This window comes from Methylopila musalis (assembly GCF_042679725.1).
GTDB lineage: Bacteria > Pseudomonadota > Alphaproteobacteria > Rhizobiales > Methylopilaceae > Methylopila > Methylopila musalis.
Map to the genome: position 1 here is coordinate 1 of NZ_JBHTMX010000009.1, position 40,998 is coordinate 40,998.

The following is a 40,998-nucleotide window of genomic DNA, read 5'->3' on the forward strand; positions in this document are numbered from 1 at the left end:
ATCTATCGAGCGCGAAGGCGAACTTGGGCGACAGGCCGCCGATCCAGTCCTGCCCGGTCAGCGCCCGGTCGAGCGCGTCGGCGAGCGCGCTCAGGTCCGCCGCCTCCGCCGGGTCGAGGCCCGCCAGCGGATCGAGCAGCACGTTGCGGCGCCGGTCGGCCGGGCCTTCCGCATAAAGGCCGATCGCGCCGAGCGCGGAGGCGAGCGCGCGGCCCGCGTCCGGCTTCAGGCCCCGGATCTGGAGATTGGCGCGGTTGGTGAGGTCGAGGACGCCGGAGCCGAGCTCCTCCGCGAGCTCCGCCACCCGCCGCGCCTGATCGGCGCGCAGCCGGCCTCCGGGCGCGCGCACGCGCGCCAGCCCGCCATCGGCCATTTCCGCAAGATGGGCGACGCCCGGACAGTCCGCCATGGGATGTGGTCGCGCGCCGGCGGAAGAAAGGCAAGCCTCGCGGCGCCGGGCTGGTCGGCCGGCGGTCCGCCATGCGGCTGTCGCCACGGAGGCTGTCCGACCCGACATAAGTCCTAGGTCGGCGGGAACCGGGGGCGTTCAGCGACGTTGTACGCCGCGAGGACGGCAAATTCGGTCGTCCGCCCCAAAGGTTTCAAGAGGTGCATGACATGGTCGACAGGAGAGCAAGCTCGCTCGCGCATGACGCCGGCGATCAGATCACGGCGCTGCGCGACACCATCGCTGATCTCAGCGATCGCGTGTCGTCGCTGGCGGCCGACCGCGCCCGCAGCGCCCGCAAGAGCGCCCGCGCCGCGGCGAAGTCGTTCAGCTCCAACTCCAACACGCTGTACGACGACGGCGTTGAGGCGCTGCACGACGTGGCCGACACCGCGGTCTATTACGGCCGCCGCGCCGGCCGCGTGGTGCAGAGCAACCCGGGCCTCTCGCTCGCCGGCCTCGCGCTCGGCATCGGCGTTGTCGCGGCTCTGGTCTACGCCACCCAGCGCGAGGAAGATCGCCGCTGGTACGAGCGTGGCGGCCGTCGCGGCTGGTTCTGAACGAACCCCGCTTCGATCGTCCGGTTCAGGGGCGGCGCTTCGGCGCCGCCCCTTTTTCGTGCCTGGTTTTTGACCACGAAAAAGGCGCGGCCCCGAAGGACCGCGCCGGATTGCGTTTGGCGAAGCGCTCTGGCGCGCTTCTCAGCTTTCGTCGCGCAGCGCGCCTTCGGTGGTGCGGTGGCGGCGACGCTTCAGCGTGAAGGCGATCAGCAGCACCACCACGGCGCCGGCGGCGGCGGCCGTGTAGTGCAGCCACTTCACGGCGGTCAGCGCGCCCGCATGCGCGGGATCGGCGATGACGAGGCCCGCGTTCAGGCCGTGCAGCCAGTTGGTGACGATGACGTCGCCGAGGATCATCTCGCCCGCGATCCAGCCGAGCAGGCCCGCGCCCAGCCACACCAGGAAGGGGAACTTCTGCAGCACCGCGCTGAGCAGGGTGGAGCCCGCGATGATCAGCGGAATGGTCAGCAGCAGGCCGAAGATGAACAGCTCCGGATGGCCCTTCGCGGCAGCGGCGATGGCCACCACGTTGTCGAGGCTCATCACCGCGTCGGCGATGGCGATGGTGCGCACCGCGCCCCAGAGATTGTCGCTCGCCTCCACGTCCGCGTGGTCGTCATGCTCGTCGGTGGCGAGCTTGACCGCGATCCAGATCAGCAGCAGGCCGCCCGCGAGCTTCAGGAACGGCACCCCGAGCAGGAACGTGACGAAGAAGGCGAAGAGGATCCGCAGCACCACCGCCGCGCCCGCGCCGAGCAGGATGCCCATCTTGCGCTGCTTCGGCGGCAGCTTGCGGCAGGCCAGCGCGATCAGAACGGCGTTGTCGCCGGACAGCAGCAGATCGATCCAGATGATCTGCAATAGGGAGATCCAGAAGCTTGGCTGATCGAAAGCGAAGCTGAATTCCATGCGTCGTCTCCCCCCGGCGGCCCGCGGCCGATCGACCGCAAGCTCGCGAACATGCGTTTGGTCGTGAGTAGGCCCGCGCCTGAGGGCGCGGGCCTATGCAACTATCGTATATGTGATCGAAAGAGGATCAAAGATCACGTTAACGTGATCTTAACGGCCATTTCAGCCGACGATCTCTTCGTCCTTGAAGAAGTAGGCGATCTCCTCCGCCGCGGTCTCCGGGGCGTCGGAGCCGTGCACGGAGTTGGCCTCGATCGACTCGGCCAGGTCCTTGCGGATGGTGCCTTCGGCGGCGTTGGCCGGGTTGGTGGCGCCCATGACCTCACGGTACTTGGCGACGGCGTTCTCGCCCTCGAGCACCTGCACCACCACCGGGCCGGAGATCATGAAGGAGACGAGGTCGTTGAAGAACGGGCGCTCCTTGTGGACGGCGTAGAAGCCTTCCGCCTGGTCCTTGGTCAGGTGCAGCCGCTTCTGGGCGACCACGCGCAGGCCGGCGGCCTCAATGTAGGACAGCACCTTGCCGGTGATGTTGCGGCGGGTCGCGTCCGGCTTGATGATGGAGAAGGTGCGCTCGAGAGCCATGGGTCTAGCCTTGTGGTCGGAAAGGGGCGGGCCTCGTCCGGACGACAGGCGCCCGCTCAGCCCGCGGAACGGCTGAAAACGCGCGGCTTATAGCGTGGCGCCCGCCGGCGCGGAAGGGCGTGCGGCCGGGTTTTGGCCGGGCGCGCGCATCAGACGGATGGTTTCGGCGAGCGTTCGGAACCCGTCCTTCGCCGGCGAGGTGCGGCGATAGGCGAGCGCGAGGGTGCGCAGGGGCTCCGGGCGCTCGAACCGCAGCAGCGTGACGCGGGGGTCGCCCTGCGCCTCGGACTCCACGAACAGCTGCGGCAGCAGGGTGATCCCCTGCCCGTTCGCCACCAGTTGCAGCAGCGTGGTGAGGCTGGTGGCGCCGAAGCTTTTCAGCCGCCGGGGATCGATGGTGCGGCAGACGGTGAGCGCCTGATCGCGGAAGCAGTGGCCATCCTCCAGCAGCAGCAGCTCGGAATCGTCCAGCACGTCGGCGCTGGCGCTTTCCCGCGCCGCGAGCGGGCCGTCGGAGGGCACGGCCAGCAGGAAGGCGTCGTCGAACAGGATCTCCGCCTCGATGTCGGGATGGTCCACGGGCAGGCTCATCACCACCGCGTCGAGATCGCCCGCCACAAGCTCCCGCACCAGCGCGGCGGTCTGGGTCTCCCGCAACGAGAGCTGCACCTCCGCATGCCGCTCGCGGATGGCCGGCAGCAGGCGCGGCAGGAGATAGGGCGCGATCGACGGAATCACGCCGAGCCGCACCGGTCCGCCGAGACGCGCGCCGCCGAGCCGCGCCCTCGCCTCCAGATCGCGCACGGCGGCGAGGATGGCGCCCGCCCGCTCCGCCACGTCCTGGCCAAGCTCGGTCAGCTTCACCCCGTCGCGCGCGCGCTCCACCAGCGGCGCGCCGAGCGCGGCCTCGAGCTCGCGGATCTGCATGGAGAGCGCCGGCTGGGTGACGGAGCAGGCCTCCGCCGCACGGCCGAAATGCCGGAGCCGGGCGAGGCGTTCGAAATACCGAAGCTGGCGGAGCGTGAGCATGACGATCAGATATTCTTATCTTAGAATGGATGCAATCTGATTTGCCCTGATGGGGGCGCCGCCCCATCCTCTGGCCCATCGACACCGCCCCGCCGTCAGGACGCGACCCATCGCGCGGTCTGCTCAAGAGGGCGTGAGAGCAAGGAGGCTTCCATGACCGATCGGATGACGACCTCGGCCGGCGCGCCAATCCCCGACAACCAGAATTCGGAGACCGCGGGCCCGCGCGGTCCGGTCCTGCTGCAGGACTATCAGCTGATCGAGAAGCTCGCGCATCAGAACCGCGAGCGCATTCCCGAGCGCGTGGTGCACGCCAAGGGCTGGGGCGCGCACGGCGTGCTGAAGATCACCGGCGACATCTCGAAATACACCAAGGCCAAGGCGCTGCAGCCGGGCGCGGAGACGCCGGCGCTGGCGCGGTTCTCCACCGTCGCCGGCGAGCTGGGCGCGGCCGACGCCGAGCGCGACGTGCGCGGTTTCGCGCTGAAGTTCTACACGCCCGAGGGCAACTGGGATCTCGTGGGCAACAACACCCCGGTGTTCTTCGTCCGCGATCCGCTGAAGTTCCCGGACTTCATCCACACCCAGAAGCGCCACCCGAAGACCAACATGCGCTCGCCCACCGCCATGTGGGACTTCTGGTCGCTGTCGCCGGAAAGCCTGCATCAGGTGACGATCCTGATGTCGGACCGCGGCATCCCGGTCGATCCGACCCACATGAACGGCTACGGCAGCCACACCTACGCGCTGTGGAACGACGCCGGCGAGCGCTACTGGGTGAAGTTCCACTTCAAGACCGAGCAGGGCCACCGCCACCACACCAATGAGGAGGCGGACCAGGTCATCGGCAAGACCCGCGAGAGCTATCAGGAAGCGCTCTACGGCAAGATCGACCGCGGCGAGTTCCCGCGCTGGAAGGTTCAGGTGCAGATCATGCCTGAGCTCGACGCCGAGAAGACATCCTACAACCCGTTCGACCTCACCAAGGTGTGGCCGCATGGCGAGTATCCGCCGATCGACATCGGCGTGCTGGAGCTGAACCGCAACCCGGAGAACTATTTCGCCGAGATCGAGAACGCCGCGTTCTCGCCGTCGAACATCGTTCCGGGCATCGGCTTCTCGCCGGACAAGATGCTGCAGGCCCGCATCTTCTCCTACGCCGACGCGCACCGGCACCGGCTCGGCACCCATTACGAGACGATCCCGGTGAACCAGCCCAAGTGCCCGGTGCACCACTACCACCGCGATGGGCAGATGAACGTGTTCGGCGGCGTCAAGACCGGCAATCCGGACGTCTATTACGAGCCGAATTCGTTCAACGGCCCGGTGGAGGACACGTCCGCGCAGGAGCCGCCGCTGCGGCTCTCGGGCGACGCCACGCGCTACAACCACCGCGACGGCAACGACGACTACGGGCAGGTGACGGCGCTGTTCAACCTGTTCGACGACGGCCAGAAGAACCGGCTGTTCGCCAACCTCGCCGCCGCCATGTCCGGCATCCCGGAGGAGATCGCCGAGCGCCAGCTCGCGCATTTCAAGCGGGTGCACCCGGATTACGAGGCCGGCGTCCGCAAGGCCCGCGCCACGCTCACCGGCCGCGAGCCTGCGATCTCGGTGACGCCCAACACCCCGCAGGAGGCCGCGGAGTAATCCGCCGCCGTTCCGCGGACGAACCGACGGCGGGCCGCTCTGGCCCGCCGTTTTTGTTTCGGGCTTGCGTCATGCCCGCGCCTTCGCGCGGGTATCCACGACTTTGTCCATTCGGGCGTCCGCCAAAGGGGAAGTCGTGGATGCCCGAGACAAGCTCGGGCATGACGTCAGTCTGCGCCCCCTTCGCCCGCCGTCAGCCCTTCGTCGCGGCGAGCGTCGGGCCGTAGCGCTCCTCGAGGCGCGCGAACCAGCCGGCGAGCTTGTCGTCGCCGTCGAGATAGTCCACCGCGCCGATCACCCGCGCCCACTGGAACAGGCCGGCGATCTGGAAGTCGACGAACAGCGGAGCTTCGCCGCCGAGGAACGGCTGGCCGCGCAGCGCGATCTTCAGCGGGGTCATGGCCTCGCGCGCAGCGGCGATCTTCGCCTCCGGCTCCGCCGCCACCTCTTCCAGCGGCTGGCGGAACATGCGCTCGCGCGAGGCGCGGAAATAGGCCTTGTTTTCGTCGTCCTGCGCGTCGTGGATCGCGAGCACCATGGCGCGCGACATCTTGCCGAGCAGATAGGACGCAAGCGCCGCGCCGAGCCCCTGCGTCAGCGCAAGGCCGCCCTCGCCCGCGAACAGCGGGTTCTCGGGGTGAAGCGCCTCAAGACGCCGGGCGATGGCGAGCGAGTCGCCAATGGTCTCGCCCCCGATCTCCAGCACCGGCACGGTCTTGAAGCCGCCGGCGATGGTCGGAATGTCGGTGAAGCGGGTCGCCGTGGTGGTGAAGGCGACGCCCTTGTGGGCCAGAGCCAGCTTGACGGCCCAGCAATAAGGGCTGATGCGTCGGCCGTCGGCCAGCGCGAGATCGTAGAGATGGGCGGTCACGGGCGTTTCCTCTCGTCGTGTTTTTTATGAGTTCGCGACGGCCTGAAACTGGCATGCCAGATCAATCGACGCGAGGACGAAAGCGTGCTCTCCCACTGGACGACCTTCGCCGCCTACAACGCTTGGGCCAATCGGCGGCTTTACGACGCCGTGGCGGCGCTGCCCGCGGACGACTTCGCGCGCGACGGCGGCGCGTTCTTCCGCTCGCTAAAGGGCACGCTCAATCATCTGGCGGTGACGGACGAGATCTGGCTCGACCGGCTGCGCGGCGGCTTCGAGCCTCCGCGGCGGCTGGACGACGTTCCCTATCCGGAGTTCGCGGCGCTCCGGAGCGTCCGCACCACGCTGGACGCGGCGCTTGAAGCCCATGTCGCGGAGCTGACGCCGGACGATCTCGACCGGGAGCTCCGTTTCCGCCGGCAGGCCTCGCCCGAACCGATCCGGCAGCGGGTCGGGCCGGCTCTGGCGCATCTGTTCAACCACCAGACCCATCACCGCGGTCAGGCGCATGCGCTTCTGACGCAGTTCGGCGGCCCGGAGGCCGGACCGCCGCTCGATCTGCTGCTCTATCTGCGGGAGACGGGCGCGGCCTGACGGGGGCTGCGCCCGCGCAAGGGCCTCAGTCGATCTGCGCGCCGGAATCGGCGACGATCGGCGCCCATTTGGCGAGTTCGGTCTTCACGAGATCGGCCAGCACCTGCGGGTCGGAGCCCACGATCTCTGCGCTGAAATCGGTCAGCTTCGACTTCACGCCCTCGTCCTGCAGCGCCTTGATGGCGGCGGCGTTCAGCTTCTCCACCGCCTCCGGCGGCGTGCCCGCCGGCGCGAACAGCGCGTTCCAGGAGTAGGTGTCGTAGCCCGGCAGCGTCTCGCCGATGGCCGGAAGATCGGGGAAGGTGGCGGTGCGCTTGGCGGTGGTGACGCCGAGCGCGCGCAGGCGGCCCATCTTGATGTGCTCGGTGGAGGACGGCATGTTGTCGAACTGCATCGGCACCTGGCCGGCGATCACGTCCACCAGCGCCGGGCCCGACCCCTTGTAGGGGATGTGGGCGATGTCGACGCCCGCGAGCTTCTTGAACAGCTCGCCCGACAGATGCAGCGGCGAGCCGTTGCCGGACGAGGCGTAGGAGTACTTGCCGGGCTCGGCCTTGGCGAGGTCGATCAGCTCCTGCACCGTCTTGGCCGGGAACTTCGGGTTCACCGTCAGCACGTTCGGCACGTTCACCAGCAGCGAGATCGGCGCGAAGTCCTTCACCGCGTCATAGGTGATCTTTTTATAAAGCGCGGGGTTGAGGGCGTGGGTCGCGACCGTGCCCATGAGGATGGTGTAGCCGTCGGGCGCGGCCTTCGCGACCACGCCCGCGCCGAGGTTGCCGCCGGCTCCGCCGCGGTTGTCCACGATCACCTGCTGGCCGAGGGTGTCGCCCATCTTGGAGGCGACGAGACGCGCCACCAGATCGGTGGAGCCGCCCGGCGCGAACGGGACGATCAGCGTGACGACGCGGGCCGGATACCCTTGCGCGATGGCGGGCTTCGGAAAGGCCCCGAGAGCGGCCGCCGCTGCGCCTGCGCCGGCGAGCGCGCCGAACCCGCGGCGGGTGATGGGGAGATCGTTCGACATCGACGGTTCCTTCCTGTTCGGGCGCTTGCAGCCTGCCAGTCGGCCCGTCGCGCCTCTCTGGCGAAACTGTGGCACGCCACGGCGGCCGGGTCGATACGGGACGGCCCCTGAGCCGGCCGGAATCAGAGCATGGATCGGGGCAGGAACTCGGCGCCGCGCTCGGACAGGAACGCGTTCATGGCGGCGGCCGGCGGCGTCAGGCGCTTTCCGGCGCGGCGCACCACGTACCACTGCCGCATGATCGGCAGGCCGACCACGTCGAGCATCACCAGCCGCCCCTGCGCCACCTCGGCCGCGACCGTGTGGGCGGAGATGAAGGCGAGGCCGAGCCCCGCGATCACCGCCTGCTTGATGGTCTCGTTGGAGCCGATCTCCATGCCGGCCTTGGGCTTCACGCCCTCCTCGCCGAACAGGCGCTCCATCAGGCCGCGGGTGCCCGACCCCTGCTCGCGCATCAGGAAGGTGTGGCCCGTCAGCGCCTGCGGCTGGAGCGGGCCGCGGCCGGCGAGCGGATGGTCCGGCGGCGCGATCACCACGTGGGGATGGTCGCCGATCACCACCTGCTCGGTCTCCAGATCTTCCGGCGGCCGGCCCATGATGGCGACGTCCACCGCGTCGGAGCGCAGCAGGGCGATCACCTCGGCGCGGTTGCCGATGGTGAGGCTCACGTCCACGTTGGGATGGGCGCGGGCGAACACGCCGAGCGCCATGGGCGCGAAATATTTGGCGGTGGAGATGATGGCGACGGCCACCCGGCCGCCGTCGAGCCCCTTCATCGCCTCCAGCGCCGCCACGCAGTCGCGCAGCGCGGCCTCGATGCGTGCGGCGGCGGCGGCCACCTCGCGGCCGGCGTCCGTCGGCCGGAACTTCTCGCCGGTGCGGTCCAGCAGCGTCAGCCCGAGCGCCGCCTCGAGAAGCTGCACCTGCATGGTCACGGCGGGCGGCGTCACCGACAGCCGGCGCGCGGCGGCGCTGACCGATCCGGTGTCGGCCACCTCCGCCAGAGCGCGGAGCTGCTTGAGGGTCAGGGAGCGGATCAAGCTTTCAGACATGCTGAAATCGACATTTAGGTTATTCGGGAAAGCTGAGCAATGAGATAAGACACGCGCGACGGCGGCGCGGCCGCCGCTTGACGCCGCCACGGGCGGCGCCGCACGAGAGGCGACGGGCGCGAACGCCCAGAAGCGGACGACCACAGGCCGCCGCCAGATCAGGGGAACGACGCCGGTGCCGGACAACACGACCCTCGACGCCTATCTCGCCGGCTGGGCCGGGACCGACGCCCGGCGCGCCGACGTCGCCCGCGTCATCACGCTCATGGTCGAATCCGGCGTGGTCATCGCCGACATCGTCGGCCGCGGCGCGCTTGAGGAGGCGATGGGCGCGCAGACCGACGCCACCAACGCCGGCGGCGACGCCCAGAAGGCGCTGGACGTGCGAACCCACGACATCGTGGTCGATCTGCTGAAGGATTCGCCCGTCGCTCGCGTCGGCTCGGAAGAGGCCGAGGACGAGGTGATCTTCGACGACGCGCGTCCGCTCGTCGTCGCCATGGACCCGCTGGACGGCTCGTCCAACATCGAAACCAACGTCTCCATCGGCACGCTGTTCGGCGTGCTGCCCAACACCGGCGCGGCCTCGTTCACGCAGCCCGGCCGCAATCAGCTCGCCGCCGGCTTCATCGTCTACGGCCCCGCCACCGCGCTGGTGCTGACGGTCGGCGCCGGAACCCACGTCTTCATGCTGGACCGCGCCTCGGGCGCCTTCGTGCGCACCCATGCGGACGTGACGATCCCCGCCCAGACCAAGGAATACGCCATCAACGCCTCGAACCAGCGGCACTGGGACGACGCGATGCAGGGCTATGTGGGCGACTGCCTCGCCGGCGCCGAAGGCCCGCGCGAGAAGAACTTCAACATGCGCTGGGTCGGCTCGCTGGTGGCGGACGTGTTCCGCATCCTGGTGCGCGGCGGCGTCTATCTCTATCCGGGCGACGCGCGCCAGGGCTACGCCTCGGGCCGGCTGCGGCTGACCTACGAGTGCAACCCGATCGCCTTCGTGTGCGAGCAGGCGGGCGGCGCGGCCACCGACGGCGTGCGGCCGATCCTCGACATCGAGCCCAAGTCGCTGCACGTGCGGTCGCCGCTGGTCTGCGGCTCCAAGGACGAGGTGGAGCGGATCGCCCAGTACTACGCCGAGCCGCCCACCCGCTCGCCGCTGTTCGCCAAGCGCGGCCTGTTCCTGGCCTGACGCCGTCGGATTCGGGGGCCCATGTCCGTCCGCCATCCCATCATCTCGGTCACGGGATCCTCCGGCGCGGGCACGACCTCCGTGCGCGCGACCTTCGAGCAGATCTTCCGGCGCGAGCGCATCACGCCGGCCTACATCCAGGGCGACGCCTTCCACCGCTACGACCGCGCCGAGATGAAGCGGCGCGTGCGCGCGGCCGCCAAGCGCGGCGACCATCATTTCAGTCACTTCGGCCCCGAAGCCAACATGCTGGATGAGCTGGAGGCGGTGCTCGGCCGCTACGGCGAACGCGGGGAAGGCCGCACCCGCTACTACGTCCACGACGCCGGCGAGGCGGAGCGCTTCGGCGCGCCGGTGGGCTCGTTCACGCCGTGGGAGGAGCTGCCGGCGCCGACCGACCTGCTGCTCTACGAGGGGCTGCACGGCGCGGTGATCGCGGACGGAGTGGACACCGCACGCTTCGCCGACCTGAAGATCGGCGTCGTGCCGGTGCTGAACCTCGAGTGGATCCAGAAGATCCACCGCGACAGCGGCCAGCGCGGCTACTCCAAGGACGACGTCACCCAGACGATCCTGCGGCGCATGCCGGACTACATCAACTACATCTGTCCGCAGTTCAGCGCGACCGACATCAACTTCCAGCGCATCCCCACCGTCGACACCTCGAACCCGTTCATCGCCCGGTCGATCCCGACGGCGGACGAGTCCATGGTGGTGATCCGCTTCCGCAAGCCGCGCGGCATCGACTTCCCCTATCTCCTGTCCATGGTGCCGAACAGCTTCATGTCGCGGGCGAACTGCATCGTCATTCCCGGCGGCAAGCTCGACCTCGCCATGCAGCTCATCCTGACGCCGATGATCATGGCGCTGATGGAGAAGCGGAAGCGGGCGCAGGCCGAGACCTGACGCCCCTTCACCCGTCGCGGTCGAAGACGGCTTCGCCGGCCACGTAAGTTGCGCGGACCAGCCGGTCGTCGGCGAGCGTCATGAGCGCGAACAGCAGCTCCTCCACGCTGTCGCACCAGCGCGCGCGGAAGGCGAGCAGCGGGGTGGCGGCGAGGTCGAGCACGCACAGGTCCGCCTCGTAGCCGACCGCGATCCGGCCGATGCGGTCCTCGACGCCGAGCGCCCGCGCGCCCCCGAGGGTGGCGAGGTGGAACGCCTGCGCCGCGGCGAGCCGCCGGCCGACGACAGCCGAGACCTTGCAGGCGTCGCCCATGGAGCGGAACGGCGACAGGCTGGTCCCCGCCCCCACGTCGCTGCCGAGCCCGACCCGCACCGGCCGGCGCGGGTCCACGGCGTCGAACAGGCGGAACAGGCCGCTGCCGAGGAACAGGTTCGAGCCCGGGCAATGGACCAGCGCCGCGTCGCAGGCGTGGCAACGGGCGAAGGCGTCCTCGTCCAGATGGATGGCGTGGCCGAACAGGGAGCGCGGCCCGGCGAGGCCGTGATGGGCGTAGACGTCGAGATAGTCCGCCCGCGCCGGGAACAGCTCCTTCACCCACGCGACCTCCGCCGCGCTTTCCGCCAGATGGGTCTGGAGACGGACGCCGGGGTTCTCGGCCAGCAGCGCGCCGGCGGCGTCGAGCTGGGCGTCGCTGCAGGCGGGCGCGAAGCGGGGCGTGACGGCGTAGCCGAGCCGCCCGCGGCCGTGCCAGCGTTCGATCAGCGCCCGGCTCTCCTCGTAGCCGCGCTCGGCGGTGTCGAGCAGGCCCTCGGGCGCGTTGCGGTCCATCATCACCTTGCCGGCGATCATGCGGGCGCCGAAGCGCTCGGCCTCGGCGAAGAAGGCGTCCGCCGAATGGGCGTGGACCGTGCCGTAGACCGCGGCCGTGGTGGTTCCGGCCGCGAACAGCGCGCGCAGGAACAGCGCCGCCACCTGCTCCGCATGGGCGCGGTCGGCGAACAACAGCTCGGTCGGGAAGGTGTAGCGCTCCAGCCAGCCCAGCAGGTCCGAGCCGAAGGCGCCGATTATCTGCGTCTGCGGGTAATGCACATGGGCGTCGACGAAGCCCGGCGTGATCAGCGCGTTCTCGAATCGCCGCGGCTCCACGCCCGCCGGCAGCGCCCTCCGGGTCGTCGCGTAAGCGCCGAAGGCCGTGATCCGGCCGTCCTCGATCACGATCAGGGCGTCGTCGTAATGCTCCAGACAGGCGGCGGACGGCGCCTGGAACGGATCGTCCCGCAATGACACGGTCGCGCCGCGCAGGGCCGTGACGCGGCCGCGCGGAGGGCCGCCATAAGACGTTGGGCGTTCGGTCATGGAGATCACGCCCATGGGGCCTGCGGCGTCGCGACGGTCGGCGCAACCCTATCCCGGCGCGGGGCCGATCGACCATGGCGAAAGCGCAGCGGGGCCGGAGGGCGAGCCCGGATCACGCCAGGCCGAGATGGATCCATTCTTCCGACGTCCCATGCGCCCCGGACGCCGATTCCCGCCCTTCGACCGTCCGGCTGATGCGAACGGCGGCCCCGCGCCGTCGCAGGCCTGCGGCACGCTGCGTCAAGCGGATCGGATCACCTCGCGCGCGCCACATCACGCTTATGTGACCACTCTGTGACCGGCGCAGAAATGAGCAATTCGCCTTCGAAATGCGCAGTTCGTGTGCTCAAAATGAGTTCAAGTGCGCGCCTGGCAGGCGCACATTCGATTGACCGGAATTTTTGTTTCTCCTATGGAAAGTCCAACAGCGCGCCGGAACACGGCGACGCCCGCGTCCCAGAACGCGATCTGACGGAGGAACGACATGGCTGCGATGGCGCCCACCGACGGCGAAACGATCCCGCTCGCCCCGACGACCAGCGAAAGCGTCGCCGACTGCACGGTGTTCCCGAAGGAGCAGTCCCGCTCCGTCCGCATCGCCGTGCTGGCCGGCGCCGGCGCGCTCGGCGTCGCGGCCCCGCTCGTCGCCGCCCCGGCGTTCTCCATCTCCGGCATGGCCTCGACCGTGCTCATCGCCATGGCGTTCGCGGGCGGGCTGCTGTCCACCTGGTCGCCCTGCGGCTATTCCAGTCTCTGCCTGCTGCGTCCGCACGGCCGCTATTCGGCCCGCGCGCTCGCCGGCTTCACGCCTGCGTTCGTGCTGCACGGCCTGGGCTACGCGCTCGGCGCCGTCATCCTCGGCGGGGCCCTCGGCGTCGCGGGCTCGCTTATCGGCTTTTCCGGCGCGACCGCCTGGGCGCTGGTCGGCCTCGGCGTCGCCGGCCTGATCTACGGCGCCCACCAGCTCGGCTTCCTGCGCGTGCCCTACCCGCAGCGCCGGGCGCAGGTGCCCCATGACGCGCGCCAGCGCTTCCCCATGTGGTTCATCGGCGCGCTCTACGGGCTGTCGCTCGGCCTGAACTACCTGACCTACGTCCAGACCCCGATCCTCTACCTCGTCACCGCCGCGGCCGCTCTCAGCGGCGAGGTGACGCTCGCGATCGCCCTGTTCGCGGTGTTCAACGCAGGCCGCTTCCTGCCCATGGCGGTAAACTACCTGCCGGTCAGCGACATCGCCGTCCAGAACTGGCTGGCCCGTCGCCAGGAAAGCGCCGCGACGCTCGACGGCGCCCTGCTGGTCGCCGGCGGCGCCGCGCTCCTGACTCTCGCCGCGCTGTAATCCGGCCCGGCGGGCGCTTCTCCCCGCCTCTTTCATCTCTGTTTTCGGTTCGCCGTCGCCTCAAGGAGGAAATGATGACGCACGCCTACACGCCTGCGCGGCAGGTGCTTCGCATGAGCGCCGCCCTGCTCGGCTCCGCGGCCTTCGCCGCCCTGCTGGCCGCAGGCCCCGTCGCCGCGGCCGAGAGCCACGGCGAAGCCGGCGCCAAGGCCGCCGCCGCCCATCTCGCCGCCGGCAAGGAGGACGATCCGGTCGTGCTCGAGGCCGCCCCGATCAACGCCCGCCGCGTCTATGTGAACGACCCCGCGCATTTCGCGTCGCTGACCCAGCAGTACGTCATCGACGGCGACACCGCCCGCGTCGTCGGCATGACCGACAGCGGCTTCCTGCCGAACCCGGTGGTCGCCAGCGACGGCTCGTTCTTCGGCCAGATCAGCACCACCTTCACCCGCATCTCGCGCGGCAAGCGCACCGACTACGTCGAGATCTTCGATCCCAAGACGTACAACCCGGTCGCCGACATCGAGCTGCCGAACGCGCCGCGCTTCCTCGTCGGCACCTATCCGTGGATGACCGCGCTCACGCCGAACAACAAGTCGATGCTGTTCTACCAGTTCTCGCCGTCGCCGGCGGTGGGCGTGGTCGATCTCGCGGGCAAAAAGTTCAGCCGCTCGATCTCCGTGCCGGACTGCTACCACGTGTTCCCGGTCACCGATGAGACCTTCTTCATGCACTGCCGCGACGGCAGCCTGCTGAAGGTCGCCATGGGCAAGGACGGCAAGGACGAGACCTCCAAGACCGAAGTCTTCCGCAAAGAGAACGAGTATCTGATCAATCATCCGGCCTATTCGCCGAAGAACGGCCGTCTGGTGTGGCCGACCTACACCGGCAAGATCTTCCAGGCCGACCTGTCGTCGGGCGACGCCAAGTTCCTGCCCGCGATCGAGGCCTTCACGGATGAGGAGCGCAAGGCGGGCTGGGCGCCCGGCGGCTGGCAGCAGGTGGCCTATCACCGCGCGAGCGAGCGCATCTTCCTGCTCGGCGACCAGCGCGCCCAGTGGAAGCACAAGGCCCCGAGCCGCTTCGTGTTCGTGATCGACGCCAAGACCGGCAAGCGGATCAAGAAGATCGAGTTCGGCCGCGACATCGACTCCGTCGGCGTGAGCCAGGACGCCAAGCCCCAGCTCTACGGGCTCTCGACCGGCGAGAAGACGCTGTTCATCTACGATCCGGAGACCGGCAAGGAGACCGCCGCGGTCAACCAGCTCGGCCACGGCCCGCAGGTGATCACCACCGCGGACATGTGATCGCCATGTCCCTGATCGCCGAGCCGCTCGTCACGACCTTCGTTCGGTCGTTCCTGATCCTGCTCTTCGCCGGCGCGGCGATCTCCAAGCTGCGCCGTACGGAAGAGTTCTTCGGGGTGGTCCGCAATTTCCGGATCATGCCCGAGCGGCTCGCCCGTCCCGTCGCCGCCGCGCTGCCCTTCGTGGAGCTCGCGACGGCGGCAGGCCTCGCGGTTCCGGCGGTTGCTCCCTACGCCGCCGGGACCGCGAGCGGCCTGCTGATCGTGTTCGGCCTCGCCATCGGGGCGAACGTGGTCCGCGGGCGCACGGCGATCGACTGCGGGTGCTTCCGCAACGGCCTGAAGCAGCCCCTGAGCTGGTGGCTCGTGGGCCGCAACGCGGGCCTCGCGCTCGCGGCGGCGGGCCTCGCCGTCGCGCTGCCGCTGGCGCGGCCGGCCGCGCCCATCGAGATCGCCGTCGGCGTCGTCGCGGCGGCGCTCGCGATGCTCCTCTACTTCAGCGCGTCGATGCTCGGCGGCCTCTCCGCCGGCGCCCGACGCTCCCCCTCCCTCACCTCGAAAGGATGAAGGCGATGACGACGCAGTTTCTTATCGCATCGAACGTCCTGCTCTGGCTGGCTTTCATCGGCGTCGCCGTCGTCATGCTCGGGCTTCTCCGCCAGATCGGACTGCTGCACGAACGCTCCTCGCCCATGGGCGCCATGATCACCGATCACGGCCCGGACATCGGCGACGCGGCCCCGACCTTCGACCTGCCCGACCATCAGGGCGCGACCGTCCGCATCGGCGGCGCGAGCGCCGCCGGCCGCGCGACGCTGCTGATGTTCACCGCGCCCACCTGCCCGGTCTGCGACAAGCTGTTCCCGATCATCAAGTCGATCGCCAAGGCCGAGAAGGTGTCGGTGATCATGATCAGCGACGGCCAGCCGGACGAGCACCAGCGCTTCCTGGAGAAGCACGAGCTCGGCGAGATCCGCTACGTGGTGTCGGCCGAGGTCGGCATGGCCTTCCAGGTCGGCAAGATCCCCTACGGCGTCCTGCTCGACGCCGACGGCGTCATCCGCGCCAAGGGCCTCACCAACACCCGCGAGCATCTCGAAAGCCTCCTCGAGGCCGACAAGAGCGGCTTCGCCTCGATCCAGCAGTTCATGACCGCCCGGAAGCACGCCCACGGCGCCCACGCGGCCTGATCCCGCGGGCTTCACGGTCCACACGCTCAAGAAAACCCAACGGAAGATGGGGGAAACGATGCTCGGAAAGTCCCAGTTCGACGACCTGTTCGAAAAGCTCACCCGCAGGGTCGCGGGCCGCACCAGCCGCCGCAGCTTCATCGGCCGCGTCGGCACCGCGGTGGCGGGCGCCGCCCTCGTGCCGCTGCTGCCGGTGGATCGCCGCGGCCGCGTCAGCCGCGCCAACGCCGCCGAAAGCGCCGGCGATCCGCGCGGCAAGTGGACCCCGCAGGACAACGACATCCAGGCCTGCGACTACTGGCGCCACTGCTCGATCGACGGCAACATCTGCGACTGCTCCGGCGGTTCGCTCACCAACTGCCCCCCCGGCACCAAGCTCGCGTCGAGCTCCTGGGTGGCGAGCTGCTACAACCCGACCGACAAGCAGACCTACCTGATCTCGTACCGCGACTGCTGCGGCCAGAACGTCTCGGGCCGTTGCGCGTGCCTGAACACCGAAGGCGAGCTGCCGGTCTACCGGCCGGAGTTCGGCAACGACATCATCTGGTGCTTCGGCGCCGAAGATGACGCCATGACCTACCACTGCACGATCTCCCCGATCGTCGGCAAGGCGAGCTGATCGCCGGCCGGCCCGCGGCCTCACGCGCCGCGGGCCACCCGGCGACGCCCCCCTCTCATCCCGGAGTGACCCCCATGCGTTCCCTCATCCTCGCGGCCGTCCTCGCCGTCGCCCCGCTCGGCGCAGCGCTCGCCGCCGACCCGATCGAAGTCGTCTCGGAAGCGCCCTCGGGCGGCGTCGAGGTCAAGATCGCCAAGATGAAGTTCCAGACCCCCGAGGTGAAGGTGAAGGCCGGCGAGACCGTGACCTGGACCAACACCGAGGCCCTGCCGCACAACGTCCATTTCAAGCCGGGCGCCGGTCTGGAGAAGGACGTCGAAGGCCCGATGCTGCGCGCGAACCAGACCTTCACGGTCAAGTTCAACACGGCCGGAACCTACAACTACATCTGCACCCCGCACCCGTTCATGACCGGCAAGGTCGTCGTCGAGTGACGCGCGCCTGACAGGCGAAAGGGCTGAGTGATGTGGATTCCCTACGATCTGATGGGGGCGCTCAAGGCCGAGACGCCGGCGCCCTCCGTCGAGGCGTCGAAGGCGGACCGCGCGCCGCGCGACATCGTCATCGGCTTCTTCGTGCGCAATCCCGTCACCCAGACCTGGGAGATCGACGTCCGGGCCGAAGCGGTGAACCGGGTCTATTTCCGCGACGTGCAGGGCATGCCGGCCGAGATCGCCTTCTACGGCGACGAGTCCGGCAAGCTGAACGAGATCATCTACCGGGTGCAGGGCGGCGATCCGTTCGCCGCCCTCGCCGCCTGCCGGCGTGACGTGGACGAGCGGCTCGCCCGCTGGGCGCTCGAACTCGGCCGGGGCATGGCGCTCGCCGGCTGGCGCGTGGCGGACCCCCGCCACGGCGCGCGCTGGCGCTGCACCCCGTTCCGCCCGAGCGCGCTCGACATCGACCTCGACGCGGTCGAGCACGTGCCGGACGATCTCAGGCCCTTCATCCGGTTGTACCAGCGGGCGCGCAACGCCTCGGACTCCGCCTGGCGGCTCCTGAACGCCACCGCGATCCTGCGCCCTTGGCGCGAGGGCCGCGCGCCGTTCGCCGCCGCCGCCGCGAGGGCCGGCCGCGCGGTGACCTTCGACATGCTGGTGCATTCCGGCGCCGTCTCAGCCTTCGCCGACCTCAGGGACCGCCCGCTGACCGAGCTCGCCGACCGGGCCCAGGCCCTCAGCGACCGTGTCAGGAGCGATCTCGATCGGCCGGACGCCACCGTGGACGACGAGGAGGCCCGCGCCCGGCTCGCCCCCATGGCGAGCCTCGCCGATCTGGCCGCGCGCGAGGTGCTGCTCGCCGAGATCGCCCGCCGGCAGGGCGAGGCCATGGCGCTCGCGTCCTGACGGCACGCGCGTGAGACGCAAAGAAAGCGAGTTGGGAATCTGATGTTGGGACACCGCGTTCTGGCCGTCTGGAGCGTCCTCGTCTGCGCCGCCGCCTATGCGGTGACGGCGGGCGTCGGCGCTGCGCCGGAGCCGGCCGGTCAGCCCGCGCCGGCCGACCTCGCGGCGCTCAAGCCCAAGTTCCGGCGCCCGGACGCGACGCCGTTTCCGAAGGCCAATCCCCATTCCCCGGAGAAGGAGGCGCTCGGCAAGGCGCTGTTCTTCGATCCGCGCCTGTCGCGCTCGGGCAGCGTCTCCTGCGGGACCTGCCACAATCCGAGCCTCGGCTGGACCGACGGCCTGCCCAAGGCGGTGGGCTTCGGCATGGCGACGCTGCATCGCCGCACGCCGCCGGTGCGCAACCTCGCCTGGGGCGCAGCCTTCCAGTGGGACGGCCGCGCCGACAGCCTGGAGGCGCAGGCGCGCATGCCGATCACCGCGCCCGATGAGATGAACATGACCATGGACCTCGTGGTCGAGCGCCTGAAGGCGGTCGCGGGCTATGGACCGCTGTTCGCGGACGCCTTCGGCGGCGACGACCCGATCAGCGCTCGCAACGTCACCGCCGCGCTCGCCACCTACCAGCGCACGCTGGTCTCGGGCGAGGCGCCGTTCGACCGCTGGATCGCGGGCGACGAGACCGCCATCGCGCCCGACGCCAAGAGCGGTTTCGCGCTGTTCAACGGCAAGGCCGGCTGCGTCGCCTGCCATGCGGGCTGGCGCTTCACCGACGACAGCTTCCACGACATCGGCCTGAGGGCGAGCGAGGACCGCGGCCGCGGCAAGTTCGCGCCGCCAAGCGTGGTCGCCATGCAGAACGCGTTCAAGACGCCGTCGCTGCGCGACCTGCGTATGCAGGGCCCCTACATGCATGACGGCCAGATCGGCAGCCTCGCCGACGTCGTCGAGCACTACGCCAAGGGCGGAGAGAAGCGGCCGAGCCTGTCCTTCGAGATGAAGCCCCTCGATCTCAGCGACAGCGAACGCCGCCAGCTCATCGCCTTCCTCGAAACGCTGAAGGCGGAGGCGGCACCGGTCGCCCTGCCCACGCTTCCCTGACGAGACCCCGCCTCATGGCCTCCCCCCTGCTTCGCCGCGTCCTCACCGCCTGCCTCGTCGCCGTCGCGGCGCCGGCGGCCGCGGCCGAATACGAGATTCCGATCCACCACACCGAGGTGCTGGACACCGGCGTGAAGCCGAAGCTCGGCGACACGCTGGCCTTCGTGAACCACGCGGACATCGCCCACAATCTCTACCTCACCTACGAGGACGGCACGGTGGAGACGCTGGACACCCAGCCGCCCCGCACCACCAAGCGCACCACGCTGAAGCACGCCGGCCATGTGATCGTGCGCTGCTGGATCCATCCGATCATCCGCATGGAGTTCGACGTGGCGGCGAACTGAGGGCGAAGGAGACGGCCATGGCCGACAGCAAGGCGCCGTCGCGGCGCGACATGCTCACCGGCGCCGCCAAGGCGGCCGGCGTGGCGTGCCTCGCCGGCCTCGCGCTGACGGCCTACGTGGAATCCGCCCGGGACGCGGAGGCGAAGGCGCTGCGCCCGCCCGGCGCCCGGCCGGAGAACGAGTTCCTCGCGGCCTGCGTGCGCTGCGGCCTGTGCGTGCGGGCCTGCCCGTTCGACACGCTGCGGCTCGCCGAACTTGGCGATCCGGCGGCGCTCGGCACGCCGTTCTTCATCGCGCGCGAGACGCCCTGCTACATGTGCAAGGACGCGCCCTGCGCCAAAGCCTGCCCCACCGGCGCGCTCGACCGCGACCTGCCGAGCATCCGCAAGGCGGACATGGGCGTCGCGGTGCTCGTCGGGCAGGAGACCTGCCTCAATTACAAGGGCATGACCTGCAGCATCTGCCACCGGGTCTGCCCCATCTCCGACGAGGCGATCACCCTCGAATGGCAGACGCACCGCGGCCGGCGGATGCTGATCCCCGTGGTCCACTCCAAGACCTGCACCGGCTGCGGCACCTGCGAGAAACACTGCGTGGTGGACCGGGCCGCGATCCGCGTCCTGCCGCGCGAGCTCGGCCTCGGCGGCCGGGGCCGAAACCCGGCCGGGCGGCCGGCATGAAGGGCTTTTCCTTCACCGCGTCCGCGCGGGCCGAGGGCGTGGCGGCCAAGGGCTGGCTCCGGGGCCACAAGTGGTGGCTGCTGCGCCGGGCGACCCAGATCACCGCGCTCGGCGTGTTCATGGCGGGGCCCCTCGCCGGCCTGTGGCTGGTGCGGGGCAACTTCGCCTCGAGCGAGCTTCTGGGCGTCGTGCCGCTCGCCGACCCGTTCATCTTCGTCCAGTCCGTGGTGGCGGGAACCGCGCCCATCGGGGTGGCCATGCTCGGCGCGGGGCTGATCGCGCTGTTCTACGCGCTGGTGGGCGGCCGGGCCTATTGCGGCTGGATCTGTCCGGTCAACATCGTGACCGACACGGCGCACTGGCTGCGGGAGAAGCTCGGCATCACCCGAGACCGCAAGCTCGACCGCCGCACGCGGCACTGGGTGCTCGGCGGCGCGCTGCTCGCCTCGCTCGCCACCGGCACCATCGCCTGGGAGTTCGTGAACCCGGTCAGCACACTCCAGCGCGGGCTGATCTTCGGCCTCGGCGCGGGCTGGACCATCGTCGCCGCCGTGTTCCTGCTCGATCTGCTGATCACCCGGCGGGGCTGGTGCGGCCATCTCTGCCCGGTCGGCGCCTTCTACGGCCTCATCGGCAGGGCGAGCGTCACGCGCGTCGCGGCCGAGCGGCGCGGCGACTGCACCAATTGCGGCGCCTGCTTCAACGTGTGCACCGAGCCGCACGTCATCACCCCGGCCCTCAAGGGCAAAGGCACGACGCTGATTCTGTCCGGCGACTGCGTGAACTGCGGAAGCTGCATCGACGCCTGCCCGGTGGACGTGTTCGAGATGACGTCGCGGCTGCGCCGGGAGGCGCGCTGACGGGACAGAAGCGCCCCTCCCCGCCTCGCCTCGCCCCGCTTTCCCCGCCGCCGGATTTGACACCCGGCGCGCCGCTGCGCTTCAAGACCGCACGATCCCGTTCGCGGCGGACACAACGCCGGCGCGACCCGCACGTCCGAAGGCACGCCATGCTCGACAAGACCTACGCCCCCGCCGACATCGAAGCCCGCATCGGCGCGCGCTGGGAGGAGGTGGACGCCTTCCGCGCCGGCGCCGGCGCGGAACCGGGCGCGGAACCCTACTGCATCGTCATCCCGCCGCCGAACGTCACCGGCTCGCTGCACATCGGCCACGCGCTGAACAACACGCTGCAGGACGTGCTGGCCCGCTTCGAGCGCATGCGCGGCAAGGACGTGCTGTGGCAGCCCGGCATGGACCACGCCGGCATCGCCACCCAGATGGTGGTGGAGCGCCAGCTCGCCGAGCGCCAGCAGCCCGGCCGGCGCGACATGGGCCGCGAGAAGTTCGTCGAGCGCGTGTGGGAGTGGAAGGCCGAATCCGGCGGCATGATCTTCAAGCAGCTGAAGCGCCTCGGCGCCTCCTGCGACTGGTCGCGCGAGCGCTTCACCATGGACGAGGGCCTGTCCCGCGCCGTGGTCCAGCTGTTCGTGCGCCTGCACAAGGACGGCCTGATCTACCGCGACAAGCGGCTGGTGAACTGGGACCCGAAGCTGCTGACCGCCATCTCGGACATCGAGGTGCAGTCGGTGGAGGTGAAGGGCCATCTCTGGCACCTGCGCTACCCGGTCGAGGGCTCGGACGAATCCATCGTCGTCGCCACCACGCGGCCCGAGACCATGCTGGGCGACGCGGCGGTCGCCGTGCATCCGGACGACGAGCGCTATACGCATCTGATCGGCAAGCATGTGCTGCTGCCGCTGGTCGGCCGCCGCATCCCGATCGTCGCCGACAGCTATTCGGACCCGGAGAAGGGCACCGGCGCGGTGAAGATCACGCCCGCGCACGACTTCAACGACTTCGAGGTCGGCAAGCGCCACGGCCTGAAGCTCATCAACATCCTCACCCCAGACGGCGCGGTGACGCTCGCCGGCAACGAAGACTTCCTCGACGGCGCCGCGCCCGACGCCGAGACGCTGGCGCTCGACGGGCTCGACCGCGCCGAGGCCCGCAAGCGCGTCGTCGCGCTGCTGGAGGAGCGCGGCCTTCTCGTGGAGATCGAGCCGCACGTCCATCAGGTGCCGCACGGCGACCGTTCGGGCGTGGTGATCGAGCCCTATCTCACCGACCAGTGGTACGTGGACGCCGCGAAGCTCGCGGTGGACGCCATGGCCGCCGTGCGCGACGGCCGCACCCGCTTCATCCCGGAGAACTGGTCCAAGACCTATTTCGAGTGGATGGAGAACATCCAGCCCTGGTGCGTCTCGCGCCAGCTCTGGTGGGGCCACCGCATTCCGGCCTGGTTCGGGCCGGACGGCGCGATCTTCGTGGAGGAGACCGAGGCGGAGGCGCTCGCCGCCGCCGAGGCGCGCTACGGCGCCCCGACCTCGCTGACCCGCGACGAGGACGTGCTCGACACCTGGTTCTCCTCGGCGCTCTGGCCGTTCTCCACCATGGGCTGGCCGGACGAGACCCCGGAGCTCGCGAAATACTACCCGAACGCCGCGCTGGTGACGGGCTTCGACATCATCTTCTTCTGGGTCGCCCGCATGATGATGATGGGCCTCTATGTGATGAAGGAGGTGCCGTTCCGCGACGTGTACATCCACGCCCTCGTCCGCGACGAGAAGGGCGCCAAGATGTCCAAGTCCAAGGGCAACGTCATCGACCCGATCGAGCTGGTGGACGCCTACGGCGCCGACGCGCTGCGCTTCACCCTCGCCGCCATGGCGGCGCAGGGGCGTGACATCAAGCTGGCGCGCGCCCGCGTCGAAGGCTACCGCAACTTCGCGACCAAGCTCTGGAACGCCTCGCGCTTCGCGGAGATGAACGGCTGCGCGCCCGCCGCCGGATTCGACCCGGCCACGGTGAAGGCCACGCTGAACCGCTGGATCCTCGGCGAGGCCGAGAAGGCGCAGGCGGAGGTGACCGCGGCGCTCGAGGCCTACCGCTTCGACGCGGCGGCGGCCGCCGTCTACCGCTTCGTCTGGAATGTGGTGTGTGACTGGTATCTGGAGCTCGCCAAACCCGTGCTGCAGGGCGAGGACCAGGGGCCGGACGCCGCCGAGACCCGCGCCGCGGTCGCCTATGTGCTCGACCTGTCGGTCACGCTGCTGCACCCGTTCATGCCCTTCGTGACCGAGGAGCTGTGGGCGTCCCGCGCCGGCCCCGCCGGCCGGGCCAACGTGCTGGCGCTCACCCGCTGGCCGTCGCTGAAGGGGCTCGGCGACGCCGGCTCGGAGGCCGAGATCGGCTGGCTGGTGGAACTCGTCACCGAGCTGCGCTCGGCGCGCGCCGAAATGGGCGTGCCGGCCTCCGCCACGTTGCCGCTTGTGCTGGTGGAGGCGGACGCGGACCTGCGCGCCCGCGCCGAACGCGCGGCCCCGACGCTCGCCCGCATCGCCCGCGTGTCCGGCGTCACCTTCGCCGACACGGCGCCCAAGGGGGCGATCCAGCTTCTGGTGCGCGGCCAGATCGTGGCCGTGCCGCTGGAAGGCGTGGTCGACATCGCCGCCGAGAAGGACCGCCTCTCCAAGGAGCGCGCCAAGGCCGAGGGCGAGATCAAGCGCATCGACGGCAAGCTCGCCAACGAGAGCTTCGTCGCCCGCGCGCCCGAGGACGTGGTGGAGGGCGAGCGTGAGAAGCGCGCCGACTACGCCGCCCGTCTCGCCAAGATCGAGGCCGCGCTGCGCCAGCTCGGCTGACATGTGACGACGGCGGCGTCTGTCGCGCCGCCGTCTCCGCCCTATGTCCCGCCGGGGCGAACTTCCTGTGAGGCGAACATCCATGCTGACCCGTCGCGACGCCGTCGTTCTGCTCGGCGCGGGAGCCGGCGCGCTCACGAGCGCCAACGCCTCCGCCCAGACCCCGCCCACGCCGCCCCCGGCGCCGGCGCCGGGACCGCGCGTGTTCGACCACGGCGTCGTCATCGAGCGCGCCCGAAGGCTTGCGGCCGAGCCCTTCGCCGAGCCGAAGGCGGAGCTGCCCCAGTCGCTGAAGGACATGGGCTTCGACGGCTACCGCGACGTGCGCTTCAAGCGCGACCGGGCCTATTTCGCCAAGGGCGGCAGCGGCTTCAGCATGGAGCTGTTCCACCTCGGCTTCCTCTACCAGCAGCCGGTGGTGGTGAACCTGGTGCGCGAGGGCGTGCCGGCCCCGATCCCGTATGATTCAGGCCTGTTCGACTTCGGCGGCAACAAGGCCCCCGGCCGCCTGCCGATCGATCTCGGCTTCGCCGGCTTCCGGCTGCACTACCCGCTGAACAAGCCGTCGGTGTCGGACGAGCTCGCGGTGTTCCTCGGCGCGAGCTATTTCCGCTTCCTCGGCGCCGGCCAGCATTACGGCATCTCCGCCCGCGGCGTCGCCATCGGCACCGGCGAGGACGCGCCCGAGGAGTTCCCGCTCTTCCGCGAGTTCTGGGTGGAGGAGCCGGGCGCGACCGCGACCGAGATCGTCGTCCACGCGCTGCTGGACGGCCCCTCGCTCACCGGCGCCTACCGCATGGTGATCAGCCCCGGTCTGGAGACCACCGTGGACGTGGGCTCCACGCTGTTCCCGCGCGCCGCCATTCCGAAGCTTGGCGTCGCGGCGCTGACCTCCATGTTCCAGTACGGCGAGAACGACCGCCGCCAGTATCGCGGCTTTCGGCCTGAGGTGCACGATTCCGACGGGCTGCTGGTGCACGGCGCCAATGGCGAATGGCTGTGGCGGCCGCTGATCAACCCGGAGCGGCTGGAGAAGACGCCGTTCGCGCAATCGGCCGCGCGCGGCTTCGGCCTGCTGCAGCGCGACCGGCTGTTCGAGCACTATCAGGACCTTGAAGTGCGCTACGATCTGCGCCCGAGCTATTGGATCGAGCCCCAGGGCGACTGGGGGCCGGGCCGGGTGGAGCTGGTGGAGATCCCGACCGACCACGAGACCTTCGACAACGTGGTCGCCTACTGGGTGCCGGACGCTCCCGCGGAGCCGGGCGCGACGCTGCGCTTCTCCTACCGCATCCGCTCCCTGAAGCTCGCGGAGCGGCTGTCGCCGGGCGGCCGGGCGCTGCACACCTTCGTCACCGATCCCCGCGCCTCGGGCGACCCCTCCGCCGCGCCGGAGAACGTGCGCCGCTTCATCGTGGACTTCGCCGGCGGCGACCTCGCCTATTGGCTGGACGACCCGCGCAAGGTGGTCACCGAGACCAGCGCCAGCACCGGCAAGATCAACGCCGCCTTCGTGGTGCCGAACCCGGAGATCGGCGGTTTCCGCCTGTTCCTCGACCACGAGATCGAGCAGCCGGGCGAGCACGCCGTGGTGCGCGCGGTGCTGAAGGCGGGCGCGAAGACGCTGACGGAAACCTGGCTGTTCCCTTGGCGCCGGGCCGGTTGAGCCCGCGTTCCTGAATGTGACATGAACGACACAGACGCGTCCCCCCATATGGCGCGCCATACGGGGGGTGCAGCTTCGCCGCCGTCTCGCCACAAAGCGACATCACCCCTAAGTCTAACCTGCTGAAGTCACTGCGTATCTTGGTTAATGCCGATCCGGGGGGATCGGGGCGTTCCGTCAGCGGGTCGCGAGTGGTCCCAAACCGTCGGCGTCGATCGTGACGCAGGCGAAAGATCCCGCCACAGGAACGTCGGCAGGGCGCCTCAATGGGGGCGCCAGGCCAGCGCATAAGCGGGACCATGGACGCGAGAGCACTCGACATTGGGAGACGGACGGGCCGGCCCGCGGCGCCCGTATCGTCGCGCCCGCACCGCTCCCTGGTCCGCCGCGCCCTGCGGCGGGGGATCGGCCTGTCCCGCACGCTTTTCGCCGCCACGCTCGCGCTGACCTGCGCCTGCGCCGCGGCCCGCGCCTTTGAGGGCGCCGGGAGCGGCTCCAAGTCCGAGCCCTCCCCGTTCGAGCAGTTCCAGACTGGCGCCCGCGCCTACATCGCCGGCGACAAGGCGAGCGCCCTTACCTCGCTGATCGACGCCGCCAAGCGCGGCCACGCCATGGCCCAGTGGAAGCTCGGCCGCATGTACGCCGAAGGCGACGGCGTGGAGCGGGACCAGCTCAAGGCCTTCGACTATTTCAGCCAGATCGCCAACGCCCACGCCGACGACGCGCCGGACACGGTGCAGGCCCGCTTCGTGGCCAACGCCTTCGTGGCGCTCGGCAACTATTATCTCGACGGCATCCCCGACAGCCCGGTCGGCCCCAACGCCACCCGCGCCCGCGAGATGTTCTCCTACGCCGCGTCCTACTTCGGCGACCCCGACGCCCAGTACAATCTGGCCCGCATGTATCTCGACGCCCAGGGCGTGAAGAAGGACGTGCGGCAGGCGGCCCGCTGGCTCGGCCTCGCCGCCAACAAGGGCCAGCGCGAGGCCCAGGCCGTGCTCGGCCACATGCTGTTCAACGGCGCGGAGGTGCCCCGCCAGCCGGCCCGCGGCCTGATGTGGCTGACGCTCGCCCGCGAGGCCGCGAGCGACGCCGACGCGTGGATCGTCCAGCTCTACGACGACGCCATGACCAAGGCCTCCCCCGAGGAACGCGCCTCCGCCGCCAACTACGTCACCGCCTGGAGCAGCGACCGCGGCTGACCGCGACGGCGTGTTCGCGCCGCGCTCCCAAAATTGAGATGGGCCGGCGCACGAACCCGAGTCTTGAGACCGGACGATTTTTTTCGGAACAGATACGAACCTCTGAATCACAGTCCTTGAGATCGAAATTTTCGCGTGGTGGGACAAGACTCAAATCCATTACGTTTTAGCAGCTCTCGCCCTCGAGCCCTGCTCTTAGCCGTCGATATCCTTCGAGCCCTGATCAAGCGGCGATGTCTTAGACCCGGAAAGCTCTGAGCCAGAGGAGGGCTGAGGCGAGCCGGATGACGGCCACGAACGTTCCTTGCAAGTCTTGTCGGAACGCGTCGCCATGCGTTGGAAACGCTCGATCTCGCTGAAGAAGCGTCGGCCAAAATTGCGTCGGCTGCAAAGCGCCGACGCTGCTTTGGGTGGCAAGATGCGCTTCACCCACGTCACGTCATGGCGCGAATAGAAGACGGTCGGACCGCTGCTCGGGCGCTGGAAGCGCATCCTCAGACGCGACCGGCTGCGCCTCCGAGCACCGTGCGGGGCCGGTGATCAGTTCCGGCGCTCCGCCCGCCCATGAAACCTTCCTGAGTTCGCCACGCCGTTCCTCATCCCCGCCTGAAAACCGACAGGCGCGCTCGCCGCGGGCAATGATCGGTTCGGGGCGTCGGCGGCGCCGTCCAGCAACGGACCGGCTCGCCACACGCGGCCGAAAGCAAAGCTCATGGCTGCCCCGCCCAATATGGACGAACTCGGGCGCGATTACTGGCGCGGAGCTTGCATTGGAATTGGGAGCCCACCCCGCGCGCCGGATCGCCGTCCGCTAAGGTTTTGAGCATCGCTTTGATGGGACGGAGGAACCATGAGCTTCCCGCCACAGACGATAAGCCAGTCGTTCCGATCGCGCATCAGCCGCGCCGAAGACTTCGCATCCGCGCTCGATTGCCTCATGGAGATCACGTCGGATCTTGGATTCACGCAGGTTCTCTACGCCTATATGCCGCGGGCGCCGCGTCTTCCGAACGGCGACTGGCTTCCTCTCAAGCTGAACGTCCGGAACTTCCCGGACCACTGGGAGGACGAGTGGCGCCAGTTCATGCGCGTCGATCCGTACTATCGTGCATGCTTTGACGGCACGATGCCGCTTGACTGGTCGGAGGTGCAGGAGCGCCCCAACCTGTCCGCGCAGCAGAAAGCCGCATGCGGCTATCTCAACGATCTGGGATTGTCCCGCGGCATCACGGTGCCGGTGCATCTGCCGACCGGACGGTTCGCGGTCGTGAGCGCGATCACGGATCGCAGCGGCGCCAACTGGACCAACGTTCAGGCGACCGCGCGCGACCCGCTGCACTGGCTGACCCACGCCTTCACCCAGTTCGTGCTGGAGCGCGGATTCGAGGACCAGATCGAGACCGCCGCGTCCGTCCAGCTGACGCCCCGTGAAATCGAGTGCCTGCGCTGGGCGTCGGCCGGCAAGACCTCGGCCGACACGGCGATCATCATCGGGCGTTCGGTGGAGACCGTGCGGCTGCACATGAAGAACGCCATCCGGAAGCTCGACGCCTGCAACCGCGCGCAGGCGGTCGCCGCCGCGATCCAGATGGGCGTGATCTGACAGGCTGTCTGGAACGTCGTGGGTGGCGTGATGCCTGGGCGTATCTCGGGCGCGACGAGAGCTTCAATCGCGCGCTGCGACGATGTCCGAACCGCCTCTGAGAGCGGTCAGATCGCAAGATGCCGCGCGGCCGCCTCGGGGTCGTCGAGCTCGTCCGGCCGGATCTCGCCCACCACCACGCCCTTGTCCATGACGAGGCATCGGTCGGCGACGGCCCGGATCAGCGCGAGGTTCTGCTCGACGATCAGGACCGTGAGCCGCTCCTCCTCGCGCAGGCGCCGGATGATCCGCCCGATCTCCTGAACGATGTTCGGCTGAACGCCTTCGGAGGGCTCGTCGAGCAGGATGATGTCCGGCCGGCCCGCCAGGACGCGGCCGATCGCGAGCTGCTGCTGCTCGCCCCCGCTCATGGAGCCGGCGGCCTGCGACAGACGCTTCTTCAGCACGGGAAAGAACCCGAACACGCGCTCGAAATCCGGCGCCGGCGCGCCGCCGACCCGGACGCCGAGCGCGAGGTTTTCGGCCACCGACATGCGGGCGAACACCTCGCGGCCCTGCGGCACGTAGCCGACGCCGAGCCGGGCGCGGCGCACCCCGTCGAGCCGCGTGATGTCGACGCCGCGGAAGCCGATCGAGCCCGCCATCGCCGGCAGTTCGCCGATGACGGTCTTCATCAGCGTGGTCTTGCCGACGCCGTTGCGTCCGATCACCGCGACGATCTCGCCGGTCGCGACGGAGAGAGACACGTCGTTCACCACCGGCGCGCGGCCATAGCCCGAGCGCACCGAGGAGAGCGACAGCTGCGGGGTCCCGGCCATCATGCGGTTCCGAGATAGATGCGGCGGACGTCCGCGTTGGCGGCGATCTCATCGAACGCGCCTTGGGCGAAGAGCCGCCCGTAATGCAGGACGCTGGTGCGCGCGTTGAGGCTGCGGATGAACGCCATGTCGTGCTCGATCACGATGATGGTCATGCCCTGCCCGTTCAGCTCGCGGATGAGGTCGGCGGTCTTCACGGTCTCGTCCGCCGACAGGCCGGCGGCCGGTTCGTCGAGCAGCAGCACGTCCGGCTCGGCCGCGATCGACAGGCCGATGGAGAGCCACTGCTGCTGGCCATGCGAAAGCCGCCGCACCTCCACGTCCTCAAGGCCCGCCAGCCCGACCTTCGCGAGCACCGCCGAGGCGCGTTCGGGGATGGCCGCCTTCGGATGGTTGCGCCGGAGCGGCACGAACAGGTTCTGGAGCGCGGTCAGCTCGCCGAAGGCGCTGATGTTCTGGAACTTGACCGACAGGCCGAGCCGCGCGCGCCGGAACGCCGGCAGCCGCGTGACGTCCTGTCCCTTGTAGACCACGGAGCCCGAGGTCGGGCGCTCGACGCCGATCAGGGTCTTGAAGAAGGTGCTCTTGCCGGCGCCGTTTGGCCCGACGACGCAGTGCACCTCGCCGGCCTCCACCTCGAGCGACAGGCCGTTCAGGGCGTGCACGCCGCCATAGACCTTGTGCACGTCCCGGACCGAGAGGATCGCGCCGCTCATCGGGCCGCCTCCAGCCGGGCCGCGACCGCGGCGTCGCGCTTCGGGCGCTTGCGGCCGGCGATCCTGCCGATCCACGCGCCGAGCGTCGCCGCGACGCCTTCGGGCGCCGCGAGCATCGCCGCGACCAGAATGGCCCCGAGCGCAAGCAGCGAAATCTCGCCCCAGGCCGACAGCTCGATCGAGATCCAGCTCAGCGCCAGCGTGCTGACGACGGTCGACGTGAGGTCCCTGCGGCCGCCGACCGCGACCCAGATCACCACGAGGATGTTGGGCGCGACGCTGAAGCCGTCGGGGTGGATGTACGTGCCCCAGGCCGTGTAAAGCGCGCCCGCGAAGCCCGCGAGCGCGGCCGACAGGCAGAACACGCCGAGCTGCACCAGCCGGACGTCGTAGCCGAAGGTCTCGACGCGCCGCTCGTCCTCGCGCACTGCGACCAGAAGGTAGCCGAAGCTCGAATTCACGAGCCCGCGCAGGCCGAGATAGATCGCGACGCCGATCCCGAGAACGAGCCAGTAGAAGTTCCGGCCGCGCCCGTCGATCTCGATCGCGTGGCCGAGCACACCCAGCGTGAGGCTCGGCAGCGACGGATCGTTCGCTGTGGCGGGCCCGAGCCCATTCATGCCGCCGAGATAGGCCCCGCCGATGGTGTAAGACGGATCGGCGGTCTGGCGCATGAACAGACCGAGCAGCAGCGAGACCACCAGCATCAGGATCGCCACATAGACGCCCTTCAGCCGGCTGTAGAACATCAGCCCGCCGACGACGGCCGCGAAGGCCGCCGGAACCAGCGCGCCGGCGACGAGCGCGAGATTGGTGTCGCCCATGCGCTCGATCAGGTTGATGCCGACGACGCCGTAGGCGTAGCCGCCGATGCCGAAGAACGCCGCCTGGCCGAGGCTCAGGATGCCGCAATAGCCCCAGATCAGGCAGAGGCTGAGCGCGAGGATCGACGAGATGAGGAAGTTGCTCGCGGTCAGCACCTCGTAGCGGGAGGCGAAGAACGGCAGGGCGACGAGAAGCGCGACGGCGATCCCCCAGGCGCTCCAGAACAAGCGCGAATTGCCGAGCGTCTGCGGTCCGTTCAGCGACGAGACGGCGCGGGTGAGAAACGATCCGGTCATGGCGGTTCAGCGCTCCATCGCGCGGGCGCGCCGGCGCTCGACGAAGTCCGAGATTCCGGACGGCATCAGCAGCAGGGCGACGAAGGCCGCCGCCATCATGGAGACGTAGCCGACATAGACGTTGAAGACGTTCGAGGCGATCGTCTGGACGCCCGCGAGGCTGAGCGAGGCGTAGATCAGGCCGAGGATCGCGTTGGCGCTGCCGCCCATCACAACGGTGATGAAGGCCATCGGCGTGTAGGTCTGGCCGAAGAACGGCGAGATGGCCGCGGTCTGGGCGAACATGGCGCCCGCGATTCCGCCCAGCGCCGATCCGATCGCGAAGGTCGCGGTGTAGATGCGCTGGGTGTCGACGCCGAGCGCCGCGGCCATGCGCGGGTTCTCCATGGCGGCGCGCGCGGCGACGCCGAAGGCGGTGTAGCGGAACAGCGCCCAGACGCCGACGATCAGGCCGATCGCGACCGCGAACAGCACCATCCGGTAGGTTCCGAACGAGAAGCCGCCGACCGAGAAGCTGCCGAACGGCGTCGGCAGGTTCTGGATCGAGGGCCCGAGCAGCAGAAGCGTGCCCTGGCTGATGATGAGGCTCAGGCCCCAGGTCACCACCAGCGACGACAGCAGCTTGTTGTAGAAGCGCCGGACCACGAGGCGCTCCATGACGACGCCCGCGAGCCCCGCGCCGAGGCCGGCGGCCGCGATCGCGACCGGCGCCGGGGCGCCGGCGTGGAAGGCGCCGGCCGCCACATAGGCTCCGATCATCATCAGCTCCCCGTGCGCCATGTTGATGACGCCCATCATCCCGTAGATCAGCACGAGACCCGCCGCCGCAAGCAGCAGGAAGGCGGTGTTGTCGAGATACTGGTAGCCCCAGCTGACGATCTGGCCGGTGAATTCCATGTGGGTCCCCGCGATGCGGATGCCGGGCGTTTCGCCCGCGTGAAAGGCTCCCGCGCCGGGGATGGCGCGGGAGCCCCGTGACGTCGCGTCAGTTCGAGGTCGGCGCGAAGAACTTCTTCCAGGCCGGGTTGTCCGGCGGCAGGAACTGGCGGTTCGGCGCCTTCTTGCGCATGTCGACGCCGATCTCGGTGAGGAAGGTCGGCTCGTTGACCCCAAGCTCGGAGACGAGCTTCAGCGTGTGATCGTCATTGACCTTGAACAGGTAGGTCGGCATCGCGGCGTGATGCTGCAATCCGCGCAGGGTCCAGGGACCGCCGGGCGCGTCCGGGATCGAGATGTCGCTCTCGAGCGCCGCGATGGTCTTTTCCGTGTCGGTGGTGCCGGCCTTCTTCCAGGCCTCCGCCATCGCCTTGACGGCGACATAGCCGAAGGCGGCGTGCTCGTTGACATAGGCGACGTTCGGGAACATCGCGCGGATCTTGGCCGAGAACGCCTTGCTGGCCTCGCCCGGCACGTCCTCGATGTAGCCCGGCGGCACGAAGATGTTGGCGAGCGACGGCGGCGCGAAGCGCTTGTGCTCGTAGCCGTCGGAGATCGTCACGTTGGACCACACCGGCGTCTTGAGGCCGGCGGCCTGGGCCTGCGGGTAGAACTGCACCTGATCGGCGCCCACCAGGCAATGGACCTGGAAGTCGGGCTTGATCCCCTTGATCTTGTCGATCGTCGCCTGCCACTGCGAGACGCCGAAGGGGAAGTACTCGTCCATCTCGATCTTTCCGCCGGCGAGACCGGCGGCGACGCGGACCCACTGACCGATCGCGCGGCAGAAGTTGTAGTCCGCGCCGATGAAGGTCATGCGCGGGCCGATGTTCTCGACCATGTACTTGATCGCCGGCAGCACCTGCTGCTCGGGCGTCGGGCCGGCGAAGAACGAGTAGCGGTCGGCGATGCCGCCTTCGCCCTGGTTGTTGTGCCAGTAGATCGTCTTGTTGCGGACGACCTCCTTGCGGGCCGCCTCGCGCTCGGCGCCGGTGTAGCCGGCCATGACCACGTTGGCCTCGTTCTCGAACACGCAGCGCTGCGCGAGCTCCTGGTAGCGCTTCACGTCCGACTGGCCGTCATACTGGATGAGGTCGATCAGCTTCTTGGCGCCGTCGACCTCGACGCCGCCGGCGTCGTTGATCTCCTTGACCGCGAGCTTGTAGCCGTAGGTCTTGGGCGTCGACATGATCGAGAAGTCGCCCGACAGATCGTCGATCGCGCAGACCGTGATCTTGTCCTTGGCCATCGCGGGACCCGCGAACGCCGCGCCGCCGAGCAGCGCGACCGCGAGGAGCGACGATGACAGGCCTCGTCGTGTGGAATGCTTCATCACCGCTCTCCTAGATATTTAGGCTAGACAATCGCCGCGGAAGCGTAGCAAGGCGGTTTTGGAGCTTCACGCTACCCAAAAGGGGAGGATGCCAGTCAGCCGGCGACGAGCTTCACTTTCGGCCAACCGGCGGGTCGTCCTATGGACCGAAGCCCCGCCCGGAACGTCTAGCTGAACGGCTGCGCCAAGCCTCGCTGCGTGCTCCCGTTCGCTCCTTTTGGGCTGGAGGCCGTGACATGAAGAAAGCTTTGCTCGGCGTCGGTTTGACGATGCTCCCGACGGCCGCGTTCGCCCATGTGGGCGGCCATGTGGACGGGTTCGCGCACGGGTTCGAGCATCCGGTCGGCGGCGCCGACCATGTGCTGGCCATGGTCGCGGTCGGCGTTCTGGCGGCGCAGCTCGGCGGCCGTGCGCTGTGGGCGACCCCGCTCGCCTTCATGGGCATGATGACCGTGGGCGGCGCGCTCGGCATGGCCGGGGTCGACGTCCCCTTCGTGGAGCTTGGGATCGGCCTTTCGGTGCTGGCGCTCGGCCTCGTGCTCGCCTTCGGGATCGGCCTGTCGTCGGTCGCAGCCGCCGCGATGGTCGGCTTCTTCGCGATCTTCCACGGCCACGCCCACGGCGCGGAGATGCCGGGCGCCGCGAACGCGCTCTCCTATGGCCTCGGCTTCCTGCTGGCGACCGGCCTGCTGCATCTGGCGGGCGTCGGCCTCGGACGGGCCGCCCGCGGCCTCGCGCCGACCGTGCGGCCGACGCTGTTCCGGCTTGCGGGCGGCGCCTTCGCGATCGCCGGCGCCGCGATCCTGACCGGCGCGGCCTGACGACGCCGGCCCCGGAGCGCGGATCGTCCGCCGATCCGGGGCCGTCCATCTCTCTCATTCCCAATCCGTCCGCCCCGCGCGGCTCCCGCCCCAGAAGCAGGACACGGAGACCATGCATCTCACGCTCCGCGAAGAAGAACGCATCCAGATCTGGGCCGCCGCCGAAATGGCGCGCCGGAGGCTCGAGAAGGGCGTCGCCCTCAACTACCCCGAAGCGATCGCCGTCATCAGCGATGAAATCCTGGAGCGCGCCCGGGAAGGCGTGATCCCGATGCTGACCGACATGATGGAGTATGGCGCGACCATCCTGCAGCGGAAGCACGTGATGGTGGGCGTGCCCGAGATGCTCACGATCCTGCAGGTCGAGGCGCTGTTCCCCGACGGCACGAAGCTCGTGACCGTCATGAACCCCATCCGCGACTGAGCCGGCGCATCCCCGCCCCAACCCGACACATCCGGAGAGCGACATGGCCGCCAACTGGACCCGCCCGCCCCTGCCGACGTCGATCACGCCCTCCGAGGCGTTCGAGGTGGGAACGCCCGAGAACGTCGGCGTGATCGACTTCGCCGAGGGCGACATCGAGATCAACGCCGGCCGCCGCACCATCGAGCTCGTGATGGTGAACACCGGCGACCGCCCGATCCAGATCGGCGCGCACTATCACGTCGCCGAATGCAACCGCGCGATGGCGTTCGACCGCGAGGCCGCCTTCGGCATGCGGCTCGACATCGCGAGCGGCACCGCGGTGCGCTTCGAGCCGGGGCAGAGCCGGAAGGTGCAGCTCACCACCTATGTGGGCCGCGAAGTCGCCTACGGCATGAACAACATGACCAACGGCACCGTCCGCTCCGAGATCATCAAGGATCTGACGATGCAGAAGCTGAAAGCCCACGGCTACTGCTTCGAGGGCGAGCGCTTCAAGACCCGCAAGCGGCCCGACGACCGCTTCACGTCCGACAAGTCGTGACGTCCGCAACGCCAGCCCGGATCAGACCCTCATGAGCATCAAGATCAGCCGGCCGGAATACGCGGCTCAGTACGGCCCCACCACGGGCGACAAGATCCACCTCGCCGACACCGGCCTCGTGGCCGAGATCGAGCACGACTACACGACCTACGGCGACGAGCTCGTGTTCGGCGGCGGCAAGACCATCCGCGACGGCATGGGCCAGGCCTCGAAGTGGAAGGCCCGGGACGGCGCGCTCGACCTCGTCGTCACCAACGCCGTCATCATCGATCCGGTGCTCGGCGTCGTGAAGGGCGACATCGGCATCAAGGACGGGCTGATCGTGGGCGTCGGCAAGTCCGGCAATCCGGACGTGATGAACATCACGCCCGGCCTGATCGTCTCGCCGAACACCGACATCCTGTCGGTCGAGGGTATGATCGTCACGCCCGGCTTCGTCGACATCCACCCGCATTTCGACAGCGTGCAGCAGCTGTTCGAGTACCAGAACTCCGGCTTCACCACGGTGATCGGCGGCGGCTCGGGGCCAAAGACCGTCGGCATCGAATGCCCCGGCGTGTTCAACCTGCACCGCATGCTGGAGGCGATGGCGGACATTCCGCTGAACTTCGGCAACTTCGGCAAGGGCAACGCCGCCACCAAGGGCGCGCTGGAGGAGCAGGTCATCCTCGGCGGCGCGACGGGCCTGAAGATCCACGAGGACTGGTCGTCCTCGCCGGCCTCGATCGAGACCTGCATGGACCTCGCCGACGAGCTCGACTTCCAGGTGCAGGTCCACGCCGACACCCTGAACGAGACCGGCTACTACGAGGACACGCTCGCCGCCATCAACGGCCGCGTCATGCACATCTACCACGCCGAAGGCGCGGGCGGCGGCAACGCCCCCGACATCATGCGCTGCGTGATGGAGCCGAACTGCCTGCCGAGCTCCACGAACCCGACCAATCCGTTCTCGATCAACACCTATGACGAAGAAATCGACATGCTGATCACATGTCACAATCTCAACAAGTCGGTGCCGACCGACATGGCCTTCATCCAGGGCCGCGCCCGCGCCGAAACCATGCGGGCGGAGGATGTTCTGCACGACCTCGGCGCGATCTCGATGATCGGCTCGGACAGCCAGGGCGTCGGCCGCGCCGCCGAGAGCGCCCAGCGCGCCTTCCAGCTCGCCGCCGTCAACAAGATGCGGTTCGGCCGGCTGCCGGAGGACGGGATCGGCAACGACAACTACCGCATCCGCCGCTACCTCTCGAAGGTCACCATCAATCCGGCGATCACCTTCGGCGTCGACAAGTATGTCGGCTCGATCGCGCCGGGCAAGCTGGCGGACCTCGTGTTCTGGCGGCCGAAGATGTTCATCGCCAAGCCTGAGACCACCGTGAAGGGCGGCTTCATCACCCATGCGGTGATGGGCGATCCCGCCGGCTCTCTGATGACCTGCCAGCCGCTCAAGTACCGCCCGCAATACGGCTCGCTCGGCGCCAACCCGGCGCGGCTCAGCTACTCGTTCGTGACGCAGGCCGCGATCGACGCCGGGCTCGACACGCGGCTGCGGACCCACCAGACGCTGATGCCGGTGAGGGGCACCCGCACGATCTCGAAGCGCGACATGTACCTCAACAACTACATGCCCAACATCGAGATCGATCCGGAGACCTACAACGTCTACATCGACGGCGCGCGCGTGACTGTGAAGCCGGCGAAGACGCTGCCCCTGACCCAGCTCTACTACTTCCGCTGAGGCGCCCGATGACGGTCGTCACACAGCTCGCGGCGCCGCTCGACAGCGGCCCATTCCCCGAAATCGTCGACGAGCTTCCGCTCACCTCCGAGGAGCGCGCCAGCGCGCATTTCTCGGCGCACACGACCGGCGGGCGCCACATGCGGGTGTCGCTGCCGCGCGGGTTCGAGCTTCAGGACGGCGACGTTCTGCTGCGGGAGGGCCCGACCGCCGTGGTGGTGCGCGCCGCCGACGAGCGCCTGCTCTGGCTGACCCCGCGGAGCGACGCCATCGCCTGGAGCGCCGCCTGCTACCAGCTCGGCAATCTGCACCGGCCGGCGCGGTTTCTCGAGGGCGGCGTGCTCACGCCCTACGACCCGATGGCGCTCCAGATGCTGCGCGGCCTCGACGTCTCGATCGAGGAAACCTCGCGGCCCTTCGTCGGGCGCCGCTTCGGGGCCGCAGGCGCGCATCACCATCACGCCCCCTCCCACGAAGGCCACCCTCACCACCATGACGACGGCCACCATCACCACCCGCATGGCGCGGCGTCCGCCCGCCGGGGATAAGGCGGCGGCCGCCGCCTTCCGGCCGAAAGGCAACGGCGGCGACCGGCTGCTCGCGCTGCTCCAGCTCACCAACGCCTCGTTTCCGACCGGCGCCTTCACCCATTCCTGCGGCTTCGAGACCTGGATCTACGACGGGGTGGTGACCGACTGGCGGGAGGCCGAGCGCCGCTGCCGCGACTGGCTGCGCCACGGCATCGCGACCTGCGACGCGGTCGCGGTCGTCCAGTCCTACCGCGCGGCGCTCGACGGCGACGCCGAGACGCTCGTGGACCTCGACGTCCGGCTCGGCGCGCTGAAGCTCGCGCGGGAGACCCGAGCGGCCTCGGTGATGACCGGCAAGGCGCTGCTCGCGGCCTGCCGCGACATCTTCGAACTCGAAGGCATGCGGCGCTATCAGGCGATGATGTCCGAGGGTCGTTGCGAGGGCCATCACGCGGTCATCTACGGCGTCGCGGGCGCGGGCCTCGCGCTCGGCGAGACGGAGACCGTCACGAGCTATCTCTGGAGCGGCTTCTCGAACCTCGTCGCGGTCGCGCAGCGGCTGACGCCGCTCGGACAGGTCGACGCCCAGCGCATCATCACCGCCGCAGGTCCCCTGATCGACGAGTGCGTGGCGATCGCCCGCACCCGGACGCCGGACCGCATGTGCTCGACCTACGCGGCGCTCGACGCCGCCGCCATGCGGCACGAGCGGCTGGCGACACGGCTTTGCATCTCGTGACCCCGGACAGCAGAAGGCAAGGAGGCGCATCATGAGAAAGCCGCTCCGCATCGGCATCGGCGGCCCTGTGGGCTCCGGAAAGACGGCTCTGCTGGTTCAGCTCTGCCGCGCCATGGGGCCGCATCGCTCCATCGCGGTCATCACCAACGACATCTTCACCCGGGAGGACGCCGACTTCGTCGTGAAAAGCGGCGCGATCGACCCGTCCCGCGTCGTCGGGGTGGAGACCGGCGGCTGCCCCCACACCGCGATCCGCGAGGACGTGTCCATGAACATGGTGGCGGTCGAGGGGCTCGTGAGCCGCTTTCCCGACCTCGAGATCATCTTCATCGAAAGCGGCGGCGACAATCTCGCGGCGACCTTCAGCCCGGAGCTCGCCGACAGCCACATCTACGTCATCGACGTCGGCGAGGGCGAGAAGATCCCGCGCAAGGGCGGACCCGGCATCACACGGTCGCCGCTGCTGATCATCAACAAGATCGACATCGCCCAGTATGTGGGCTCCGACCTCGACGTGATGGACCGGGACGCGGCCCGCATGCGGCCGGGCAAGCCCTACATCTTCACGGACATGAAGCGCGGGGTCGGCCTCTCCGACGTGGTCGCCTGGATCGAGCGCGACGTGCTGTTCGAGGAGGCCGCGTGATGAAGGTCGTCCTGCCCCAGCCCGACTGGATCGTCGGCAAGCACGCGCTGATGAACCTCCACGCCGTGCTCCGCAACGGACGCACCGAGGTCGATCCGCGCTCGTGGCGCATCCCCTATCAGTGGCAGGGCTGCCACTACCAGGACGCCGACGACCAGCCGTTCCTGCTGCTGATCAACAGCGGCGGCGGCTTCGTGGAGGGCGACGTCGCCGAGCTGCACGGCACGATCGAGGACGGGGCCCGGGCGCTCATCACCACGACGGCGGCGAGCAAGTTCTACAAGTGCCCCGAGGGCGGGACTTCGCGCGAGCTGGTGGACATCACGGTCGGGGCCGGGTCGCTGCTGGAATACTGCCCGGACGAGTCGATCCCCTTCGCCCGCTCGCGGGTGGAACGGCGCACCCGCATCGCGCTCGAACCGACCTCCCGCCTGTTCGCCACCGACGTGATCGCGGCCGGCCGCGTTCATTACGGCGACGGCGAAGCCTTCGCGTTCGACGGCCTGTTCTCGGAGTTCGAGGTGACGGTCGCTGGCGCGCCGGTGCTGACCGACCGCCTCATCTGCGAGGGGGAGGAGGTCGGCGCGCTTCGACGCCTCTGGGACGGCGCGACGCATTCGGCGACCGTGATCCTGCACGCGCCCGATCTGCCCGACGGCATCGAGGAGGAGATCGAGGCGGCGCTTCCCGGCGACCGCGTCATCGCGTCGGGGGCGACGCGCAACGGAAACGCCGTCATCGCCCGCATCCTCACAAGCGAAGCCTGGGGCTGCCACGACGCCATCTTTCGCGCCTGGGCCGTCGCCAGACCCGTCATCGCCGGCAAGGCGGCGCGCCCGATACGGAAGTGCTGATCGCCCGGCCGAACACGGGACGCATCGGAAGCAACTGTCCCGGACCCGGCTCCCAAACCTTGTGAAAAGACGTTTAAAAACAACGCCTTACGCGCCGCCCTGGCCTCCCGGAAGGGATTCGAACCCCTGACCTACGGTTTAGGAAACCGTTGCTCTATCCTGCTGAGCTACCGGGAGGCGTGGCGTCGGCGGCCGGCACGCGGGCGCGTGGCGCCCGCTTCCGCTTTATGCGCCAAGGCGGGGAGCTCGATCAAGCGATAAGCGGATGCCGGACGCTGAGGCTGCGGGCCGGCGCGGCGGCCTTCTGCATGCGCTTCGCAGTGGCGAAGATAGGCGTTGAAGCGCCGCGTTCCGACGTCTAATCGCAGCGCCTGACGCCTCCCCCCAAGGCGACATGCGGAACGCTTCGATGGACACCACCCAGAAAATCGCCCTCGGCAGCATCGTCGTGGGCGTCGCCGTGCTGGCGCTCAAGTCGGTCGCCTATCTGCTCACCGGCTCGGTCGCGCTCTATTCGGACGCGGCCGAGAGCGTGGTGAACGTGGCCGCCGCCATCGGCGCCTTCGTGGCCGTGCGCGTCTCCGCCACGCCGCCCGATCGCAACCATCCCTACGGCCACCACAAGGCCGAGTACGTCTCGGCGGTGGTCGAGGGCGCGCTGATCATCGTCGCCGCCGGCGCGATCCTCAACGAGGCGTGGAACGCGTTCCAGAACCCGCGGACGTTCGAGCTCACGCCGCTCGGCCTCGCCGCCAGCCTCGCGGCGAGCGCGATCAACGCGGCTTGGTGCCTGCTGCTGCTGCGCCGCGGCCGGGCGCTGCGCTCGCCAGCCCTCGTCGCGGACGGCAAGCATCTCCTGTCCGACGTGGTGTCCTCCGTCGGCGTGCTGATCGGCATCGCGGCGGCGCTGTTCTTCCGCCAGCCGTGGCTCGATCCGGCGATCGCCTGCGTGGTCGCGGTCAACGTGCTGTGGTCGGGCGCGCAGCTGGTGCGCTCGTCGGTCGGCGGGCTGATGGACGAGGCGGCCCACGACGACACGGTTGAGCGCATCAAGGCGGTGATCGCCGCCAACGCGGACGGGGCGATCGAGGCCCACGACCTGCGCACCCGGCAGGCGGGGCGGCTGACCTTCGTGGACTTCCATCTGGTCGTGTCCGGCGACATGCGCGTCACCGACGCCCACGACATCTGCGACCGGGTGGAGCGCGCGCCCCACGCCGAGGACGCCGACATGATCGTCACCATCCATGTGGAGCCGGACAACAAGGCCAAACACGCCGGCATCGTGGTGTTGTGAACCGGGGTTAACCACGCGTCCACCCGACCCGGCCGATCATGGCCGGGTGAAAGCCTCGGTCCCCTCCCCCGCGCCACGCCGCCGGAGCGTCGCGGCGCTGCTGATCGCCTGCGCGCCCTTCCCCGCCGCCGCGGCCGCCCCCTGCCGGCTGGAGACGGCGGCGGAGACGGTGACGGCTCTGCGCGCGCTC

The 40,998-nt window shown here is 69.4% G+C and carries 41 protein-coding genes, 1 tRNA gene and 1 pseudogene; 29 read left to right on the forward strand and 14 right to left on the reverse strand.

The window, feature by feature from the left end:
• Window positions 1-409 (reverse strand): annotated as a pseudogene (locus tag ACFQ4O_RS02755) (precorrin-3B synthase); the annotation flags it as partial.
• Window positions 410-618: 209 nt separating this feature from the next.
• Between ACFQ4O_RS02755 and ACFQ4O_RS02760 the strand changes: the two are divergent.
• A complete protein-coding gene (locus ACFQ4O_RS02760; RefSeq protein ID WP_378774113.1) occupies window positions 619-1,008 on the forward strand; it encodes a hypothetical protein in 390 nt (129 codons plus the stop codon).
• Between the two features lie 141 nt (window positions 1,009-1,149).
• Here the strand turns inward: ACFQ4O_RS02760 and ACFQ4O_RS02765 are convergent, their stop codons facing one another.
• From ACFQ4O_RS02765 to ACFQ4O_RS02775, 3 genes are all read right to left on the reverse strand, one after another.
• Window positions 1,150-1,917: a TerC family protein gene (locus ACFQ4O_RS02765; protein ID WP_378774114.1), complete on the reverse strand. Its 768-nt coding sequence runs from the start codon at window positions 1,915-1,917 to the stop codon at window positions 1,150-1,152.
• 162 nt (window positions 1,918-2,079) lie between these two features.
• Window positions 2,080-2,502 (reverse strand): nucleoside-diphosphate kinase, encoded by a 423-nt coding sequence (gene ndk / locus ACFQ4O_RS02770; RefSeq protein ID WP_378774115.1) that lies wholly within the window; start codon window positions 2,500-2,502, stop codon window positions 2,080-2,082.
• Between the two features lie 87 nt (window positions 2,503-2,589).
• Window positions 2,590-3,531 (reverse strand): hydrogen peroxide-inducible genes activator, encoded by a 942-nt coding sequence (locus tag ACFQ4O_RS02775; protein ID WP_378774116.1) that lies wholly within the window; start codon window positions 3,529-3,531, stop codon window positions 2,590-2,592.
• A gap of 153 nt (window positions 3,532-3,684) precedes the next feature.
• On the opposite strand from ACFQ4O_RS02775, the gene katA reads away from it, so the two are divergent.
• Entirely contained in the window at window positions 3,685-5,181 is a 1,497-nt protein-coding gene (katA, locus tag ACFQ4O_RS02780; protein ID WP_378774117.1) for a catalase KatA, read from the forward strand.
• A 193-nt stretch (window positions 5,182-5,374) separates the two neighbouring features.
• Here the strand turns inward: katA and ACFQ4O_RS02785 are convergent, their stop codons facing one another.
• Window positions 5,375-6,052, reverse strand: coding sequence for a glutathione S-transferase N-terminal domain-containing protein (locus ACFQ4O_RS02785; protein WP_378774118.1), 678 nt, complete (start codon window positions 6,050-6,052; stop codon window positions 5,375-5,377).
• Between the two features lie 84 nt (window positions 6,053-6,136).
• On the opposite strand from ACFQ4O_RS02785, the gene ACFQ4O_RS02790 reads away from it, so the two are divergent.
• Complete coding sequence (locus ACFQ4O_RS02790) at window positions 6,137-6,646, forward strand: DinB family protein (protein ID WP_378774119.1); 510 nt, start codon at window positions 6,137-6,139, stop codon at window positions 6,644-6,646.
• 25 nt (window positions 6,647-6,671) lie between these two features.
• Here the strand turns inward: ACFQ4O_RS02790 and ACFQ4O_RS02795 are convergent, their stop codons facing one another.
• Together ACFQ4O_RS02795 and ACFQ4O_RS02800 are read right to left on the reverse strand one after the other, a co-directional pair.
• Complete coding sequence (locus ACFQ4O_RS02795; protein WP_378774120.1) at window positions 6,672-7,673, reverse strand: Bug family tripartite tricarboxylate transporter substrate binding protein; 1,002 nt, start codon at window positions 7,671-7,673, stop codon at window positions 6,672-6,674.
• Between the two features lie 122 nt (window positions 7,674-7,795).
• Entirely contained in the window at window positions 7,796-8,725 is a 930-nt protein-coding gene (locus ACFQ4O_RS02800; RefSeq protein WP_378774121.1) for a LysR family transcriptional regulator, read from the reverse strand.
• Window positions 8,726-8,900: 175 nt separating this feature from the next.
• Here ACFQ4O_RS02800 and ACFQ4O_RS02805 point away from each other — a divergent pair, with 175 nt between their 5' ends.
• Both ACFQ4O_RS02805 and ACFQ4O_RS02810 read left to right on the forward strand, forming a co-directional pair.
• Entirely contained in the window at window positions 8,901-9,923 is a 1,023-nt protein-coding gene (locus ACFQ4O_RS02805) for a class 1 fructose-bisphosphatase (protein WP_378774122.1), read from the forward strand.
• A 21-nt stretch (window positions 9,924-9,944) separates the two neighbouring features.
• Entirely contained in the window at window positions 9,945-10,829 is an 885-nt protein-coding gene (locus tag ACFQ4O_RS02810) for a phosphoribulokinase (protein ID WP_378774123.1), read from the forward strand.
• 7 nt (window positions 10,830-10,836) lie between these two features.
• Here the strand turns inward: ACFQ4O_RS02810 and guaD are convergent, their stop codons facing one another.
• On the reverse strand, window positions 10,837-12,186 hold the full coding sequence (gene guaD / locus ACFQ4O_RS02815; protein ID WP_378774124.1) for a guanine deaminase: 1,350 nt from the start codon (window positions 12,184-12,186) through the stop codon (window positions 10,837-10,839).
• 484 nt (window positions 12,187-12,670) lie between these two features.
• On the opposite strand from guaD, the gene ACFQ4O_RS02820 reads away from it, so the two are divergent.
• From ACFQ4O_RS02820 to ACFQ4O_RS02890, 15 genes are all read left to right on the forward strand, one after another.
• Window positions 12,671-13,525, forward strand: a complete 855-nt coding sequence (locus ACFQ4O_RS02820; RefSeq protein WP_378774125.1) for a cytochrome c biogenesis CcdA family protein — start codon at window positions 12,671-12,673, stop codon at window positions 13,523-13,525.
• A 74-nt stretch (window positions 13,526-13,599) separates the two neighbouring features.
• On the forward strand, window positions 13,600-14,832 hold the full coding sequence (gene mauB, locus ACFQ4O_RS02825; RefSeq protein WP_378774126.1) for a methylamine dehydrogenase (amicyanin) large subunit: 1,233 nt from the start codon (window positions 13,600-13,602) through the stop codon (window positions 14,830-14,832).
• A complete protein-coding gene (locus tag ACFQ4O_RS02830) occupies window positions 14,832-15,398 on the forward strand; it encodes a MauE/DoxX family redox-associated membrane protein (RefSeq protein WP_378774152.1) in 567 nt (188 codons plus the stop codon). Before mauB ends, ACFQ4O_RS02830 begins: the two co-directional genes overlap by 1 nt.
• A 5-nt stretch (window positions 15,399-15,403) precedes the next feature.
• On the forward strand, window positions 15,404-16,021 hold the full coding sequence (gene mauD / locus ACFQ4O_RS02835) for a methylamine dehydrogenase accessory protein MauD (protein WP_378774127.1): 618 nt from the start codon (window positions 15,404-15,406) through the stop codon (window positions 16,019-16,021).
• A gap of 58 nt (window positions 16,022-16,079) precedes the next feature.
• Window positions 16,080-16,640 carry a methylamine dehydrogenase (amicyanin) small subunit gene (gene mauA, locus ACFQ4O_RS02840; RefSeq protein WP_378774128.1) on the forward strand — a complete coding sequence of 187 codons (561 nt, stop codon included), beginning with the start codon at window positions 16,080-16,082 and terminating at the stop codon, window positions 16,638-16,640.
• Window positions 16,641-16,714: 74 nt separating this feature from the next.
• Entirely contained in the window at window positions 16,715-17,074 is a 360-nt protein-coding gene (locus ACFQ4O_RS02845) for an amicyanin (protein ID WP_378774129.1), read from the forward strand.
• 30 nt (window positions 17,075-17,104) lie between these two features.
• Window positions 17,105-17,986, forward strand: a complete 882-nt coding sequence (locus ACFQ4O_RS02850) for a methylamine utilization protein MauJ (RefSeq protein WP_378774130.1) — start codon at window positions 17,105-17,107, stop codon at window positions 17,984-17,986.
• Between the two features lie 42 nt (window positions 17,987-18,028).
• Window positions 18,029-19,084, forward strand: a complete 1,056-nt coding sequence (gene mauG / locus ACFQ4O_RS02855) for a tryptophan tryptophylquinone biosynthesis enzyme MauG (RefSeq protein ID WP_378774131.1) — start codon at window positions 18,029-18,031, stop codon at window positions 19,082-19,084.
• Window positions 19,085-19,098: 14 nt separating this feature from the next.
• A complete protein-coding gene (locus tag ACFQ4O_RS02860; protein ID WP_378774132.1) occupies window positions 19,099-19,431 on the forward strand; it encodes a methylamine utilization protein MauL in 333 nt (110 codons plus the stop codon).
• 17 nt (window positions 19,432-19,448) lie between these two features.
• Complete coding sequence (napG, locus tag ACFQ4O_RS02865) at window positions 19,449-20,111, forward strand: ferredoxin-type protein NapG (protein ID WP_378774133.1); 663 nt, start codon at window positions 19,449-19,451, stop codon at window positions 20,109-20,111.
• On the forward strand, window positions 20,108-20,971 hold the full coding sequence (gene napH / locus ACFQ4O_RS02870; protein WP_378774134.1) for a quinol dehydrogenase ferredoxin subunit NapH: 864 nt from the start codon (window positions 20,108-20,110) through the stop codon (window positions 20,969-20,971). The genes napG and napH overlap by 4 nt, the downstream gene beginning before the upstream one ends.
• A 149-nt stretch (window positions 20,972-21,120) precedes the next feature.
• Window positions 21,121-23,814, forward strand: a complete 2,694-nt coding sequence (locus tag ACFQ4O_RS02875; protein ID WP_378774135.1) for a valine--tRNA ligase — start codon at window positions 21,121-21,123, stop codon at window positions 23,812-23,814.
• Between the two features lie 82 nt (window positions 23,815-23,896).
• Window positions 23,897-25,480 (forward strand): glucan biosynthesis protein, encoded by a 1,584-nt coding sequence (locus tag ACFQ4O_RS02880; protein ID WP_378774136.1) that lies wholly within the window; start codon window positions 23,897-23,899, stop codon window positions 25,478-25,480.
• Between the two features lie 299 nt (window positions 25,481-25,779).
• Window positions 25,780-26,682, forward strand: coding sequence for a tetratricopeptide repeat protein (locus ACFQ4O_RS02885; RefSeq protein ID WP_378774137.1), 903 nt, complete (start codon window positions 25,780-25,782; stop codon window positions 26,680-26,682).
• Window positions 26,683-27,532: 850 nt separating this feature from the next.
• A complete protein-coding gene (locus ACFQ4O_RS02890) occupies window positions 27,533-28,285 on the forward strand; it encodes a helix-turn-helix transcriptional regulator (protein WP_378774138.1) in 753 nt (250 codons plus the stop codon).
• Between the two features lie 107 nt (window positions 28,286-28,392).
• Here ACFQ4O_RS02890 and ACFQ4O_RS02895 read toward each other — a convergent pair whose 3' ends face one another.
• From ACFQ4O_RS02895 to ACFQ4O_RS02915, 5 genes are all read right to left on the reverse strand, one after another.
• Complete coding sequence (locus tag ACFQ4O_RS02895; protein WP_378774139.1) at window positions 28,393-29,103, reverse strand: ABC transporter ATP-binding protein; 711 nt, start codon at window positions 29,101-29,103, stop codon at window positions 28,393-28,395.
• Window positions 29,103-29,819 (reverse strand): ABC transporter ATP-binding protein, encoded by a 717-nt coding sequence (locus tag ACFQ4O_RS02900; RefSeq protein WP_378774140.1) that lies wholly within the window; start codon window positions 29,817-29,819, stop codon window positions 29,103-29,105. Before ACFQ4O_RS02900 ends, ACFQ4O_RS02895 begins: the two co-directional genes overlap by 1 nt.
• Window positions 29,816-30,940 (reverse strand): branched-chain amino acid ABC transporter permease, encoded by a 1,125-nt coding sequence (locus ACFQ4O_RS02905; RefSeq protein ID WP_378774141.1) that lies wholly within the window; start codon window positions 30,938-30,940, stop codon window positions 29,816-29,818. Before ACFQ4O_RS02905 ends, ACFQ4O_RS02900 begins: the two co-directional genes overlap by 4 nt.
• A gap of 6 nt (window positions 30,941-30,946) precedes the next feature.
• Window positions 30,947-31,837: an ABC transporter permease subunit gene (locus tag ACFQ4O_RS02910; RefSeq protein WP_378774142.1), complete on the reverse strand. Its 891-nt coding sequence runs from the start codon at window positions 31,835-31,837 to the stop codon at window positions 30,947-30,949.
• Between the two features lie 88 nt (window positions 31,838-31,925).
• Window positions 31,926-33,209: an ABC transporter substrate-binding protein gene (locus tag ACFQ4O_RS02915; protein ID WP_378774143.1), complete on the reverse strand. Its 1,284-nt coding sequence runs from the start codon at window positions 33,207-33,209 to the stop codon at window positions 31,926-31,928.
• A 269-nt stretch (window positions 33,210-33,478) separates the two neighbouring features.
• Here ACFQ4O_RS02915 and ACFQ4O_RS02920 point away from each other — a divergent pair, with 269 nt between their 5' ends.
• The 8 genes from ACFQ4O_RS02920 to ACFQ4O_RS02955 all read left to right on the forward strand — a co-directional run bounded on the left by ACFQ4O_RS02920 (window position 33,479) and on the right by ACFQ4O_RS02955 (window position 39,511).
• Window positions 33,479-34,030, forward strand: coding sequence for a HupE/UreJ family protein (locus ACFQ4O_RS02920; protein WP_378774144.1), 552 nt, complete (start codon window positions 33,479-33,481; stop codon window positions 34,028-34,030).
• Window positions 34,031-34,142: 112 nt separating this feature from the next.
• A complete protein-coding gene (locus ACFQ4O_RS02925) occupies window positions 34,143-34,454 on the forward strand; it encodes an urease subunit gamma (protein ID WP_378774145.1) in 312 nt (103 codons plus the stop codon).
• 43 nt (window positions 34,455-34,497) lie between these two features.
• Window positions 34,498-34,998: an urease subunit beta gene (locus ACFQ4O_RS02930; protein ID WP_378774146.1), complete on the forward strand. Its 501-nt coding sequence runs from the start codon at window positions 34,498-34,500 to the stop codon at window positions 34,996-34,998.
• 31 nt (window positions 34,999-35,029) lie between these two features.
• The gene (ureC, locus tag ACFQ4O_RS02935) at window positions 35,030-36,742 is read left to right on the forward strand and encodes an urease subunit alpha (RefSeq protein ID WP_378774147.1); all 1,713 of its coding nucleotides are present in this window, start codon (window positions 35,030-35,032) and stop codon (window positions 36,740-36,742) included.
• 8 nt (window positions 36,743-36,750) lie between these two features.
• On the forward strand, window positions 36,751-37,290 hold the full coding sequence (locus tag ACFQ4O_RS02940) for an urease accessory protein UreE (protein WP_378774148.1): 540 nt from the start codon (window positions 36,751-36,753) through the stop codon (window positions 37,288-37,290).
• Window positions 37,235-38,011: an urease accessory protein UreF gene (locus ACFQ4O_RS02945; RefSeq protein ID WP_378774149.1), complete on the forward strand. Its 777-nt coding sequence runs from the start codon at window positions 37,235-37,237 to the stop codon at window positions 38,009-38,011. Before ACFQ4O_RS02940 ends, ACFQ4O_RS02945 begins: the two co-directional genes overlap by 56 nt.
• Window positions 38,012-38,042: 31 nt before the next feature.
• Window positions 38,043-38,657, forward strand: a complete 615-nt coding sequence (gene ureG, locus ACFQ4O_RS02950) for an urease accessory protein UreG (protein ID WP_378774150.1) — start codon at window positions 38,043-38,045, stop codon at window positions 38,655-38,657.
• A complete protein-coding gene (locus ACFQ4O_RS02955; RefSeq protein ID WP_378774153.1) occupies window positions 38,657-39,511 on the forward strand; it encodes an urease accessory protein UreD in 855 nt (284 codons plus the stop codon). Before ureG ends, ACFQ4O_RS02955 begins: the two co-directional genes overlap by 1 nt.
• A 100-nt stretch (window positions 39,512-39,611) precedes the next feature.
• On the opposite strand, the gene ACFQ4O_RS02960 is transcribed toward ACFQ4O_RS02955, so the two are convergent.
• Window positions 39,612-39,688, reverse strand: a tRNA-Arg gene (locus ACFQ4O_RS02960).
• Window positions 39,689-39,920: 232 nt separating this feature from the next.
• On the opposite strand from ACFQ4O_RS02960, the gene ACFQ4O_RS02965 reads away from it, so the two are divergent.
• Entirely contained in the window at window positions 39,921-40,808 is an 888-nt protein-coding gene (locus ACFQ4O_RS02965) for a cation diffusion facilitator family transporter (protein WP_378774151.1), read from the forward strand.
• Window positions 40,809-40,998 lie beyond the last annotated feature (190 nt).

Excerpts from the sequence above, each read along its gene's own strand:
- ACFQ4O_RS02760 (WP_378774113.1), top strand. The coding sequence starts at position 619 with ATGGTCGACAGGAGAGCAAGCTCGCTCGCGCATGACGCCGGCGATCAG.
- ACFQ4O_RS02765 (WP_378774114.1), bottom strand. The coding sequence starts at position 1,917 with ATGGAATTCAGCTTCGCTTTCGATCAGCCAAGCTTCTGGATCTCCCTA.
- ndk (WP_378774115.1), bottom strand. The coding sequence starts at position 2,502 with ATGGCTCTCGAGCGCACCTTCTCCATCATCAAGCCGGACGCGACCCGC.
- ACFQ4O_RS02775 (WP_378774116.1), bottom strand. The coding sequence starts at position 3,531 with ATGCTCACGCTCCGCCAGCTTCGGTATTTCGAACGCCTCGCCCGGCTC.
- katA (WP_378774117.1), top strand. The coding sequence starts at position 3,685 with ATGACCGATCGGATGACGACCTCGGCCGGCGCGCCAATCCCCGACAAC.
- ACFQ4O_RS02795 (WP_378774120.1), bottom strand. The coding sequence starts at position 7,673 with ATGTCGAACGATCTCCCCATCACCCGCCGCGGGTTCGGCGCGCTCGCC.
- ACFQ4O_RS02800 (WP_378774121.1), bottom strand. The coding sequence starts at position 8,725 with ATGTCTGAAAGCTTGATCCGCTCCCTGACCCTCAAGCAGCTCCGCGCT.
- ACFQ4O_RS02810 (WP_378774123.1), top strand. The coding sequence starts at position 9,945 with ATGTCCGTCCGCCATCCCATCATCTCGGTCACGGGATCCTCCGGCGCG.
- guaD (WP_378774124.1), bottom strand. The coding sequence starts at position 12,186 with ATGACCGAACGCCCAACGTCTTATGGCGGCCCTCCGCGCGGCCGCGTC.
- ACFQ4O_RS02820 (WP_378774125.1), top strand. The coding sequence starts at position 12,671 with ATGGCTGCGATGGCGCCCACCGACGGCGAAACGATCCCGCTCGCCCCG.
- mauB (WP_378774126.1), top strand. The coding sequence starts at position 13,600 with ATGACGCACGCCTACACGCCTGCGCGGCAGGTGCTTCGCATGAGCGCC.
- mauD (WP_378774127.1), top strand. The coding sequence starts at position 15,404 with ATGACGACGCAGTTTCTTATCGCATCGAACGTCCTGCTCTGGCTGGCT.
- mauA (WP_378774128.1), top strand. The coding sequence starts at position 16,080 with ATGCTCGGAAAGTCCCAGTTCGACGACCTGTTCGAAAAGCTCACCCGC.
- ACFQ4O_RS02845 (WP_378774129.1), top strand. The coding sequence starts at position 16,715 with ATGCGTTCCCTCATCCTCGCGGCCGTCCTCGCCGTCGCCCCGCTCGGC.
- ACFQ4O_RS02850 (WP_378774130.1), top strand. The coding sequence starts at position 17,105 with ATGTGGATTCCCTACGATCTGATGGGGGCGCTCAAGGCCGAGACGCCG.
- mauG (WP_378774131.1), top strand. The coding sequence starts at position 18,029 with ATGTTGGGACACCGCGTTCTGGCCGTCTGGAGCGTCCTCGTCTGCGCC.
- ACFQ4O_RS02860 (WP_378774132.1), top strand. The coding sequence starts at position 19,099 with ATGGCCTCCCCCCTGCTTCGCCGCGTCCTCACCGCCTGCCTCGTCGCC.
- napG (WP_378774133.1), top strand. The coding sequence starts at position 19,449 with ATGGCCGACAGCAAGGCGCCGTCGCGGCGCGACATGCTCACCGGCGCC.
- napH (WP_378774134.1), top strand. The coding sequence starts at position 20,108 with ATGAAGGGCTTTTCCTTCACCGCGTCCGCGCGGGCCGAGGGCGTGGCG.
- ACFQ4O_RS02875 (WP_378774135.1), top strand. The coding sequence starts at position 21,121 with ATGCTCGACAAGACCTACGCCCCCGCCGACATCGAAGCCCGCATCGGC.
- ACFQ4O_RS02880 (WP_378774136.1), top strand. The coding sequence starts at position 23,897 with ATGCTGACCCGTCGCGACGCCGTCGTTCTGCTCGGCGCGGGAGCCGGC.
- ACFQ4O_RS02885 (WP_378774137.1), top strand. The coding sequence starts at position 25,780 with ATGGACGCGAGAGCACTCGACATTGGGAGACGGACGGGCCGGCCCGCG.
- ACFQ4O_RS02890 (WP_378774138.1), top strand. The coding sequence starts at position 27,533 with ATGAGCTTCCCGCCACAGACGATAAGCCAGTCGTTCCGATCGCGCATC.
- ACFQ4O_RS02895 (WP_378774139.1), bottom strand. The coding sequence starts at position 29,103 with ATGGCCGGGACCCCGCAGCTGTCGCTCTCCTCGGTGCGCTCGGGCTAT.
- ACFQ4O_RS02900 (WP_378774140.1), bottom strand. The coding sequence starts at position 29,819 with ATGAGCGGCGCGATCCTCTCGGTCCGGGACGTGCACAAGGTCTATGGC.
- ACFQ4O_RS02905 (WP_378774141.1), bottom strand. The coding sequence starts at position 30,940 with ATGACCGGATCGTTTCTCACCCGCGCCGTCTCGTCGCTGAACGGACCG.
- ACFQ4O_RS02910 (WP_378774142.1), bottom strand. The coding sequence starts at position 31,837 with ATGGAATTCACCGGCCAGATCGTCAGCTGGGGCTACCAGTATCTCGAC.
- ACFQ4O_RS02915 (WP_378774143.1), bottom strand. The coding sequence starts at position 33,209 with ATGAAGCATTCCACACGACGAGGCCTGTCATCGTCGCTCCTCGCGGTC.
- ACFQ4O_RS02920 (WP_378774144.1), top strand. The coding sequence starts at position 33,479 with ATGCTCCCGACGGCCGCGTTCGCCCATGTGGGCGGCCATGTGGACGGG.
- ACFQ4O_RS02925 (WP_378774145.1), top strand. The coding sequence starts at position 34,143 with ATGCATCTCACGCTCCGCGAAGAAGAACGCATCCAGATCTGGGCCGCC.
- ACFQ4O_RS02930 (WP_378774146.1), top strand. The coding sequence starts at position 34,498 with ATGGCCGCCAACTGGACCCGCCCGCCCCTGCCGACGTCGATCACGCCC.
- ureC (WP_378774147.1), top strand. The coding sequence starts at position 35,030 with ATGAGCATCAAGATCAGCCGGCCGGAATACGCGGCTCAGTACGGCCCC.
- ACFQ4O_RS02940 (WP_378774148.1), top strand. The coding sequence starts at position 36,751 with ATGACGGTCGTCACACAGCTCGCGGCGCCGCTCGACAGCGGCCCATTC.
- ACFQ4O_RS02945 (WP_378774149.1), top strand. The coding sequence starts at position 37,235 with ATGACGACGGCCACCATCACCACCCGCATGGCGCGGCGTCCGCCCGCC.
- ureG (WP_378774150.1), top strand. The coding sequence starts at position 38,043 with ATGAGAAAGCCGCTCCGCATCGGCATCGGCGGCCCTGTGGGCTCCGGA.
- ACFQ4O_RS02955 (WP_378774153.1), top strand. The coding sequence starts at position 38,657 with ATGAAGGTCGTCCTGCCCCAGCCCGACTGGATCGTCGGCAAGCACGCG.
- ACFQ4O_RS02965 (WP_378774151.1), top strand. The coding sequence starts at position 39,921 with ATGGACACCACCCAGAAAATCGCCCTCGGCAGCATCGTCGTGGGCGTC.